Annotated in this window: 65 protein-coding genes and 3 tRNA genes (1 of these 68 only partly in view); 27 read left to right on the top strand and 41 right to left on the bottom strand. The window is 60.1% G+C overall.

Features of this window, described 5'->3' with window-relative positions; translation table 11 throughout:
- From QMX89_RS02245 to QMX89_RS02100, 30 genes are all read right to left on the bottom strand, one after another.
- Positions 1-3,480 carry the 5' portion of a phage tail tape measure protein gene (locus QMX89_RS02245; protein WP_282346458.1) on the bottom strand. It extends 147 nt beyond the left edge of the window, so 3,480 of the gene's 3,627 nt are visible here — the first part of the coding sequence; the start codon lies at positions 3,478-3,480; the stop codon falls past the left edge of the window.
- A 110-nt stretch (positions 3,481-3,590) separates the two neighbouring features.
- Positions 3,591-3,905, bottom strand: coding sequence for a hypothetical protein (locus QMX89_RS02240; protein ID WP_282346457.1), 315 nt, complete (start codon positions 3,903-3,905; stop codon positions 3,591-3,593).
- A gap of 48 nt (positions 3,906-3,953) precedes the next feature.
- Positions 3,954-4,706 (bottom strand): hypothetical protein, encoded by a 753-nt coding sequence (locus QMX89_RS02235; RefSeq protein WP_282346455.1) that lies wholly within the window; start codon positions 4,704-4,706, stop codon positions 3,954-3,956.
- A gap of 3 nt (positions 4,707-4,709) precedes the next feature.
- Positions 4,710-4,952: a hypothetical protein gene (locus QMX89_RS02230; RefSeq protein WP_282346454.1), complete on the bottom strand. Its 243-nt coding sequence runs from the start codon at positions 4,950-4,952 to the stop codon at positions 4,710-4,712.
- Positions 4,933-5,418 carry a hypothetical protein gene (locus QMX89_RS02225; protein WP_282346453.1) on the bottom strand — a complete coding sequence of 162 codons (486 nt, stop codon included), beginning with the start codon at positions 5,416-5,418 and terminating at the stop codon, positions 4,933-4,935. Before QMX89_RS02225 ends, QMX89_RS02230 begins: the two co-directional genes overlap by 20 nt.
- A 2-nt stretch (positions 5,419-5,420) precedes the next feature.
- A complete protein-coding gene (locus QMX89_RS02220; protein ID WP_282346451.1) occupies positions 5,421-5,744 on the bottom strand; it encodes a hypothetical protein in 324 nt (107 codons plus the stop codon).
- Positions 5,744-6,748: a major capsid protein gene (locus tag QMX89_RS02215; RefSeq protein ID WP_282346449.1), complete on the bottom strand. Its 1,005-nt coding sequence runs from the start codon at positions 6,746-6,748 to the stop codon at positions 5,744-5,746. The genes QMX89_RS02220 and QMX89_RS02215 overlap by 1 nt, the downstream gene beginning before the upstream one ends.
- A gap of 58 nt (positions 6,749-6,806) precedes the next feature.
- On the bottom strand, positions 6,807-7,157 hold the full coding sequence (locus QMX89_RS02210) for a head decoration protein (protein WP_282346447.1): 351 nt from the start codon (positions 7,155-7,157) through the stop codon (positions 6,807-6,809).
- Positions 7,154-8,386: a S49 family peptidase gene (locus QMX89_RS02205; protein WP_282346445.1), complete on the bottom strand. Its 1,233-nt coding sequence runs from the start codon at positions 8,384-8,386 to the stop codon at positions 7,154-7,156. The genes QMX89_RS02210 and QMX89_RS02205 overlap by 4 nt, the downstream gene beginning before the upstream one ends.
- Before the next feature lie 3 nt (positions 8,387-8,389).
- Entirely contained in the window at positions 8,390-9,973 is a 1,584-nt protein-coding gene (locus tag QMX89_RS02200; protein ID WP_282346443.1) for a phage portal protein, read from the bottom strand.
- 37 nt (positions 9,974-10,010) lie between these two features.
- Entirely contained in the window at positions 10,011-10,220 is a 210-nt protein-coding gene (locus QMX89_RS02195; protein WP_282346441.1) for a hypothetical protein, read from the bottom strand.
- Positions 10,221-10,225: 5 nt separating this feature from the next.
- Positions 10,226-12,133 (bottom strand): terminase gpA endonuclease subunit, encoded by a 1,908-nt coding sequence (locus tag QMX89_RS02190; protein ID WP_282346440.1) that lies wholly within the window; start codon positions 12,131-12,133, stop codon positions 10,226-10,228.
- The gene (locus tag QMX89_RS02185) at positions 12,105-12,596 is read right to left on the bottom strand and encodes a terminase small subunit (RefSeq protein WP_282346439.1); all 492 of its coding nucleotides are present in this window, start codon (positions 12,594-12,596) and stop codon (positions 12,105-12,107) included. The genes QMX89_RS02190 and QMX89_RS02185 overlap by 29 nt, the downstream gene beginning before the upstream one ends.
- A gap of 284 nt (positions 12,597-12,880) precedes the next feature.
- Positions 12,881-13,606, bottom strand: coding sequence for a hypothetical protein (locus tag QMX89_RS02180; protein WP_282346438.1), 726 nt, complete (start codon positions 13,604-13,606; stop codon positions 12,881-12,883).
- An 18-nt stretch (positions 13,607-13,624) separates the two neighbouring features.
- On the bottom strand, positions 13,625-13,963 hold the full coding sequence (locus tag QMX89_RS02175) for a hypothetical protein (RefSeq protein ID WP_122477540.1): 339 nt from the start codon (positions 13,961-13,963) through the stop codon (positions 13,625-13,627).
- A complete protein-coding gene (locus tag QMX89_RS02170) occupies positions 13,963-14,334 on the bottom strand; it encodes a chemotaxis protein (protein WP_282346431.1) in 372 nt (123 codons plus the stop codon). The genes QMX89_RS02175 and QMX89_RS02170 overlap by 1 nt, the downstream gene beginning before the upstream one ends.
- Before the next feature lie 2 nt (positions 14,335-14,336).
- Entirely contained in the window at positions 14,337-14,579 is a 243-nt protein-coding gene (locus tag QMX89_RS02165; RefSeq protein WP_282346429.1) for a hypothetical protein, read from the bottom strand.
- 52 nt (positions 14,580-14,631) lie between these two features.
- Positions 14,632-14,708: transfer RNA gene (locus QMX89_RS02160), tRNA-Met, on the bottom strand.
- Between the two features lie 112 nt (positions 14,709-14,820).
- On the bottom strand, positions 14,821-15,498 hold the full coding sequence (locus QMX89_RS02155) for a hypothetical protein (RefSeq protein ID WP_282346428.1): 678 nt from the start codon (positions 15,496-15,498) through the stop codon (positions 14,821-14,823).
- 29 nt (positions 15,499-15,527) lie between these two features.
- On the bottom strand, positions 15,528-15,848 hold the full coding sequence (locus QMX89_RS02150) for a hypothetical protein (RefSeq protein WP_282346427.1): 321 nt from the start codon (positions 15,846-15,848) through the stop codon (positions 15,528-15,530).
- On the bottom strand, positions 15,845-16,039 hold the full coding sequence (locus QMX89_RS02145; protein WP_282346425.1) for a hypothetical protein: 195 nt from the start codon (positions 16,037-16,039) through the stop codon (positions 15,845-15,847). The genes QMX89_RS02150 and QMX89_RS02145 overlap by 4 nt, the downstream gene beginning before the upstream one ends.
- The gene (locus tag QMX89_RS02140; RefSeq protein WP_282346423.1) at positions 16,036-17,322 is read right to left on the bottom strand and encodes a tyrosine-type recombinase/integrase; all 1,287 of its coding nucleotides are present in this window, start codon (positions 17,320-17,322) and stop codon (positions 16,036-16,038) included. The genes QMX89_RS02145 and QMX89_RS02140 overlap by 4 nt, the downstream gene beginning before the upstream one ends.
- Entirely contained in the window at positions 17,319-17,630 is a 312-nt protein-coding gene (locus QMX89_RS02135) for a hypothetical protein (protein ID WP_282346421.1), read from the bottom strand. Before QMX89_RS02135 ends, QMX89_RS02140 begins: the two co-directional genes overlap by 4 nt.
- The gene (locus tag QMX89_RS02130; protein WP_282346419.1) at positions 17,627-18,058 is read right to left on the bottom strand and encodes a VRR-NUC domain-containing protein; all 432 of its coding nucleotides are present in this window, start codon (positions 18,056-18,058) and stop codon (positions 17,627-17,629) included. Before QMX89_RS02130 ends, QMX89_RS02135 begins: the two co-directional genes overlap by 4 nt.
- Positions 18,058-18,480 (bottom strand): hypothetical protein, encoded by a 423-nt coding sequence (locus tag QMX89_RS02125; protein ID WP_282346417.1) that lies wholly within the window; start codon positions 18,478-18,480, stop codon positions 18,058-18,060. Before QMX89_RS02125 ends, QMX89_RS02130 begins: the two co-directional genes overlap by 1 nt.
- Positions 18,477-18,782 carry a DUF1364 domain-containing protein gene (locus tag QMX89_RS02120; RefSeq protein WP_282346616.1) on the bottom strand — a complete coding sequence of 102 codons (306 nt, stop codon included), beginning with the start codon at positions 18,780-18,782 and terminating at the stop codon, positions 18,477-18,479. Before QMX89_RS02120 ends, QMX89_RS02125 begins: the two co-directional genes overlap by 4 nt.
- 120 nt (positions 18,783-18,902) lie before the next feature.
- Entirely contained in the window at positions 18,903-19,598 is a 696-nt protein-coding gene (locus QMX89_RS02115; RefSeq protein WP_282346415.1) for a hypothetical protein, read from the bottom strand.
- A gap of 85 nt (positions 19,599-19,683) precedes the next feature.
- Complete coding sequence (locus QMX89_RS02110) at positions 19,684-20,646, bottom strand: phage replication protein (protein ID WP_282346413.1); 963 nt, start codon at positions 20,644-20,646, stop codon at positions 19,684-19,686.
- Between the two features lies 1 nt (position 20,647).
- Positions 20,648-21,325, bottom strand: a complete 678-nt coding sequence (locus tag QMX89_RS02105; RefSeq protein WP_282346411.1) for a phage regulatory protein/antirepressor Ant — start codon at positions 21,323-21,325, stop codon at positions 20,648-20,650.
- A 377-nt stretch (positions 21,326-21,702) separates the two neighbouring features.
- A complete protein-coding gene (locus QMX89_RS02100) occupies positions 21,703-21,897 on the bottom strand; it encodes a Cro/CI family transcriptional regulator (protein WP_282346409.1) in 195 nt (64 codons plus the stop codon).
- A 109-nt stretch (positions 21,898-22,006) separates the two neighbouring features.
- Here QMX89_RS02100 and QMX89_RS02095 point away from each other — a divergent pair, with 109 nt between their 5' ends.
- From QMX89_RS02095 to QMX89_RS02045, 11 genes are all read left to right on the top strand, one after another.
- Complete coding sequence (locus QMX89_RS02095) at positions 22,007-22,813, top strand: LexA family transcriptional regulator (RefSeq protein WP_282346407.1); 807 nt, start codon at positions 22,007-22,009, stop codon at positions 22,811-22,813.
- A gap of 182 nt (positions 22,814-22,995) precedes the next feature.
- Positions 22,996-24,699 (top strand): ATP-binding protein, encoded by a 1,704-nt coding sequence (locus QMX89_RS02090; RefSeq protein WP_282346405.1) that lies wholly within the window; start codon positions 22,996-22,998, stop codon positions 24,697-24,699.
- A gap of 62 nt (positions 24,700-24,761) precedes the next feature.
- On the top strand, positions 24,762-25,640 hold the full coding sequence (locus QMX89_RS02085; protein ID WP_282346403.1) for a DNA adenine methylase: 879 nt from the start codon (positions 24,762-24,764) through the stop codon (positions 25,638-25,640).
- A 148-nt stretch (positions 25,641-25,788) separates the two neighbouring features.
- Positions 25,789-26,040 carry a DUF1654 domain-containing protein gene (locus QMX89_RS02080; RefSeq protein ID WP_282346401.1) on the top strand — a complete coding sequence of 84 codons (252 nt, stop codon included), beginning with the start codon at positions 25,789-25,791 and terminating at the stop codon, positions 26,038-26,040.
- Positions 26,041-26,426: 386 nt separating this feature from the next.
- Positions 26,427-26,606, top strand: a complete 180-nt coding sequence (locus QMX89_RS02075) for a hypothetical protein (RefSeq protein WP_282346399.1) — start codon at positions 26,427-26,429, stop codon at positions 26,604-26,606.
- A 56-nt stretch (positions 26,607-26,662) separates the two neighbouring features.
- On the top strand, positions 26,663-26,848 hold the full coding sequence (locus tag QMX89_RS02070; RefSeq protein WP_282346397.1) for a hypothetical protein: 186 nt from the start codon (positions 26,663-26,665) through the stop codon (positions 26,846-26,848).
- 478 nt (positions 26,849-27,326) lie between these two features.
- Positions 27,327-27,707: a helix-turn-helix transcriptional regulator gene (locus QMX89_RS02065; protein WP_282346395.1), complete on the top strand. Its 381-nt coding sequence runs from the start codon at positions 27,327-27,329 to the stop codon at positions 27,705-27,707.
- A gap of 375 nt (positions 27,708-28,082) precedes the next feature.
- Positions 28,083-28,370 (top strand): hypothetical protein, encoded by a 288-nt coding sequence (locus tag QMX89_RS02060; RefSeq protein WP_282346393.1) that lies wholly within the window; start codon positions 28,083-28,085, stop codon positions 28,368-28,370.
- 69 nt (positions 28,371-28,439) lie between these two features.
- Complete coding sequence (locus tag QMX89_RS02055; RefSeq protein WP_192057287.1) at positions 28,440-28,643, top strand: hypothetical protein; 204 nt, start codon at positions 28,440-28,442, stop codon at positions 28,641-28,643.
- 23 nt (positions 28,644-28,666) lie between these two features.
- Complete coding sequence (locus tag QMX89_RS02050; protein WP_282346386.1) at positions 28,667-29,014, top strand: hypothetical protein; 348 nt, start codon at positions 28,667-28,669, stop codon at positions 29,012-29,014.
- A 20-nt stretch (positions 29,015-29,034) separates the two neighbouring features.
- Complete coding sequence (locus tag QMX89_RS02045) at positions 29,035-29,850, top strand: DUF2303 family protein (protein ID WP_282346385.1); 816 nt, start codon at positions 29,035-29,037, stop codon at positions 29,848-29,850.
- Between the two features lie 66 nt (positions 29,851-29,916).
- Here QMX89_RS02045 and QMX89_RS02040 read toward each other — a convergent pair whose 3' ends face one another.
- A complete protein-coding gene (locus tag QMX89_RS02040; RefSeq protein WP_282346384.1) occupies positions 29,917-30,936 on the bottom strand; it encodes a hypothetical protein in 1,020 nt (339 codons plus the stop codon).
- Between the two features lie 84 nt (positions 30,937-31,020).
- On the opposite strand from QMX89_RS02040, the gene QMX89_RS02035 reads away from it, so the two are divergent.
- From QMX89_RS02035 to QMX89_RS01995, 9 genes are all read left to right on the top strand, one after another.
- Entirely contained in the window at positions 31,021-33,090 is a 2,070-nt protein-coding gene (locus tag QMX89_RS02035) for a DNA cytosine methyltransferase (RefSeq protein WP_282346382.1), read from the top strand.
- A 313-nt stretch (positions 33,091-33,403) separates the two neighbouring features.
- Positions 33,404-33,715, top strand: a complete 312-nt coding sequence (locus tag QMX89_RS02030; protein ID WP_282346380.1) for a hypothetical protein — start codon at positions 33,404-33,406, stop codon at positions 33,713-33,715.
- Positions 33,712-34,416, top strand: a complete 705-nt coding sequence (locus QMX89_RS02025) for a hypothetical protein (protein WP_282346378.1) — start codon at positions 33,712-33,714, stop codon at positions 34,414-34,416. Before QMX89_RS02030 ends, QMX89_RS02025 begins: the two co-directional genes overlap by 4 nt.
- Positions 34,413-34,736, top strand: coding sequence for a hypothetical protein (locus tag QMX89_RS02020; RefSeq protein ID WP_282346376.1), 324 nt, complete (start codon positions 34,413-34,415; stop codon positions 34,734-34,736). The genes QMX89_RS02025 and QMX89_RS02020 overlap by 4 nt, the downstream gene beginning before the upstream one ends.
- Positions 34,733-35,146 (top strand): phage protein NinX family protein, encoded by a 414-nt coding sequence (locus QMX89_RS02015; protein ID WP_282346374.1) that lies wholly within the window; start codon positions 34,733-34,735, stop codon positions 35,144-35,146. The genes QMX89_RS02020 and QMX89_RS02015 overlap by 4 nt, the downstream gene beginning before the upstream one ends.
- Positions 35,143-35,325 (top strand): DUF1382 family protein, encoded by a 183-nt coding sequence (locus tag QMX89_RS02010; protein WP_282346372.1) that lies wholly within the window; start codon positions 35,143-35,145, stop codon positions 35,323-35,325. Before QMX89_RS02015 ends, QMX89_RS02010 begins: the two co-directional genes overlap by 4 nt.
- Positions 35,322-35,600, top strand: coding sequence for a DUF4031 domain-containing protein (locus QMX89_RS02005; RefSeq protein ID WP_282346371.1), 279 nt, complete (start codon positions 35,322-35,324; stop codon positions 35,598-35,600). The genes QMX89_RS02010 and QMX89_RS02005 overlap by 4 nt, the downstream gene beginning before the upstream one ends.
- Before the next feature lie 55 nt (positions 35,601-35,655).
- Positions 35,656-36,150, top strand: a complete 495-nt coding sequence (locus tag QMX89_RS02000; protein ID WP_282346370.1) for a hypothetical protein — start codon at positions 35,656-35,658, stop codon at positions 36,148-36,150.
- Positions 36,151-36,185: 35 nt separating this feature from the next.
- Positions 36,186-36,431 (top strand): hypothetical protein, encoded by a 246-nt coding sequence (locus QMX89_RS01995; protein ID WP_244646797.1) that lies wholly within the window; start codon positions 36,186-36,188, stop codon positions 36,429-36,431.
- Here QMX89_RS01995 and QMX89_RS01990 read toward each other — a convergent pair.
- From QMX89_RS01990 to QMX89_RS01960, 7 genes are all read right to left on the bottom strand, one after another.
- On the bottom strand, positions 36,428-37,405 hold the full coding sequence (locus QMX89_RS01990) for a site-specific integrase (RefSeq protein WP_282346361.1): 978 nt from the start codon (positions 37,403-37,405) through the stop codon (positions 36,428-36,430). The two genes, QMX89_RS01995 and QMX89_RS01990, sit on opposite strands and share 4 nt — an antisense overlap.
- 135 nt (positions 37,406-37,540) lie before the next feature.
- A tRNA-Cys gene (locus QMX89_RS01985) sits at positions 37,541-37,614 on the bottom strand.
- 38 nt (positions 37,615-37,652) lie between these two features.
- Positions 37,653-37,728: transfer RNA gene (locus QMX89_RS01980), tRNA-Gly, on the bottom strand.
- 67 nt (positions 37,729-37,795) lie between these two features.
- Positions 37,796-38,356, bottom strand: coding sequence for a CDP-diacylglycerol--glycerol-3-phosphate 3-phosphatidyltransferase (pgsA, locus tag QMX89_RS01975; RefSeq protein ID WP_049859931.1), 561 nt, complete (start codon positions 38,354-38,356; stop codon positions 37,796-37,798).
- Between the two features lie 32 nt (positions 38,357-38,388).
- Entirely contained in the window at positions 38,389-40,212 is a 1,824-nt protein-coding gene (gene uvrC / locus QMX89_RS01970; protein ID WP_056842276.1) for an excinuclease ABC subunit UvrC, read from the bottom strand.
- 2 nt (positions 40,213-40,214) lie between these two features.
- Positions 40,215-40,859, bottom strand: coding sequence for a UvrY/SirA/GacA family response regulator transcription factor (gene uvrY / locus QMX89_RS01965; RefSeq protein ID WP_049859929.1), 645 nt, complete (start codon positions 40,857-40,859; stop codon positions 40,215-40,217).
- Positions 40,860-40,970: 111 nt separating this feature from the next.
- Positions 40,971-41,354: a helix-turn-helix transcriptional regulator gene (locus QMX89_RS01960; RefSeq protein ID WP_282346615.1), complete on the bottom strand. Its 384-nt coding sequence runs from the start codon at positions 41,352-41,354 to the stop codon at positions 40,971-40,973.
- A gap of 81 nt (positions 41,355-41,435) precedes the next feature.
- On the opposite strand from QMX89_RS01960, the gene QMX89_RS01955 reads away from it, so the two are divergent.
- Positions 41,436-41,657, top strand: coding sequence for a DNA-binding protein (locus QMX89_RS01955; protein ID WP_282346350.1), 222 nt, complete (start codon positions 41,436-41,438; stop codon positions 41,655-41,657).
- A 23-nt stretch (positions 41,658-41,680) separates the two neighbouring features.
- On the opposite strand, the gene QMX89_RS01950 is transcribed toward QMX89_RS01955, so the two are convergent.
- A complete protein-coding gene (locus QMX89_RS01950; RefSeq protein ID WP_049859926.1) occupies positions 41,681-42,124 on the bottom strand; it encodes a GNAT family N-acetyltransferase in 444 nt (147 codons plus the stop codon).
- A 554-nt stretch (positions 42,125-42,678) separates the two neighbouring features.
- Here QMX89_RS01950 and QMX89_RS01945 point away from each other — a divergent pair.
- Positions 42,679-43,776 carry a 3-deoxy-7-phosphoheptulonate synthase gene (locus QMX89_RS01945; RefSeq protein ID WP_282346347.1) on the top strand — a complete coding sequence of 366 codons (1,098 nt, stop codon included), beginning with the start codon at positions 42,679-42,681 and terminating at the stop codon, positions 43,774-43,776.
- A gap of 4 nt (positions 43,777-43,780) precedes the next feature.
- Here the strand turns inward: QMX89_RS01945 and xth are convergent, their stop codons facing one another.
- Positions 43,781-44,578 carry an exodeoxyribonuclease III gene (xth, locus tag QMX89_RS01940; protein WP_049859924.1) on the bottom strand — a complete coding sequence of 266 codons (798 nt, stop codon included), beginning with the start codon at positions 44,576-44,578 and terminating at the stop codon, positions 43,781-43,783.
- A 140-nt stretch (positions 44,579-44,718) separates the two neighbouring features.
- On the opposite strand from xth, the gene QMX89_RS01935 reads away from it, so the two are divergent.
- From QMX89_RS01935 to rarD, 3 genes are all read left to right on the top strand, one after another.
- Positions 44,719-44,871 carry a hypothetical protein gene (locus QMX89_RS01935; RefSeq protein ID WP_167375944.1) on the top strand — a complete coding sequence of 51 codons (153 nt, stop codon included), beginning with the start codon at positions 44,719-44,721 and terminating at the stop codon, positions 44,869-44,871.
- Between the two features lie 87 nt (positions 44,872-44,958).
- Entirely contained in the window at positions 44,959-46,494 is a 1,536-nt protein-coding gene (locus QMX89_RS01930; RefSeq protein WP_282346343.1) for a cyclic diguanylate phosphodiesterase, read from the top strand.
- Between the two features lie 91 nt (positions 46,495-46,585).
- Positions 46,586-47,470, top strand: a complete 885-nt coding sequence (rarD, locus tag QMX89_RS01925) for an EamA family transporter RarD (protein WP_282346342.1) — start codon at positions 46,586-46,588, stop codon at positions 47,468-47,470.
- 7 nt (positions 47,471-47,477) lie between these two features.
- Here the strand turns inward: rarD and QMX89_RS01920 are convergent, their stop codons facing one another.
- Positions 47,478-49,034, bottom strand: a complete 1,557-nt coding sequence (locus QMX89_RS01920; protein ID WP_282346340.1) for a TerC family protein — start codon at positions 49,032-49,034, stop codon at positions 47,478-47,480.
- 370 nt (positions 49,035-49,404) lie between these two features.
- On the opposite strand from QMX89_RS01920, the gene mexE reads away from it, so the two are divergent.
- Both mexE and QMX89_RS01910 read left to right on the top strand, forming a co-directional pair.
- Positions 49,405-50,634 (top strand): multidrug efflux RND transporter periplasmic adaptor subunit MexE, encoded by a 1,230-nt coding sequence (gene mexE, locus QMX89_RS01915; RefSeq protein WP_282346338.1) that lies wholly within the window; start codon positions 49,405-49,407, stop codon positions 50,632-50,634.
- Between the two features lie 12 nt (positions 50,635-50,646).
- Positions 50,647-53,757 (top strand): efflux RND transporter permease subunit (locus tag QMX89_RS01910; protein WP_282346337.1); only part of this gene is annotated, 3,111 nt, incomplete at its 3' end.

Raw genomic sequence — 53,757 nt, 5'->3', positions numbered from 1 at the left:
CGACTGAGGTGGCGAAGAAACACTAGGAATCGGAGAGTCCGACACCAGTCCACCTGACGCAAAAGCTGGAAATCGACGGGAATTGATTTGGCGCAGAAGCTCAGGTCCATAGTGACGAACAGCGGCAGCTTTCACTACAAACTCGCCATTCGATAACCGGGCCAGAATGCTGTCACTGGTGCCTGTTCCTGGACCGCGCACCATGTCACCGGAAGCGAAGCCGGGCGTATCAGATGCTGCGCCATCAGCGCTCGCAACGCCCGAAGTTGCTAGTGTTACCGGTATCACCAGAGTCTTTGCAAACTCAGCTGCTGCGGCGGCAATCTGATTTGCTGTTTCCTGAACCGACGCCTGGTCAAGGGCAGGTACGACCGGCACATCAACTGGCTCGTCCGACTCGGGATACTCCGGTTCCACCTCGACCGGAATATCTCCCTGGTTGTCGATCTGAGTCTTTATGAGCGAAGTGGCACCAGGTGGAACAACCGGTTTCACTTCAACGCTCAGGTTTTCATTCGAATAGCTGTTCACGCCGGGTATGTAGGACAATTTCTTGCCTTCCACCCCCACCGCGCTGCCACCGGACTCTATACCGCTGACCTTTTTCACCAGCCCATCGGCCAAGTTGGTTCCAGAAGGCAAACTAGGCTTTCCTAGAATCTCAGGAACATCCTGTCCAAGTCCTGTTTGAAGTTCTCGAAGCTGTCGCTTGACCTTCGAGAGTGCATCCTCAGAAAGCATCGGGGTGATTTGAATGACCTTAAGCGTTTCTATTTCTTTTTTGAGGTCTACAACTTGAGCTTTCGCGGATTTAAAGCTTTCCTCCGCTTTTCTGAGATTTACCTTGTCTGCCTCAGCTTCAATCCCTTGCAGCTCTTTTATGAAGCCCTCGAACCCATAGGTGTTTTCGCCAGCCTTGGCCAAGCTTTGAAGCATCTTCAAAGCCGCATCAGCCTGCTGCTTCGCGCCTTCAATGTCACCTCGACGCAAGGCGTTTCTGGCTCCCACCTTCAGCGCTTGGGCGGAGCCGTAACTCGCGTCACCGCCCGTGCCAGAGTTAATCTCAGCCAGTGCTAACGTGTATTTCTTCTGAGTCTCGATTTGGTCTTTTTGAGCTTTCTTTACCGCAGCGCCTGCGGCACGTTCAGCTGCAACACGCTTGTCGAGCTGAGTTTTCAAATCCGTTTGAAGCCTGGTTTGAATATTCACCAGCTCTGCGCTGTTAGCCTTCGCGTCTGCAATGCGTTCCGTCTCGTAAGAGGTTTCAAGCTCCAAGGCTTTCCCGTATTCCCTTGCTCGCTTGGCGGCATCGAGCGCTTCAGGATCAACACTTGCTGTAGGCCCATTCTTTTCGAAACTAGCTCGGCTTATTTGTTCGGAAAGTTTCGAGTAATAGGTCTGTGCGTTACTGAGTCTTTCAGCATAGGACTTGCGCTCAGCCTCGGTCATGGCTTGGACTACAGCAGGCTGGGCAACAAGCGTGTCTTTGTACTGCAAGTTCTTTGATATGAGGTCTGCGGTATTCTTTTTCTGTGTTTCCTGAGATGCTTCCAGCTCTTCCATCTGCTGATACATGCCATAGAGCTGGGACAGCTGGGTCAGTACAACCCCATAAAGCCCACCGCGAAGCAATCCGCTAACCGGCGAATTTAAGATCCCGTTGAGCCGTGTGGCCTTTCCGGAAACCGCATCCATAGCGGCGCCAGCAGTACCGAGCTGCGCGGCGGCTACCGCAGCTCCGCCGGTGAATACCGTGAGCGCCAACCTGCCCGCCTTCAGCGCTGCGCCTAACGCCTTGGCACCCACCCCGAAAGTCACGAAGCTCAGAATGCCGAATTTCACTGGCTCGCTCAGGCCGTTGAATGCATTCACCAGATCAGTGAGCAGGTTGAGCAGGGGCAAGCCAGCCGCCACCGCGTTGCCAAATGAGATGTTCAGATCACTCATCGCCGCCTTGAACTCGTTGAGCTGAGCGGTGGGAGTGTTCTTCATCTTTTCATAGGCTTGCTCGGTCGTGCCCCCAGCTGACTCCATGTCCTTGACCTGGTTCACGAACCCCGCATAGTCCTTCGTCAGCGCGAGAATTGCTGTGCGGCCTTCAGTATCAGGGATGATTTGTGCCAAGGCATTGAAGCCAATCTTCTTCGCCGCAATCTGCTCAATGGTGCCCGACAGCCCTCGCCACTCAATGCCGAGATCAGCCATCGCTTTCTTGGCGCCCTGCGCGGGCGATGCCAGCTGGTTGATGGCGCTGCGCAGCGCTGTGATTGCAATCGGAGCCTGGATACCCTGAACCGTCATACGCGCGATGGCCGCGCCCACTTCGGAGAAGCTAACGCCAGCAGCTGCGGCTGTCGGAAGGACCTGGCCCAGGCCAGCTGCCAACTGATCGAAGCTGACCACACCATCCTTGATGGCCACGAAGAGCTGGTCGTACCTCAGGCCGAGGTTGTCCATGCTCTCGCCGTATGCATTGATGATCGACACGCCCACGCCCGCGGCGGTCTTGGTATCGGTCAGGCCAGCCACGGCAGCTTTGGTCGATTGCTCGAGCACATTCATCGCATCGGCGGTAGCCACCCCGCTGCCCAGCAGGTCGTACACAGCCGATGCGCTTTCGCTTGCGGACTTGCCCATGTCCCGGCTCAAGCCACGAATGCTCTGCGACAAGCCCGTAAGTTGCTGGTCGCTCAAGTCCGTGATCGTGCCGATCGCCGCGATTTGCTGCTGGAAGTCCGCGTAGGCCGAAAATCCCTGCGACGCAGCCATAGCGAATCCGCCAAATGCAGCAGCGCCGGCGATGATCTGCGCCTGCACGTCGCCAAGGCTCGCGTTCCAAGTCTTGGTCGCACCGGTCAATTGTGCGGTTTGTGCAGCAGATGCAGCCAGGCTCTGCCGGAGCGTGTTCTGCGCGATCGCGATTTCCGTGGCAGACAGCTTGCCTGTAGATCGCAGCAGCTGGAAATCAGACTGCAGGCGCGCGATCTCTGCGCTGGTGTTCGTGAACTTGGCGATTCCAAGGTTGACCTGCGCATCCTGGATGCTCTTGTCGCGCTGGCCGACCACCAGCTTCTGCGCCAGATCGGTCTGCAGGCGCCGCTGCTCTCCCGAAAGGTTACGCGTGTCGACGCCGGCGGCCTGCAGTTCTCGGCGCATCCGCCCCAACTGGGCTGTCTGGCTCTGTTCCTGGCGCTCGAGCTGCTTGAGCTGGTTCACCGAGTTGCGGTATTCAGTCTGCAGTTGCCGCGTCGGGGTGGCAGTAGCTGCCATTTGATCGCCCAGCGTGCGGACAGCGTCGCGCGCCGTGGTGATGGTACGGCCGGTCTTCTCCAGGGTGCTTTCGAGATCGCGAAAGGAATTGATCTGGCGCAGCGGTTTCTCGACCACTCGAACCATTTCGGCAAATTCCTTGCGGAACCCGCCGACTTCCTTGGTCGCCGAGTCCAGATCTGCCGTCAGTTTGAGTTCGATGTCGCGCACAGGGGCTCACTTAGCGGCGTCGATTGCCGCTTGATAGTAGGACCAGGGGTAGAAGATGGCATTGGCGTGTCCGATCCGGACCAGCGCATCCAGGGATCTATCGAGGTTTCTCAGGCTCTGGCCTGGAGGGCATTTGTCAGACGCCCCAGCAGGTCGAAAAAATGAGGGTTCAGCTCCTTGCAGACGTTGATCACGGACTCGACCTGCGATGGTCGCAAGCTGTCGATATCGTCCTCGCTCAGGCTGGTCATCCGGATGACGTCGCTGATTGTGCAATCCTTGAACAGCACGGCGGAAACGGTATCCAGAGACGCGGGTTTGCTGGCTTCTTCCAGCCATTTGCGAACCTGCAGAACAGTGAGCTCACGGCAGATGATCTGCAGTTCGCCGATGACGAGCTCTTTTGAATTGGTTTGCTGAATCATCTACTCCACCCCTTGGGGGCCAGACCCGCCGAGGCGGGCCGGCATGCTTCACACCGAAGCGGCTTCTTTCATGATGCGCATGTACTTCGACTTGCCGGCGCCGGTCTTCTTGGGATCGGAAAGCACCTTGGCGGTGACCTCACTGCCCATGAAATCATCGGTGCTGATCCAGTCCGCGCTGGCGGCCGGGCTGAGCTGGCAGCGGAAGTACTGCAGGTTCACGCGGTTTTTGGTGCCCGCGGCGTTCGCGCCCTCGAAGAGGAACTCGTACACGTCACCGCTGCCGGTCAAGGCCTCGATGATGTCCACCGACGCAGAGGCATAGGTCACCAGCAGATCCGCACCCTCAGCGATCGCGCCCGCTTCCAGGATCTCGATGCCAGAGCCGGTCATTTGCCAGTCATCACCGTCGACATAGGTGGTCGCGCCGCCAGCCGCCAGCTTCACCGAGGTGATGCTCAGCGGCATCTTGTCGAGCAGGATGGTGCCGCCCTTGCTCGCACTGTGCGGCTCGTCGGTGACAGTCGAAGCAGGCACACGGTCGATGGTGCCCCAGTAGATAGCCGCCAGGTTCGCGGTGTAGAACTCGCGCCAGTTCATGGTCAGCGACATGCTGCTGATCCGGCTGATGGAGTCGTACTCGCCACCCTGCGGGGTGGTGGTATCGGCCAGGGTGATGTCGTTGGTTTCGATGGCCTGGGTCAGCGTCGAGACCAGGCCCACGGGCCTGAATGGGCCGCCGACACCGTACTTGCGCATCTTGACCTGGCCACCGACCAGGAAGGTTTCAATCTGTGGCATGTCTTACTTCTCCGAGGTGTCGCCAGCGATCACGCCCAGGTCTTTCAACCAGGTGCGCTGCTCGGCAGTGACTTTGATTTTGTCGCCCGGCGCGTAGTCCGTGCGGGCATGGGTGTGAGGCTTGAGCAGCTCCACTTCGAAGCGCGGCAATGCACGCTCCGACTCGGCGACCGGTTCGGTGGCCTTGACGGTGCTGGGCACTGGAATGCCTGGCGCCTTGTCGGTTTTATCGGCTTTGTCGGACATGAGGGTGTTCTCCCTGAATGATGGTGTGCAGCTGTACGGGGATAAGGACCGTTGCGGCCTTGAGCGACTCACCTGGTGGGAAAGTCTCGGGGGTGCCGACTGTGATGCCGGTGACGCCTTTTGGTAGCCAGTCTAGGGCGCGGCCTTGCACGGGAACCAGGCACTTCAACAAGTCGTGCTCAAGCGCTTCAATGGCATCCTCGTAGTCGTCCATGCCTGTGCTGACAGCACCAACGATGCTGAAGCCTGAGAAGGCTTTCAGCGCCATGGGGCCGGGCACTGGCGCCTGGCCCCGGCCCTTTTGCACAACGATGATAGGAAAGCTGGCGTCGCGGGCCTGCAGCTGCTCATTGAGCCAGCCCGTTCGCACGTTCGAGCCGGCCGAGGTGAAATACCCGTTGGCCACTGAAATCGTGGTGAGCCGCTCGATTAGCGCCTTTCGGCCCAAGGTCAGTGGGTTGTCCATAGTCAGTCCGCCGGCATGAGTGAAAAGCGGTTGATGAGGCCGTCTGTGCCCACGTACTCATCGAGCAGGTAGCGCTTGCAGTCCACGGTGAGCAAATCACCCTTGCATGGATTGGGCACCTGGCTGATGCGCAGGTCGGCGGCCAGGTGGACGGCAACGAAGCTGCCGCCAGCCGGATCGCTGACATTGGTCTGCAGCACCACGCTCACGGGCTGGGGCGGCGCCCCTTCCCGCGAGTCATAGAAGCACTCACCCCGCTGGCCGAAGGTGCTGAACAGCTCGTCGTCCGCGCCCTCGAAGGCCTGGTCGAACTCCGAGCGGCCCATTACTTGGTCAACTTGATGATGGCGCGCGGCAGGGTGCAGATGCTCAGCGGGTTGCTCTGGGCTTCCATGTCCACGCCTTTGTTGTGGCGCAACATTTCCTGGCTGGCATAAAACGGCACACCGGTGGTGTTGACCGTTTCCATGTAGTCGGCTGGCGCGAAGTTGGTGATGAACAGGCCATCCACACCTACCGGCACCAGGTAGGCAACGTCGGGATCCATGAACTGGACGCCGCCCAGGTTGCCGTAGAACTCTTCCCAGTTCACACCACCGAAGCTGAAGCCATCGCGGCGATGGTCGTCGCGCAAGAACTGGCCATCGTTCCAGCGATCGAAAGCCTTCTGCACCGAATCGTGGTTGGTGAATGCGTCGAACCAGTTGCGTCCGGCAATGCCCAGCCAGCCTGCGATGATGCCGGAACCACCGATAGCGTCTTCCGCCAGGCGCTTGGCTTCAGTCACTTTGGCCAGCAGCTTGGTGGTGTTAGCGCCCATGGTGAAAGCGACAGTCTGCTGTTCAATTTCGAATCGGGCATACAGATCCAGCAGCACCCGAGTGCCGTCGGCGTCGTACACCTTGCCGGTAATAGCGCCCACGCGCTGGTAGCGGATGGTCGCTTCCAGGCGTTTACGCATTTTCAGCAAGCGCTTCTCAACCATCGCCTCGACGGTCTCGAGTTCGCTTTCCGAGCCGAACGCCCGGATACCCTGGACCTCGTCAGCGCGAATAACCGCGCGGGTCGGCAGGTGGATGGTCTGGAACGGGATCATGTCGCGGCCCGGGCCAGTGGTTGGGTCGCTTGGCGCGCCGCGCTCGGCAGCCGGTACCAGGGTCAGGTTGTCGTGCTCGCGCTCGATGAAGACAGCAGTGGTGGTTACGCCTTCTTCTTCGAAGAGCGTATCCAAGCGAGTGGGCACCGCCTGGCCTTCGACAGGCTGGTTGATAGCGGTGGTCAGGGCGATGGTGCCGAACGCATCACCGTTGAAAATGCTCAAATCGGCCATTCCGATCTCCAAAAACAAAAAAACCGCCAGCGGCGGTTGGGGAATGAGGTGCTGAAAATCAGCGCAGGATGATGCCGGCGGCGAGCAGAGCAGCACGCGCTGGTTCAGTCAGACCGACCAGAAGGCTTTCGACCACCTCGCAGTCGCGGACTACGGCGGCCGCGTAGCGATCGGCAGTGGTATCCGCAGGACGGCCTTCATACAGAATTGCAACCTCAACGGCTGCGCCCTCAGCAGGCGCGGCGAACGCCACGTACTTGCCGGCCGCGTTCTTCGACAGGATCTGGCCTGGCGCGAATGCGGTGTTGCCCTTGAGGAGCACGATCTGCTCGCGGGAGCGCTCACCAGAGGCCTCGTTCAGGAGGAAGGCCGCGGTGCGAGCGTCCTGGGTGACGATGTCATAGTTCATGCTTTCGCTCCTTTGCGAGAGGCCCAGATGGATTTGGTGGAGAACTCAACCTTGCCTTTGCCCGCGGATGCGGACGCGGGATCGACCTTCTTGGCATCACGCTTGATGCTGTCCAAGGTCACACCGCGGTCCTGAGCAGCTTTGAACAAGCTCAGGCCCGCGGCCTCGACAGTGAGCCCACCGTCGATGGCAGCCTGCACTTCGGTTTCGAAGCCGGGGGCCGCCAAGGCCTGGATACCGCTGATGCGGTCCTTTTCGCTGGCGGTAGCGGTCGCTGCCGCTTCCTTGCGAAGGGTCTCTACATCGATCTTCTCCGGGGCGCTGATCTCGATGGCAGTGAGATCGCCGCCGGCAGCGATGGCCGCCTGCAACTCAGCGGTGTTGCTGACTTTCGTCATGGTGTTTTTCCTCGTGATTTTCGCTGCCGGCTTGGACAGCTCGGTGATCAGGCCCTCAAGCGAGCCCGTTCGGTGAGCCAGACCAGCCGCTACGGCCGCCTGCCCCACACGCAACCCGCCATGGTCACCCATGCCAGGTACTTTCTCTGCATCAACGCCCAGGTTGCGCGCGACCTTGGCCACGAACACATCCTCGAGCGCATCAACCGTCTCGGCGACCTTTGCTCGGCCTTCTTCCGTGGCCAGGTCCGGACGCTTGTTCGGAGCGTTACGGCTCACAATCTGGTAGCTCTTGCGGCCGGTGGCTTTCTCGCTATCGACCACCGCCTCGACCACCACGCCGACGCTGCCGGCGATTCCCGTTTCGTCGATGACGATTTCGTGCGCGGCGGAGGCGATCCAGTAGGCACCGCTCGCCCCGCTCCCGCCGATGTACGCCACGATCTTCTTCTGCGCTCGGCCCGCGTGGATCATCTCGGAGAGCTCGTTGATGCCGCTGGCCACGCCGCCGGGGCTGTCGATGTTCAGGATGATCGACTGCACCGCCGGATTGTCCAGCGCTTCCCGAATGTCGGTCGCCAGCACCTGGGTGCTGGTCGCGCCGCTGATCTCTGTGAACAAGTTGGCGTAACGGAAGATCGGGCCAATCACAGGCACGATGGCCACACCGTTGCGGATGCTGACAGACTGGCTGTTGTCCAACTTGCGACCCAGCTTTGTCTCCAAGGCCACTGGATCCCCCATGCGCTCGGAGATGGCGAGCAGGTTCTCCAAGGCATTGGGCAGCATCAGCCATGGCTGAGCAGAAGCCAGCTCAAAGGCTCTTGGCATGGGTCAATCCTCGTCTTCAGGTGGTTCAGGCTCGGGAACGAGCGGCTTTGGCGCGGCAGCCACGGTTGCTGTGGTTGTTCCGTTGTCGCGGCGCTGCTTGAGCTCGCGCGCGCGCTGCCGGTTGACCTGCTGCCAGGTCTCGCCGGACATCGCCGCTGTTTCCATGGTTTCGTTGCTGATGCCCACGTCGATGCGCTCGCGGGCCGCCTTGGCCTCTTTGAGCTCGTCGATAGCACCGCGCGCCGGGCCGATCCAGATGGCCTGGGTATAGGCGCGGCGCAGAGCCGGGTCCCGGTAGCCCGGCGCACGAATGCGGCCGGCCGCCACAGCTTCATCGAACATCAGCTCATAGCTGGGCTGACAGAAGTCGCACACCAGCCACCAGCGCCGCATGGTGTAGAAGCGCCAGGCCTGCAGCATGGCCGCGCGCGCGGCGCTGTAGCTGCTGCTGTAGTGCAGCATCAGCTCTTCCAGAGGAAGCTCCAATGCAGCACCAATTTCTTTCACTATCGCCGAGAAGAAAGGGTCGAACTGGGCGTTGGGTCTGGCTGGGTTGGCAACCATGGGCTCTTCGCCGGGCGCCAGGTCAACGATGGCGCCTTCGCCCAGTTCCAGAGGCGCTGGACCTACATCGCCCCCAACCGTGCCGTCCTCATCTCCAAAGACCGGCTGGCCCTGACCTGCACCCGCGCCGAAGTCTTCGCCCTTCTTGATGAACACCGTGAACATCGCCGAGATCACCGCCGCCATCAGTTCGGCACTGGCGTACCGCTCGAGCTTCTGTAACGGCTCAAGGATTGGCGCCAGGTACGGAGCCCCGCGCTTGAGCCCAGGACGTTCCTTGTCACACCAGATTTGCAGCACGCGGCGCCGGCCAGTCTCTGCACCGAAGACCTCGACCCGCTCCCAACGCAGCGGGTACTTCAGGAACTTGTCGTCCGGGTACCCGTTGCAGATGTGGTAGGCCACCGGCGCACCGTAGTCGTCGAACTCGACGCCCTCTACCAGGCGCTCGCTATCGGGCTGGCCGTGTGGGTTGGAAACTCGGTCCGTCTCGATCAGCTGCAGGCGGGTGTTGTAGACGGTGCCCGGGCGTTCGATCCACGGCGTTGCGACAAAGCAGTCGCCGCCAGTCATTGCCGAAACCAGCGCCAGTGCCTGTTGCTGGTAGTGGTTCAGTGTTGCTTCGGCGTCACATTCGCGCGGGTCGCCAGCGTAAAGCTCCCACTCCCGCTGGATCTGCGCGTTGAGCTCATCGGCCTGTTCTTCCGTGAGACCCAGGGCCTCATGGTCGACCTGCGGCCGGCAGATGAGGCCGGTACCCACCACGTTGGTTCGGGTTCGCACAATCGCGGCGCGGGCAATGAGGTGGTTGCGCATGGCATCGCGCGAACGGGCCACCAGGGTCTTGCGCTCGGGCGAGCTCAGATCGCGGTTCGGGCTACCCAGAAACGGGATCCAGCTCGACATGCTACGCAGCATGCGCGACGCGCCGCGCCAGCGCGTTTCACTTCCGCCGCCACCGCCCTGTGCACGGGGTTGGCTTTGCACCAGACCGGAGACGGCGCGCGTGGCTTCACGCACCATCCGCTCTTCTGGAGTGGTACGTGTCCACCAGGCCATGTCAGATCCTCATATAGCTGATTCGGTTGCGGCCGCGGGCGCGGTTGGCTTCGGCGGCGACTTCCGCCGTGTAAGCGATTTCAAGCTTGCGCAGTGCGCCCAGGTCAGCCCGGGTTACCTGACGCTCGCCGTAGCGAACGCTCTGGCCACCCTTCAGGATCTTGTCGATTGCATCCTGCACCGCGGCCAGCCGCGATTGCGCTGGGGTCATGATTGTCATCCTCGCACCCGGCTACGGGTGCCTCGTTGCGGAACAGCGCGCTTGGCGCCGGCGAGCATTTCAAGATCGAGACCGAAGCGATGCTGGCTGATCCGCAAGGCGGCCAGGGCGTAAACGAAACAGTCGAGTGCCTCGTTGCGGCGACCTTTGGCCGTCCAGCGGTACACCCGCCTGCCTTTCTCGATCTTCAGTTCTTTGGTTTCAGCCGTGAGCTGCTTCAGCTCGTCCTCACCGCAGATGTCGTCATTGGCGGGGAAGTGAACGCAGCCCGGTACCGGCACGCCGGAAGTATTGGGCTGAATCTTGAGACGGCTGTAGATCAACTCTTTGGCGTTCTCAGTGCCCACCTCAGTGAGGTAGACCTTCTTCGCGTTACGCGACTTCGGCCAGTTAGCGATCGGTTTGCCTGGAACGTTGGCACCTTTGACCGGGATCACCCAAGTGTCGCCAAGAGCACGGCTTTCGGCGTAGACCTCATCGGTGTAGTGGCCGCCGGAGTCCCAGCACCAGCGCTCCACACCCATCTTGGCGCCGTCACCGCGCACGTATTGCTGCCGCACCTTCAGGCGTACCTTCTTGCGGAGCTCTTCGCTGGCCGGGTCACCCATGAGCACCCATTTGTCGACCAGCCAGGCTTCTTCGCCCAGACCGAAAGCCCAGACTCTGCCTTCATAGCGGTCATCCTGGGTATCGATCGAGCCCATCAAGATCAGGCCGCGCGCATGCACCTGCGGGTACACCTCGCGACGACCATAGAGCAGCTCCCAGTCGACCTTTTCGCCCTGGTCGTCTTCCCACGTTTCGCCCAATGTGGTGTTGACGAAGGCGATCAGGTTCTCGCGGTTGTCCTTGACCTTGTCGAACTCCAGCACCATTTCCAGCCAAGTGGTGAAAGTGCTGTAGGCGGTCCAGACATGAAAGCTGACGCTTCGTGGGGTCGCTCTCAACTCATCGTCGGCCCCGTACCAGTCGATGCTGTCACGGGTCCAGATACCTGACTTCTCGCAGATCCAGCGCCCGCGGTGAGCTGCCTCGACCATTTCGTGATACCAGACCACGCATTTAGTGTGCTCGCACACATACCAGGCCTGGGTGATCTCGCCATGCTCGTCCCGTTCCCACTTGATGCCAAAGTCGCAATCCTTGCCACCCCATTTCAGGTGCTGCTCACGGCCGCAATGCGGACATGGAATGTTGAAACGCAGCAGGTACGGCGATTCCTCAACGGCCTTCTCGATCTGGCACGTGCCTTTGATCTTGGGTGTCGAGCCCCTGATCGATTTCTTGAAGATCGCGCCCTCAAGGCGCTTGTCCCCGAGAAACGTGGGAGCGCCCTCGCCCTCTACGTTCTGCTCGAAGTTGGACAGCTCGTCGTACACGACCTCGTCGGCGGAAATACCGCGGTAGTTTCGACTGGCCTTGCCGCCGCGGCACCAAAGCATCTTTTTGTTCTGGAAACGCTTGGAACTCAGCGAGCTATCCCTGTGCTTCTTGCCATGCCATGGGGCCAATTCCAAGAGCGTCGGCACATCCCTGACCATCGTCTCGATGTGCTGCTTCATCAGCTCTTCAGCGTCGGGGTCGGTCGGCGAGAAGACGGCCACACTTCGCCGCTTGTGCTGGATCTTGTAGCCCACGTTCGCCATGAGCATTTTGGTGTAGCCGACCCGGGCAGACTTCATCAGGTTGAAGAACTGGATGAGGTCATTGCCCATGGCATTGAGCAGGGCAACCTGGAACGGCGCCGTTTCCCATTTCCCCTCTTGATAGGACGACTCGGACGAGAGGTAGAAATGCGTGTTTGCCCAATCCACCAGAGTGAGTGGTGGCTCTTTGAATAGCGCTTGCAGCCCGGCCTTGATCGCTTTGCGCAGATCAGTCATCCAGGGTGGCAAGGTACTCATCGAGGATCTCAGGTAGTTGGTCGCCTAGCTCGGAGGCGATGTTCCGGGCGAGAGCGATTTCGCGTTGCATGGCTTCGACATGGCGCGGCCCGATATCGGGATGCTTGCGTTTAACCTTGTGGGCGACCGTGTCGAGCACGGACCCGATCTGGGCCACCACCCGCGAAAGCGCGAAGGTGATGAAGTCGACCGGCACCAGTTGCCGGGCTGATACGGCGTTCTTGTTCTCCTGGCCGATCCGCTGAGCCGCGGTCAACCCGCGCCGTTCCTCAAGCAGCTTGTACTCAATGAGGGGATCGATACCGGAAGGCTGCTCGTCCGCCGCTGCTTTCTGCTCAGCCAGCTTCAGGCGGTTGTCCAGAATTGAGCGCACGTCGTAGAAGTTTTCGCGACCGATTCGAGCGATGGGTTCGACCTTCCATTTATCGAACGCTTGCACGGTGATGCCGAGGCTGGCGGCCATGCTGCTCTTGTTTAGCCAGTGAGGTTTCGGCTCCATATGCCTCCTCCAATGACGAGGCGGGAAGCTACCGCAGGCCGGTTGGTGTTTGGTTGGTATTTCAGGGGGTCAGGTTGGTGTATTTTTTTGCTGAAACCGCTCTATTCCGGTCCTTTCAGCCCAGCGACAAAACAACAACCAACCCCTCTAGAAAAAAGTCATACATAGTTGAAGGACGGGGCTCGAATTACCCTCACCCCAGGGGGTGGGGGGAAAGGACCCTTTTGCACCGTTTTGGTGCGTTGCAGTCAGCGCCGCCGGGTGGACAGGGCACGGTCGAATGCCTTCTCGAACTGCGCAGCGAGCTCACGATTAGCGACCCGCTCCCCGATCTCGAAGAAGTCGAGCGTCTTGGCATACCCAGGCTTACCGACGAAGGCCAGCACCATCTGGATGTCCCCGCGTCGGGTGCCGACACGCTCAGCAATCCCAATGGCCTCGCGGCCTTTGCGCATCACGAAGTATCGCGAGCGATTGCCGGCACTGCGTCGACTGTCTGTGCTGTTCTGCAGCCGATCACCTTGAGCACCAAGTCCTGAAAGGATCTTCTGCAACTGGCCACGCCCGATGTTGCCGTAGTTGTCCAGCTTCACGCCCTTGCCAGGCACGACGAACTTGCCCTCGGGCAGGATGCCGCGGGCACGCAACAGTGACTCGCTGCGCTTGTTGTTCCGCGGGCCGCCGTAGACCTCAGGTGTCAGCCACCTGGTTGCAGGCGCAGCACCATCGGCCTCGTCCTTGATCCATACCCGAGCCTCGATCTTCTGCTTGGTAGCAGGGATCAGGCGCAGGGCGTTCATGGTGAAGGGTGTAGGCCTATCGAACACTGCGCGCATCTCGTCCTCGATTGAGGACTTGATCAGTTTCGCCGTCTCGGTCAGTGCCAGCGCAGTAGCAAATGGGATTTGGCGCTGCTCGATCTCGGTGAGTTCGGCCAGGCCATCAGTAAGGCCTCTCGATTGCACCTTGAACATGGCGACCTCGAACGTATGTCACTGATTCGCCCGGTCCACCGCTTCGGTCGCCTTGTCGACGGCTTTGCTGGCGGTGTCGGCTGCCTGGGTAGCGCTGGTGGCGGCCTGCTCGACCTTCACAGCTGCCTCTGTGGCGCTGTTGGCCAACTTGGTGAGGCGAAGGTCTCGCTGCTTCAGTGCCTCGTCATACGCGTGACGAACCTGGGCGACCTGGGCGACGTATGAGCTGGCGAGCGACCACTGGGCAGCCTGGAAGCCGAGGACCGAGCCCCCGGCAACCAACAGCACCGCAATCACCCATACCTCCACCCGCCTCCACCATCGGCGGGCGATGAATTCCATTGCGCATCTGTCCATCAGTTGGCGCCTCCAAGCTGGGCACGCAGCCGCGCAATCTCAGCGCTCTGACTGGTTACCTTGTCTGTGAGTTGGGCGACCTGGCCAGTGAGGGCTTCTATCTTCCCTTCCATACGGCCAACTGCGGCAGCGAGTTCGTTACGTTCTTTGGCGAACTGATCGGCGCGAGCGTCGGACGCCTTGCGGGCCTCGCGTTCGGAATCAAGAAGTTCATTCAGACGGCGGACCGTGCCGATGTCGGCGTTATCCATAGCTCTGTCGGTTGCGTCCTTGGACAGGAACTTACGCAACCACAGGAATCCGCCAAGCAATACGGTGCCCGTGCCGCCCAGCCAAGTGACTGTGCCTGGGCCGAGGTCGGTCGGGTCCATCGCTACTCCAAAAGCGAAAAAGCCCCGGCGAATGGCGAGGCTTGAAATTGGTGCAGGCGCCCGGCGCTGATCTCCGGGTTGTGCAGGTTCATGGCCCGTGCACGGCTTTGCGCATCAGCCTGCGCATTCATCTGCATAACATGCGTGTCTTCCCACGCTGCCCACCAAGCCCTCCCCCGAAGCGGTAACAGCTGAGGGGATGCTTGGATGCCGGTGTTCTTTAGCAACACGTGACGACCGGCCATACCGTGTCCAGATACGCCCGAAGGGCCCACCCTGGCTGTGGTCAATGCAATATGGTTGCGAGGGCTGGATTCGAACCAGCGTCCTCCGGCTTATGAGACCGGTGAGATAGACCGCTTCTCTACCCCGCAGAAAGCAAAAACCCGGCTCAATGGCCGGGCTTCTTGATCAAATATTCGGTGCGTCTGACGTGACTTGCGCACTATGGGGAAAGTACTGGCAATTCCCCACCATGTCAATATTTTATGCTGCGCTCTCGTCTTTTTCCGCGTGAATTACCTGCCATACCGGCGCTTGAGCCTCAGTATCTCTCGCATGGATCACCATCTTGAGCTGCTCCCACAAGACGAGCCAGTCCCGATCCCAATGCTTCGGTTCGATCGCAGCCCCGTAGAAAGCCTTCATCGACTCAGCCACGCGCGCTGGGCCCCACTCAGGGGCGCCGGTGATCGTCGCCTTGTAGGACTGAAGCGCGATCGTTACCAGGCAGCGCGCCTTGGCCGCTTTGGCAGCGGTCATCGCGGAGAGGTCTGTGTCGGCCAGGATGAGCTTCTCCGCGTTCATAACGTGCTGCATGGTCATGCATGGGTGATAGAGGAAGTGGCCAAGCTGCTCCACCTGGAACGGCAACGTGCCAATGGCGCGCTGGATCTTCCCCATCGTCACCAGGTGTGCAGCTCGCGCAGTAGAGCGGCCGAGAGGTGTGCGACGGGTTTCGCTGATCGAAATACGCTGGCGAGCCATCAGCACGCGCTCTTCCTTCTCGTCACCCAGGGCGGGGAAGACAACCTCATGGCGGGTGATTCGGGATCGCCTGATCTTCGATGCTGACTCGGCCTTCTCACTGGCCACGGCGGTGATGGATGCGTTGGATTCGTGCTGCGAGTCGGTCCAGGCCTGACGGGCTCCGATGAGTTTCATGGTGTGCTCTCCAATCAAAAATCTGTGGCTCAGTCGCCGGTGAAGTTCGTTTTGCCGGCGCCGCGGCCGTTGTTCTGTTGGTACTGGGCAGCCGGGCCAGTGACTGGAACCGGGCGCTTCAATTGCTGGATCTGGTGGTCGGCGGCCTGCAGCCGGATGCTGAGCTGCGTCACCAGCACCTCCAGCGGCAGCGGCTCGCCGGTATCGGCAGAGACCCAACCGGAGGCGTTGCATGCCAGGCAGGGCAACTCATGGAAGAGTTGCTTCACCACTGCCTTACCCTGACATGCCGTGCACTTGGCCAGATCAAGCTGAGCGGCGCGAAACTCTGGTCCGTGGCTCTTCTTCATTGCCCTGCCGCCATCGAGAGCATGACGCTGACCCTGAGGTCATCCCCCTCATCTTCGATCCAGTAAACCGCTTCGACTGGGTAGTCGATGCCGTTGAAGCGAACGTAATGGCCTACCGCCGGGACGAAACCTCGGCGCCGAAAGGCAAAGCGCCGACCGGCCAAGAAGTAGTCAATTGGCACTCCTTTCATGCTTTTGAAACCTCGCCTATGGTGGTGTCGGCAATCGTGCTCAAAGCCACGTTATCCGTGGGCTGTAGCGGGTTATCCGAATCTTCGAATCTAAAGCCGGTCAATGCGTGAATCAGTCCGAACCCCTTCTGGTCTAGGTGCGCGTTCCACTTCACCAAGGCATCACGCTTGCGGTCCATCACGCCCGACTGGACGTAGACCTTCACGTTGTGGCCCATGGCGTGGTTGATCAGCAGCTCACCTATCAGGTGGTCGATCCCGATGTCTGCCCAGCAGGTGCGGGCCAGCTTGCGCAGATCGTGGCTGGTCCACTCGCCCTTCCCCAGCCGTGCAAAGACCGCACTCGCCCGCCCCTCGCTGATGCCTTCACCGCCACGCCCAGGGAACAGGAACAGCCCTTCGTAACCGGTGGACTGCTGCTTGTCGCGGTACCAGATCAGCAGTTGCCGGACCTGGTCGGTCAGTGGCAGGTGATGCTCGACGCCGGTCTTGGTGTTCTCGCTCGGGATGAACCACTCGCGCTCGGCTAGGCTGATGTGAGACCAGCGGGCCTGCCGGGTCTCCCCTATACGGGTGCCGTGACAGAGCATCATCATGGCTAGCATGCCGTCATGAGGGTTGGATGCGATGACCTCGGCCAGGTGGTGCAGGAGATCCTGCAGCTGGGTGCCACGCAGCCTGGACGCTTTGATGCCGACCTTGGCCGTCGAGAAGTCCTTGAACTTAATGTCCTTCATCGGGTTGGCCGAGATCAGGCGCAGTTTGAATGCCTGACTGAAGGCCAGTGCCAGCAACTGGAACGCAGACCGAACGTAGTCGATGGTGACGGTCTCCTGCATCGGCCACATCAGCTCACTATCGAGTGTTGCCTTGTCGATGCTGGCCAGTGGCGTTTCTCCCAGGCGCGGGATGAGGTGGCACTTGATCATCGAGGCGCCAGTCTTCTTGCGCTTGTCCGACAAGTTCCGATCCCGGGCGTAACGATCAGCGAACCAGTCCAGCAACTCACCCGTGGTGGCCCATTTGGATAGGGTGGAGTTCGCCCCGCCTTCGAGGCGTAGACGGATCCCTGGAAGCGCTGCTACGACCTGCTTGGCCGTCAGATCAGGGAAGCTACCTACCAGATTCCATTTGCCTTTGCGCACCAGGTACCACGACGCACGGTTACGGTCGCGCGTGAACCGCAAGTACAGCCCGCGGTTCTCCACATCGCGCAGGTCCCGCTCAGTGCCGGCGGCCTGGCGCCTGATTTCAGCATCGGTGATTCGGACGGCGGCAGTCATGCTGGCTCGAACTCCTTGACCCTCTGTTGCTCTGGTACCGGATCGCCGTTCAGGGGCAGCAGGTGACGAGGCATAGCCAGCACATGCCCTGGCTCGCCATTGGCAGAGAGGATCCCATCGCCAATAACAAGCCAGCCTGGCTCGTCATCGCCATTCTGTACTCGACAGCCGTCAGATGGGTCGATCCATGCGCTGATCTGCTCAGCTGCAAGCATCTCGATCAACTCGCAAATCTTGCCGACGTTCTCCGGTACGCTGCACGCGCCCACTATCAGTGCCAGGTCCCCCGGCTTGAATTGATGGCTCATGCTGCAACCCTCGTCGGTGGGAGCGTCAGGTATGCCCGCAGCTGCTCCATGGCATCGAAGTGCCCACGGCACACGATCGCCAGATAGCCCTGCTCGGTCAGCGCCTGGATGTAGGAATCCTGGCTGGGCGATACAGCGGCATCAAAAGGCGGCGTGGCCTTGAACTCGATGTACAGGCCGAAGTGGCCACCACGGGCCATCGGCAAGACGAGGTCGGGAATGCCTGCCTTCACACCCTGCTCTTTCAACTTGACCGCCACCGCCTTGTGCCGATGGCCGCCGTTGGGCACGTGATAGATCAGCTTCGCGACAGCCGGGTGGCGGAAGGCAACTTCGCGGAGCAGCGCCGCCTGCTCGAGGCCTTCACGGTCAACAGATGGTGCACGCGCCGCTCGCGGCTTGATGACCTTCGGAGCGAATGGCTTCATCACAGACGGCTCCGGCGGGCGGCCTGCTCGGCCATCGCTGTATCCACTTCAGTATCCAGATCATGGACCCAGCGGCGGGCGGTCGAGACGATTTGAAGAGAGTGATCCCGGAACCACCGATACCGCTCAGCATCCTTGCGCAGCGGCGCGCTCTCCATCGTGAGCTTATCCACCGCCACCAATACCTCAGCCCAAGATTTGAAACCTTGAGCCTCACGCATTTCTGTCATGTGCTGCTTGAATTCGAGGAGTGCTTCGATTTCAGCCTCTTGATCAACCCGCGAATCCGCCCAGCAGTCCATGTAGTTCTGCGTGACCCGGCTTACGTACAGGCCGGACTCACCCCGGCCCAGGTGCAGAGCCATGCCTTTGCCTGCTGCCCAAACTTCGAACTTCTCTCGCGTCTCGTCGCTGATTATCACGATGCCACCTTCCCTTCACGAATCAGAATATCCTGGGTGCGCATTACGCCCTCCGCGTGCCAGCGACGCGCGGTGAGGGTGTCGCCCTCACGGCGGCTGTGGCTACGACCGTCGACATAGTCGTGACACGCCGAGCATGCCCAGGCGGCCTGGAAGTCATTGGGCTTGCAGCCCATACCATTGGTGCCGGCCAGTCGGTAATGCGCCAGCACTGTGGTTTCAGGGTTGCCGTTGCACACGCCGGGCACGCGCACTTGGCAATCGCGGCCGCGGGCGGCCTTGGTCAACTGGTTCTGTCGAATATTCATCAGTACACCTCGGCCAACGGCCAAATCGAACGAGCCGTGGCCAAAGCCTCGGCGTAATCCATGGGTTCACCGCCCATGCGGAATGGGTTGTAGCCTGGAACAACGACCTGCCAACTACGCTTGACCACAGGCGCCTACTCGCGACATCGCCGCTGCAATAGCAGCCCGCGCCTGGCGCTTTCGCAGATAGATGCGCACACGCTCGGCCTGGCCTCGCTTGAATGCGGCGCGACGACGCTTGGCCTTGTCCGCGTCGATGATTCCCCGCACCTTCTCCAGGTTTTTTGCCACATCTGGGGACGCTGGCCGGACCACGCCGGAGAGCAAGCCCGCTATGGCCAGGCCATCCTTGGTAGTGGGCGCTATCCGGAGATCGGCGATATAGCCGGCTGCCTGGTCTTGGGTAATCAGGTTCATGCGCTGCGCGGTCTCTACGGCACGCAGGCGGCGGTTTGGATCAAAGCCAAGGGAGACGGACCACCGCACAGGAGTGGCAGCGGCCCGGGCCTGGGCAACAAGGCGCTCGTAGGCGCTGATGAAGGCCATCCGGGCACCGACCTTGTCGCCCATCGCGAGGATCGGCGCGGAGGCGGTCATGGCCTGCTGGATTTCAGAGGTCATCACCACCGTTTCCGCCTCGTCACTCCCCGCCAGAGCAATCGACCAGGCCTCATCCTTTCCAGGGCGGCCATCGGCACCGTCGGCGTGCTTGATGATCGACGCTACGGTCAGTCGCCCACCTTCGCGGCGGCAAGCCTTGAGCGCCTGCGCCAATACCGGCTCGGTGTAACCGACCAGGTCGTCGACCATGATCAGCGCAGCGCCTTGGGTGAGCTGCTGACCCATCGCCTCAGCGGTGGCGAAAAGGGAAATTAGCAAGCCGTCCTGTTGGTAATCACTGAGCATTGGCGGCCCTCCGCTCGCGCTGGGTGGCCAGAGCCTGTTCCATCGCCGTGATGTTGGATTGGGTGTTTTCGGTCTGCCGTGCGGTGGCACCGGTCATCTGGGTCTGGGTTGCCCACTGGGTGTGGTAGGACTCAGCGTTGGCCAACAGCTCACCCAACGGATGGCATTTCCGGAGCAACACCGCATCGTTGATGCTGACGTAGTACGCCGCCACGCTGTGAGCCACCTCGACGCCCAGGCGGCCAATCAGCAAACCAAGCTGGCCGCCAACCTTGCTGTTCCACACCGGCCAGGCCTTGTACCGCTTGCGGTAGGACATGGCGTAGTTCGCCCAGGTCTTGAAGGTTTTGCAGCACTGATCTTTTGGGCCGGGCATGTCTTCGGGGATGGCAACCTTCGGCGGTTCGATGCCGCTGACCAGCACCAGGGCGCCGGTTTGGTTCGGCATCGCCGAGCCCTCCGGCAAGTCCTGACTGGTACTCTGATTGGTATCCTGATGATTGGTATCCTGATTTGTCGGAGATTTTTCCGACCCTTTTTCGGATTTATTTCCGACCTTGCTCGGAGATTTATCCGAGGCAGATCGGATTTTTTTCCGACCTTCGCTCTTCGGTGGGGTCGGATATTTTTCCGACCCGTCCAGCTTCTGGTTCCAGGTCTTGGATTTCTCGGTCAGGCGGAACAGGGTGATGTTCGACGTACTCGAGAGCTCAATCAAACCGGCTTCGTCCAGCGCCTTCAGCATGCGGTAGGCCGTGTCTGGCTTGTCGGTCAGCAGGGGCAGCTCTTCTGTAATCTTGGCCTTGCTGAGCGCGTAGAACACGCCAGCATCGGTGGTGATCGGCTTGGTCCAGCTCGGGCATCCGTAGATAAACGCAAACAGCAGGGCTTGCTGGGGGTTCAACCCCCACTCAAGCGCCTTCACCTGATTGATGGTAATGGTGAACTGCATTTCAGACCTTCCCGGCCGGCGACAAGCCGGTGACTTTTTCAGCGAGCACAACGAGACCGCGTCGGGTGACCATCACCTGCTCGACGATTTTCAGCTCTTCGGTTTCATTGCGGTTGACGCGCACCATCTTGTGCTCCAGCAATCCGCCGGTGATGCGAGGCTGATATGCGGACCAGTTGGCAGAGGGCGTGCGCCGGTAGATCCAGCGGTTTACGTTCAACCAGGCAATCAGCTTGAGAGGACCCATGCCCAGGTGCTTAGCGGCATCGGTGAGGGAAACGGAGCCGGCAGTCTTGGCCAACCGCTGCAGAGCTGCGACTTTCGGCGCCTGCAACTGGATGACACCAATCAAGCGCTCGTTCTCGTCGGCCTTATCGGCAGCCAGGCGTAGGGCGTCGGCAAGATTGGTCGGGATGGCATGAGGCGCAGCCAGTTGCTGCTCGATTTCGCGCAGGCGCTTTATAACGCGGTGGCGGAGCTTGACGTTGTAGCCGGTGATCAGCGTCTCGGTCAGATCGCGATCTAGGAAAAAACACGGGAGCACGCGGCCGGTGTCGTCCTGATAGCTGCCCCCAAATGTGGGGTCAGTGATTTCCAGTTCAGTCAGCATCCGGCGGATGTCGCGCATCACGTGATCGTGGCGCTTGCCGGTAAGGTCAGCGATCTCGCGCGACGACATGACGTGACGCGCCAAGATTTGGTTATCTGGTATTGATGACGAAACGTCAGGGGGATTGCGGCGAGCGATTTGAGTATGCATAATTGGCCTCAGATTTTGTTGTGTTGGAAAAGCCGCCCTGCCAGGCGGTTTTTTTTCGTCTGCAGTTTTTCACTGGTTAAATCAACAGCCCCTTAGAGCGACTAGTGACTCGGCCATCTCACGCGCAGAATTCACCTAATGCTCAAGCGGCAGTCACATGACTTGCAGCTTGAGCAGGCGCGCTACGGCCTCAAGGGCCTCATACGTTTCGACGTCGTAGCGGGACTTGATCTCCTGATCTTTCAGATGGCGGGGCTCGTCGTAAATGTGGTGCTCCTTGTGGCTGATGAGGAGGTTTAAGCGGCGGATTTCTGCGAGGGAAACGGACGCTGCTCTTGAGCAGAGAGGCTCCCGTCTTCGTTGAAGGTGACCACGACGTCACGTCCTACCCGGATCGCTTTGCTAAGTGCACCCTGGGTGCAGCCGAGCATTTGCGCAGCCTTGGTATGGCCGTGTTCTTTGGCGAATTCTGCAAGCGGGATACGGCGCATGGCGGCGTCCTCTAGGCGTTGGACCGGCGCCAGTATGACCGCCGGTATTGCTGCCAGTCAATACCGGCGATATTGGTCTATGGAATACCGTAGGTAATATGATTTGCCGATGAAAAAAGACTCTCGACGACTGCCGCTTGCCGACTGGCAACTGGACGACAGCGACCGCCTGAAGGAAATCTTTCAGAAAAAGCGCGCTGGGTTAAAGCTCACCCAGGAAAAGCTGGCTGAAGGGCTAGGTGACGGAGTTACCCAAGGCGCTATCAGCCACTTTATGAACAGGCGCACTGCGCTTAGCATGAAGGCCGTAGCGGTATTTGCGAAAATGCTTGATGTGAGCATTCGCGAGATAAGTCCAACGCTCGCGCGCCAGTTCGAAGAGCTCGGGCTCTCGGATCCATCAGATCGAGAGGCAGAGCCTGCGCGGGAGAATCGCGGTGCCGTGAATACTCCTTTTCCTGCTGGTGATGATACTGAGGCAGCGGAACACAAATACGCGCACATTCCGCAATACACGGCTAAAGCTGCAGCGGGGATGGGCTACGAGAACCTTCACGTCGAGTCGTTCGCTACCCTTGCCTTCAAGCGTGACTGGCTGAAGGCCAAGGGCGCCAAACCCGAGAGCCTGATGATTATCTACGCGGATGGCGAGAGTATGTGGCCAACGATCGATGACCACGACGTGCTTCTGGTGGATACGTCCAAGACGGAGCCAGTGGACGGCCAGGTGTTCGTGCTGGCAAGTAATGATAAGGGGGCCATCGTCAAACGACTGGTCCAGTCGCCTTTGGGTAGCTGGATCATCCGAAGCGACAACGAGGACAAGACCGAACATGGGGACCTGGTCCTCACCCGTAGCGATGTGAATGAGCACAGGATCATTGGGCGGGTGATCTGGCGGGGCGGGGATCTGTAGGAACGACACGCGGTTCTTGGCGGAGGGGCTGTATGTGTGGCGTGGGGAGCCGATGTAGCCGCCGACTCGGTTTTCCTTTGGCAAGACGAGCGCATGATGCGACCAGATGAAGCCGCATAATGCCGCTTAATTGAGCGTTTAATTAACGAAAAGAACATTCAAAAACATCAAAAGGATTTGCAATGCCAACTTTCAGCCTAACGAAGCTAAGCATCAGTGAACCGCCATTCAGAAAACTAAAAAAGATTGAATTCGAATTTGCACCACGCATAACCTTGATTGCGGGACATAACGGCATAGGGAAATCCACTATACTTGCTCTAGTAGCAAATGGATCAGGCCTGACTGATTCCGACCACAGCAGCTACACAGGGAAAACCTTCCAAGGTAACCTGAACGAAATCATCCACCTTGACTACGATTCAGAGTTTGCAGAAAAAAAGCTGGCCAATACCCTACCGCGACCAGTACTGGAATATTCGCTAGACGGAGAGAACTTCAAAAAGAGATGCGCGCTGACTAAAAGAACAGTACCTGCTACCGAAAGCAAGGCAGAGCGACTCGAGGCCAGGGTTGTCCCAAGAAATATCCCATTGAAGGATTATGAGCTTCCTGGTACCTCTATAGTAATAGGAAGCTCCTCAAAGGTGCCGATCCCGACTATTTATCTTGGCATGACAAGGATGCTTCCTATAGGCGAAAGTGATCCAGAGATGGTGGAGAACTCTCCTGATACGGCAATCCATCCTCTTGATATAGACTTTATAACTACTTTTGTGAATGGTGTTATTGGAGTAAGTGCAAAGAATAGTGCTACAAAATCTATCACAACCCAATCCATCAAAGGCACCAACAAGACCACCAAGCATCCTGCTTACAGCCATAGCCCGAAGACTGTCTCCTTAGGCCAAGATAGCTTGAGCGCCATAGCCACAGCGCTTGCCTCCTTCCAAAAGCTGAAGCGGGAATGGGACGACTATCCGGGCGGCCTTCTGGTGATAGACGAGCTTGACGCTGGGTTTCATCCCCACGCCCAGCAAAAGCTAATAAAAAGCATAGGAAATACGGCAAAAAAACTCAACATCCAAGTAGTTGCTACAACGCATTCGCTGTGCTTGATTGAAGCGATCCATCCCGATGCGAACCCTATAGGTGTCAAGGGCACATATGTTGACAAAGTGATATATGTAAGGGACACAAATCACCCGAAGATCAAGGACTCATCACTGCAGTCGATCAAGGATGACATGAATTTAACGCCTCCAAAGCCACTGCCTAAACCAGAGACAAAATATCTAAAGGTATATCTGGAAGACGCCGAAGCGAATCGCTTTATCAAAGCTCTGATAACTAGGCGTGTACAGAACAGAGTAAAGGAAGCATGCGGCGCACTTCTGAAGCCAATACCTATTAGCGTCGGATGCGAAAACCTCCAAGGGCTGCAGCAATTTGATCCTCACTTTAAAACAGTGCTGATAGCGGTCGATGCCGATTCTAAGGTTCGCACAGGTTCCGGAAGAAAAAAGATTAAAAATGTAGTGAAGCTTCCTGGCGGCTCGGACGCCGCTGGTCGAGGCTTCAATCCAGAACGAACAATATATGAGTTCGTAAAAGAACTTATCGAAACCGAGGAGAATTACACGGCATCCAGAGAATACCTAGAAAGCCTCGGGGTAACCAGCGACCAGCTATATAATCACCTTATTGACGGAGACGTTAATATAACTAAGCGCGAGTCCTCCAAAAGCTGGATGAAAGCACGCTTGGAAATTATAGACGACTGGAACCTCATAGGCCTATGGCTAGCTGAAAACCCAGAGAAAGTCAAAGCGTTCGAGGAGGAGCTGCTGGCGGCTGCGGTGGCGACCGCAAAACTCACATTTTGAGGGCTGGCCAAGTATACTGCGCGGCGCTAAAGTGAGGCTTGCGAGCCTCAGAGGATGATTGAATGTACTCCAATAAACTATACAGCCCCCTTAGGTACCCAGGTGGGAAGGCTCGGTTCGCACCATTCATCTCCGAAGTGATGCGAGCCAACGGTCTGGATGGCGGCCACTATCTTGAGCCTTTCGCGGGCGGAGCTGGAGTCGCCCTTGAGCTTTTGTTCGACGGCCACGCAGCTCACGCCCATATCAACGACCTTGACCCGGCGGTCTACGCATTTTGGAGCGCAGCGACCACTGAGCCAGAGAGTATGTTAAAGCTGCTGCATGACACGCCGATCACGATGAATCAGTGGCATTACTGGCGCTCTGTAATGCTTGTCCAAGATCAGGATTTGTCGGTAGCTGAGCGTGGGTTCGCGACCCTGTTCGTGAACCGGACCAATCGCTCTGGCATCCTAAAAGGCGGCGTAATTGGGGGAAAAACCCAAACTGGCGCGTACAAGCTAGATGCCAGGTTCAGTAAGGAGATGATCTCGGCGAGATTGGAACGCATAGCTCTGCACGCCGGGTCGATTTCCGTCTACTGTGAAGATGCTTTTCAGCTCCTAGCCCGAACCCCGGATCTGCTCCCAGAGAAATCGTTGATCTACTTGGATCCGCCTTACTACGTGAAGGGCCGCGGCTTGTACCGAAATTTCTACAAGCACGACGATCACCTTCAGATTGCTCGCCTTCTTCGGTCTCAGGACTTTGAGCGGCCCTGGGTTGTCTCCTATGACAATGCGCCAGAAATATGCGAGATGTACAGTGAGAACGAGGCGCTTACCTACGGCCTTCATTACACTGCCCAGGCTCGCTACGTTGGCGATGAGGTAATGTTCTTCAAGGAGGGCATTACCGTGCCTGATGCTCGGATCCCCAGGGCAACGGTAGCCGCGTAACGGACGCCGGCGCATCGCCGGGCTTTTCGTTTACGCCTCCCTGCCTTACATTGTAGCCCGCCACTGATCGGGCTTTTTTGTGCCCTGCTATTGCCATTTCCGGCCTTCCTTTTTACTGTACATAAATACAGCTATCAGGGAGGACCCAATGGCAAAGCAGAAATCCCAGGCACCAAAATCACCCAGCTCTTATGAGCTCCTTGGCCAGCGCATCCAGCGCGCCATCAATCACCCTCGCTCCCAGCAGCAGAAATCTGCTCTGCTTGAACGATCCGCCAATGATGACCCGGCAGACTGGGATCGTGTCTTGGACGAGATCGCCGAGAACGACAATGTGACGATCGCCCACCGAGACGATGGCAACGTTCAGATATTCTGGACGGTTCCGAAAGAAGACTGACCCAGATCGCCAATGAAGCCCGCCCTGCTGCGGGCTTTTTTGTACCCGATGGAAAATATATGACCTCCGGTATTGACCTATAAACAATACCGGAGGTATTGTTTATCTACCGAGGCGCAACAGCCCCTCTCGGGGCCTCTGCGGAGAGGTCAGCTCTTTAACAATCCGCGCAACACGAACAAAGACGGCACCGCCTCTACGGCGACCGGAGATCAGATAGCCCTGAAAGGCTACCAACGCGAGGCGCACCTCGACGGCTGACTCGAGCGAAAGGCTCAAACCGAGTGAATGACCCGCTATGCGGTGCCAGCAGAAACCAGCCTTCACTGACAGCCCTTCTCGCGAGGGGCTGACGGGAAATCAAACAAAGCAGAAAGGAGCTCCTCATGAGCGGATTCACCAAAGGCCAGGCTGTGATCTACACCAACCCACGCGGCGCCGAAAAGTCCGGCAAATTCGTTCGAGCCGTCAACCTGGGCCATGGCCGAGGCGGCGGCGAGTACTTGGTGGTCGATGTCGACGGCATAGAACTGAGAGGCCGGGCCAGCAAGGTTCGCGCCGCCTGACGATTTACTGAAGCGCCTGGGCGACCGGGCGTTTTGGAAATACGACGGAGAACAGTATGAACAAAGTACTTCGCATAACCCTGCACGGTGAGCTGCAGGTACTCATCGACGCCGACCTATCTGCCTGCATCAGCGAGGCGAACCGGCTCAACGCAGAGCGCGGCTATACCAATGGCGTGCACGTCGTCGAGTTGGAGGACGGACAGCGGATGACAGCGGCTGACTGCAACGCTGCAGCCTGAACCATCCTCCTGCGCATTCAGCGAGTGCGCAGCGGGATGCGAACGATTCTGCACCGCGCAACGCGGCGCCCTGCATCAACCCTCCAACAACCCATACGACCGCATCAGCAGATACCAGGCCACCGTTCACGGTAGGTTTGGTCGCCCGCGCCTGGCATCTGACTAATGCGGTTGCACTACCGAGGACGCCACAGTGGCCGAGCGTACGGAGCAACAACCGCGGCGCGGTTCAAGCCACGCTTGGCCACGGTCTGCGGTTCGGCATTGTTTCAATCTGGCCCACGGCCATATCGAGGACGCAAGGCGGTTCAGGGATCGGCGTGACCACAAGTACGCGGAGATGTCGCTGGCTGATGCCGCACATGCTCATGGACTTGCGCGCCAGCTGATTCGCAGCATCCGTTCATAACACCACTTCCCAGCCAACATATCGCCGCGGCGTGCACCGCCCAGGCCCAGCCACATCAGAGGCATCAGCATGGACACCATCATCAGCGGCGAATGGAAAGGCCACCTCGGGCGCGGCCTGGCGCCGAAAGAACTGCAGTACTGCATGTCCGTCGCTGCTGGCATGACGGCCAAGGAAATCGCCAAGGTGTTCGGCATCTCGCCGGGCACGGTGAAGAAGCGCCTGGACGTGGCCATGTTCAAACTCGGCGTGCACCGCCGGGCCGCGCTTGTGGCCGAGGCCATGAAGCGCCAGATCATCTCACCTTTGTGCTTCGTGCTCGCTGGTCTTATCGCGATGCACTCGGTGGTCGATGATCAGTCAATCCGCCGTGACCGCCGCGCGCCGGATCGCCGAGTTGCAGAGATGCGGGTAGCGCGCCGGGCGGAGGGTTACGCATATGCGATTTAAGCGAGTGGCGCACCTTGTGGCCAATAGGCAGATCGACACCTCACGAGCGCTTCCTATTGCTCAGTTCGCCTCGAGTCTTTTGCGGATCGCTACCACAACGATCCTTTTGGCCATTCACGTGACATCGCTTCTGCTGACGGCCGGAAGCTCCAAATAAATCTGTTGGTGCTGCTGCCAATTCACAGCAGCGTACGGATGGAGGGTTGAGCCATGAAGCCATAAATCAGCGCCCGCCCAGGGCAGCACGCACCGCTCTCGTAGGGTGGTACCACTTGAGCGCAAAGCCCGGCATGTCCGGGCTTTTCTTTGCCCGTCGATATGAGCCAGCACCCTGCCCCAGGGTCCTGACCAATGCCTTCAGACAAGGAGAAAGACATGCACGCAGCCATGCATCAGCGCGTAACCGTCCTTGAGGCGTGTCGCGCTCGAATGAGCACCACCACCGTCGACCTCTACAACCGCATCGGGAGACGCTCCCCAGTGCAGCAGTTTCGCTATCAGATCGTAGGTAAGGGCCCAGGCGCGTTCCAAATCACCGAGCGCTCGACCGGCCAAGTAGTTGGCGAGCGGAACACTTGGAAAGAAGCGAGCAAATTCGCTGAGGAGATGGAATTGAAAGCCAACGCCAGGGCGCTGATCGAAGGCTCAGGGTTCGAATCTTGAAGCATTTCACCAAAAGAGTAAGTCAGCGACGGCGTCTGGCTTGGCTGGACATACCTGCGAGCGGACTGCATGCAAAAGATCACTCGAAACCACACGAATCATCGCTGCGGTGCCAGCCACCAGCGGGCAAAGCTCACCACTGAACAAGTATCCGCCATGCGCGCCGAGTACGAAGCGGGCGTTGGTGGTTACGAATATCTGGCGGCCAAGTACGGCTGCGGTGTTTCCACTGCTCGGGACATCGTGAAGTACCGCACTCGCTGGGCTAGCTGAACATCATCGCCTGGAGACACGTAATGCCTACACCCACAGATACCGCCGAGTTCCTCGAGGAATTGAACGGCGGCGCTTTTGCCAGCCAGATCGGCCATGCCCTGTCCGAAGTCGCCTCGGGCGTCGTCGACCACGGCAAGGCCGGGAAACTGGTCATCACCCTGGACTTCAGCCAGATCGGCGAATCCCACCAGGTGAAGATCAAGCACAAGCTCGACTACAAGGTGCCCACCAAGCGCGGTACCCGGAGCGAGAACACCAGCCTGGACACGCCCATGCACGTCGGTACCGGCGGCAAGATCTCACTGTTCCAGGAGAAGCACGGCCAACTGTTCAGCCGTGACGAAGCCCCCATCAAACCTCGCACCTGATCCCAGCAAGGAACTGAAGAATGTCCCTCACCAAAGAAGCAATCCAGCTCATCACCGACACCGCGCTGGCCGCCGCCGGCAAAACCCTCGACGCGAAGACGCCCATCGTGGTGCTGCCGAACGAATACCAGGTTGTAGCGCTGGAGAAGTGGCAGGCCGGGCGCAGCCGCTTCCGTGGCATCTACTCCACGCACTCGCTGGCGGACTTCAGCGCCTATGTGGCAGATCGGTCTATCAAGACCGCCAAGGGCTTCATTGACCAGGATCAGATGACCTGCATCCTACTTTTCAACCTGGGCGACGATACGAACCCTGGCCACGCAGATGACCGCGCGGTGCTGAAGCTGAAGCCATCCGCCGGCTACAAGGCAGCACAAGAAATCGGCGGCCGCGCTATGTCCCAGAAAGACCTCAGCGACTGGATCGAGGACTGGCACCAATACCTGACGCCTATCGACGCTGAAGGTGTCGCCATCCCCGTCGCAAAGGCCATCGCCGCTGTACGCACCATCACAGTAAAGGCTACCAGCGAATCGGAGACTACCGTTGGCGAGACCAGCGCCAGCCGCAGCGCAATGGACCAGATCGAAGCACGCAGTAAGGAAACCCTGCCGACCGCGCTGATGTTCAACGTTATTCCGTTCGAAGGTCTGACCGAGCAGCAGATTCAGTTGCGTATCTCGGTGATCACCAGCGGCTCTCAACCGGTCCTGAAGTTGCGCTGGCTCGGTGAGGAAGTACAGCGTGAGGACATTGCTCAGGAGTTCAAGTCGGTCCTGCAGCAACAAGTAGGGGCCAATGCAACACTGGCGTTGGGTGCGTTTGACGCAAAGTAAGCCGATAATAACTTCCGGGGGGATTACCCCTCGGATGCTTGCAGTGTCACGCCATTATATCGATATTTACTTGCACGGCATAGGTTCGCCCGGACGCCACATTCGACTTCTAGGCTCGCCTACCTTAAGAGAAAGCTCAGCGAAATACTTTGCAATACGTACACTTCCCTCATCCGAACCCGGCCAAAGCATAGGGATGGAGGAGTTGGTCAAACGTTCACAAAATGTGATGTAGGCCAAGAGCAGAAAAACCCTGACATAATTAGCCGGGGAGGCAAAATCGCTCCTTAGCAAATGTAGTATCAAATGCCGATTAAAACTATCCGGGGCGACATAACTCGGTTTATACAAAACCTCCTTAAAAAAAATTCTAAATGCATTGATCACATCGCACTGTGGATTCACATGTGAAAAAAAATCTAAGCTCACGTTGTCGGCGCTTGACGAACCCGGATATACACTTACACCAGGAGCTTGGCTTTCTCCGTGCTTTATGATCATTTCACCGAGACGCCTCCCAAACTCTTCAGTTCTGATATTCGAATCTGAGTGCCCCAAATTGATCTCTTGAACGTTTCTCAATCCACCTTCAATAACAGGTAATAGCGCCATTATTGCGACATGATCCATCTCCATAAAATATGCTTCGACGCTCTCATAAATGATTTGTATGTAGGGACTGAGCGCGTGACTGTTTTCAAAATATCTGCGCATGTAAACAGAAGCTACCGCCGGGGTAAATATTTTCGCGAGCCACAGGTCTGCTGCCGCCCCCCCTGCTTTTTGAACACTGTGAATCTGAGACTCCATATCTCCAAACCCCATAAAAAGCGGTAGGGGTATTTTGCTTTCTAAGGCACGCATCTGGCTCGTCGTAACCCTCCCAAGCGTTTTATTCAGACAAGACACACTTCTAGTTGGCACAAACGCTTGCTCTCCGAGCCCCTCAATTAAAAAACCAGTAACTGCTCCAAATCGGTAGGACCGGAACTCAAAATTTAACCCTCGCTTCGCAAACATAGAAGCAATAATCTCTTCCGAGACGAACTCCTGTTTGTACAACGACTTAAGCGCTTCTTTGAGCATACCGCCTCACCTTTCTTGGCTTCTAAATCTCACATTATTAATACCCCAATAACTTGGCCCGCGCCAGACAGGCAAGGACTTTTCATGTCTGCAAATCAGAAGAAACACCCGCTCGACTTCAAAACCCAGTACGGCCTTGGCTTCGATCCGCAAGACGATGAGATCGTGGTGGATTTCTTCTGCGGTGGCGGCGGCGCTGGTACCGGGCTGGAAATGGGCCTGGGTCGCGCAGTGACTGTCGCCAAGAACCATAACCCCGCGGCCATCAGCATGCACACCGTCAACCACCCGGCGGCCAGGCACTACACCAACGACGTGTTCGAGGGTGACCCCGACCAGGAATGCGGCGGGCGCGCGGTCGGCTGGTTCCACATGAGCCCCGATTGCACGCACCACAGCCAGGCCGCCGGCGGCCAGCCGCGCAAGCGTGAAATCCGCAACCTGTCGTGGATCGGTCTGAAATGGGCCGGCAAGAAGCGGCCCCGGGTGATCAGCCTGGAGAACGTGAAGCAGATCCTGCAGTGGGGCCCGCTGATCGCCAAGCGCGACAAAGTCACCGGGCGGGTGATGAAGCTGGGCGGCCAGGTCGCTGCGCCGGGCGAGGTTGTGCCGGTACACCAGCAGTTCTTGGTACCGGATCCCAAGCGCCGCGGCACGACCTGGCGCCGGTTCGTGGCGCTGCTGGAAGGCATGGGCTATGCGATCGAGTGGCGGGTGATCAAAGCCTGCGACTTCGGCGCGCCCACCAGTCGCGAACGGCTGTTCATGATTGCCCGATGCGATGGCCAGCCCATCGTGTGGCCAGAGCCAACGCACGCTCGCAAGCCCGCCAAGGGCCAACAGAAGTGGCGCACTGCCGCCGACTGCATCGACTGGTCGGTGCCGAGCAAAAGCATCTTCGGTCGCAAGAAGGACCTGGCCCCGGCCACCCTGCGCCGGGTTGCCAAGGGCATGAAGAAATTCGTCATCGACAGCGCCAACCCATTCATCGTCCCAATCGCGAACTGGTCCGGCGAGCTCGCCCAGTCTGCTCATGAGCCACTGCGCACGGTGACGTCGTGGCCGCGCGGCGGATCATTCGCCATGGCCAGCCCAATCATCGCGCCAGCCACCCACCAGGGTAGCGACCGGGTCAACGATCCGATCGAGCCCTTGCCCACTGTGACATGCGCCAACCGGGGCGAACTGACGTTGATCAGCCCGGTGATGGTCACCGCAGCACATGGTGAAGGCAAGCCGGGTGGCTTTCAGCGATGGGGCCAGGGGACAAAGGACAGTGCGGAACCTCTCTGTACCGTCACTGCATCCGGTGGCCATGCAATTGCTGCGGCCCACCTGGTGAAGTTCCGGTTCGATGATGCGGGCAAAGCGATTGATGAACCTCTGCCAACCATCACCAGCGGCGGCAACTACCAGCGCCCGGCCGGCGCCGCGCATGCCATGGGCGTGTGCACGGCATTCATGGCCCAAATGAACGGCGGATGCAACACCACCGATGCCAAGCCCATGGACGAGCCCATGACCACTGTCACCAATACCGGAAGCCAGCAGCAACTGGTCACCGCCAACCTGGTGCACCTGCGCGGCAATTGCGATGCGCGGGACGCCGCCGACCCACTGCACACGATCAGCGCCGGCGGCACCCATCACGGTCTGGTCACCGCCTTCATGGAACGGCAGTTCGGCGCCAGCGTTGGCCAGTCCATTGCTGAGCCCGCACCGACAATCACGGCCGGTGGTGGGGGCAAGAGCTCGCTGGTGGAGCTGAAGCTGTCGCCCGAGCATGAAGAAGGCGCGCTGCGCGTTGCGGCGTTCCTGATCAGCTACTACGGCACGGAGAATGTCAGCGGCTGCAGCAGCCCGGCGCCTACGATCACGACCAAGGATCGGCTGGCACTTGTGACCGTCATGGTCAAAGGCACCCCCTATGTGATCGTCGACATCTGTCTGCGCATGCTGCAGCCGCATGAGCTGTACCGCGCCCAGGGCTTCCCGGCTGACTACATCATCGATAAAGGCGCAGACGGCCGGAAGTTCACGAAGACCGAGCAGGTGCACATGTGCGGCAACAGCGTGAGCCCTCCGCCGATGGCGGCGCTGGCCCGCGCGAATGATCCATGGCGCGCCGCGGCGCGTGAGGCGGTGGCAGCGTGACCGCCCTGCGCCGCACCACCACACCCCGCGCCAGGCCTATGCCCTGCCTCGAGCTCAACGGGGTATGCGACGAATGCGGCCAATACCGCGCCCACGGAAACCACCGCTCCTGCTCCAAGAAGCGCCAGCAGCGGTATGCACAAGCGAGGAAACAATGAGCCTACTAGCCGCTCAATGCGTCATCGTGTGGCTCTGCCTACAACTTCCCCTGGGCATGATCATTGGCCGCTACATCGCAAGCGCCGACGTCATCGCCAAGTAACCCCTTCCCCCTCAATTCAAAGTCAGCCGCTGTAGCGGTGAGGACGAAGTCATGCCTGAAGAAACTGTTTTAATCCAGCCGGTGGCCGTGGTGCGTGACAAAGACGGCTGGTGGTACCACCCCGACATTCCAGATTTTGGCGGCGGCGAGGACCCTGCGCCCTACATTGCCTGGACGAAAGAGCAAGGACTTGAGCTGAAAGGATGGCACTCAGGCGACGAGCTCGAAGAGCTTCCCGAGGAGGATGCCGCGTGCACCGCCTGGAATCCAGAATCCCCGGGGCCCGAGTGGTTCCTGATGGGAATCTTTGATACGGATGATGGCCCCTATGTGCAATGGGCTCGCCGAGTGGTGACGCCATGACTGAACAAATCAAGGAGCGTCCAATCCTGTTCTCGGCCACGATGGTGCGCGCCATCTTGGAAGGCAGGAAGACGGTCACGCGGCGCGAAGTGAAGAAGCAGGCCGCGCTGGATTGCTTGGCCGCCGGTTTCGAGCCTGCGTTTCTGGCGCTGCCCGGCAACTCTGACCTTTGTCCTTACGGCCGACAAGGCGACCGTCTGTGGGTGCGCGAGACCTGGCAAGACGTTCATCCGATACAAGTTTCTGATGGCCGCTACTCGCGAACAGGGCGCGCTGGAATTCCAGGGCCACCCGGGGTCACCTACCAGACCATCTATCGTGCCGATGGCCCATATCCGAAGGTGTTCCATACCCACCATCATCCTTATCGCGCACTGGAGCCGCATCCCGATCATGGCTTCAAAGCTCCAGCGGACAGCGGCTATACAGGTTGGACACCTAGCATCCACATGCCGCGCTGGGCCAGCCGCATCCTGCTGGAGATCACCGACGTGCGGGTCGAACGGTTGCAGGACATCAGCCGGGCCGATATCCGGGCGGAAGGCCTGCAATGTCCGCCAGAGCTGGAAAGCGATGACGTCTCACCGAATTACCGAGACTGGTACCCGGCGGCATGGCGTGAACTGTGGGAATCCACAGGTGGCAACTGGCACGCCAACCCGTGGATCTGGGTAGTCGAGTTCAAGCAGGTGACGCCATGAGCAAACGAAAAACTCATATGTCCATGGTTTCCAGTGCCGAGCTGGAGGCCTTGCGCCAGGACAAGCGGCGTCTGGACGCGCTTGAGTCGGGCTGCTGGGACGTTCGCTACAACAGCAGCGAGAACGGTGATAGCGGCGATGGGAGTGTCGGCGTGGAGATCGTCGGCCACTTCTTGGGCGCCCCATTCGAGCGAGTACTCGGCGAGGACTATCACGAGAACCTTCGCCGGGCGATCGACCAGGCAATGACAGCGGAAGCATACCCGCCGGCCCGGCCAGAATACGACCGCTACGGAAAACCTGAACGGGTGACGTCATGACCGACCTGATCGAGGTACAGACCAGCACCCTGGCCGGCGCCGCCCTTGACTGGGCCTTAGCCCAGGTCGAGGGCATCGAGGTGGCCATCGCCGAGCCCCACTACGGCACCGACTGGCGCGTCTACCGGCCAGAGTCCGGCGGCAAGTACTCGCCGTCGACGGACTGGGCGATTGGAGGGCTACTGATCGACAAGCATCAACTCACTGTCAGCTCGCCCCAGGCGCTTATGCACCGTCACACGGGCTGGGAGCCGTCCGGCATTTGGTCGGCGTGCACTTGGACGAATGATGGCTACGGCGCCAGGTCCCACGGCTGGCATCACACAAGCGCATTGATAGCCGCGTGCCGGGCGATCGTGCACAACAAGCTGGGCGACACCGTGCAGGTGCCCAAGGAGTTGATCCAATGAAGCGAGCCAACCCGGCAGACCTTCGACGCGCCTTCGACGTGGCGCATACCTACGTCAAGGCCGGCATCCTGTTCGTGCCCATGCCTGCCCTGGACCAGGCCGACCATGATGCTCTGGTCGCGCAGTCCGCCGAACGTTTGGAAAAGATGGCTCAACAAGCTGAACAGGTGTCGCCATGACCGTCTATGTCGACAACATGAACGCCCGCTTTGGCCGAATGAAGATGTGCCACATGCTTGCCGACTCGGACGAAGAGCTTCTCGCTATGGCCGACAAGATCGGCGTACAGCGTCGCTGGCACCAACACCCCGGCACTATCAAAAGCCACTTCGACATCTGCACCAGCAAGCGTGAAAAGGCCGTTGATTTAGGCGCCGTCCAGATCGACTACCCCAGTGACGTGGCAAAAATCATGAAAGCCCGCCGCGCTGCGCTAGCCAAAACACAAGTCTGACCCTCTTCCCTCCCATCTATAGAGCCTGCCGGTAATCGGCGGGCGGAGTATTGCCATGTCCGCACTTGATCGATTCCACGAAGAAGCAAACGACGCGCTCGAGCGGATCGCCGCGCGCCTGCCGGCCGAGGCAGAAATCTGCCTGGCCATCTACATGCCCGACAAACCTGATTCGGACATCGTCCTCAAAGGCCCTTCCACTTCGCTCGATGAGGTGGTCTCAACGCTACGACGGCGCGTACTGACCATTGACGGTGACAACGCCTACAAGCGCGATCTGCTCGACGCGGTTGTGGGCGCCTTGGCGGTGGGAGCTCAGAACCGCAATCCGCCTCCGCCAGGTCATTGGGGTCAGCGATTCTGGGACATTGGCCGTGAAGAGCGGGCGCTTATAGATGAACTGGTCGAAGCGTTGAAGCTCACTCGCGAAAATCTCCGAGCTTGCCAAGCCACCATCCATCTCTGTGGTGGCTTCGATCCGGCGTACGTCAACGACGCCCAGGCGGCTATGAAGGTAGCCGATGCAGTGCTGGCAAAGACTTCCGAATAACCCCTTCTGCCGCCAAGCGCGGAACGGTGCATCCTATGGAACCAGAAATCATCCACATCCCCGAGCTGGCCAAGATGCTCGGGCGTACTGAGTCATCCATCCGCAGCGCGCGGCAGGCCGGCGCATCCTGGCTGCCGCCTTACTTCAAACAGGGCAGTCGAATTTGCTGGCGGATCGACACCGTGCGGCGCTTTCTGAGGGAGTGCGAGGAAGGCCGGCACGCGCCGGTCCGGCCAGGGCGAAAGCGCCAAACGCCCCCAACCCTGGCCAGTGTCTGTTAGCCGAGCTTGTCGGCGAGAGCATCCGGGCAAAGGTGCGTGTAGCGTTTGAGCATGCTCAGTGTCTTGTGCCCGGTAATGGACGCCACCTCCATCATCGAAAGTCCCTTCTCGAACAGCCTGGAGGTTCCTTCATGGCGCAAATCATGGAAATGCAGGTCGTCGGCCTGCGCCGCGCGGCAGGCCTTGCCGAAGTAGAGCGTTACCGAGTGAGGCGCAAGGGAGAACACGTTGCCGTCCAGTCGGGCGGGCAGCGACTCAAGCAGGGCGCGGGCGCGAACGGAAAGCGGGACCATCCTTCGCGAGCCATTCTTGGTGTCTTCGAGCAGCGCGTGCTTGCCCCGGACATGTTCGCGACGAAGCATCAGCAGTTCGCTGCGCCGCATAGCAGTCTCGATCGCGAGCTCGATCACCGCGGGCATTTCAGCGTGGATTTCTCCAGCAGCTTTGATGACTGCGGACAGCTCCGCCTTTGTTGGCCGGCGATCCCGCTCTCTGCTGCCCTTCGGCATGCGCAGTTTCGTCACAGGGTTGCTCAGTCCCTCTATCCCCCAGTCCTTGATCGCGACCGTGTAGAGATGGCTGATCAGGGCTAGCCCCAGACGAACGGTGTTCGTGGAAGCGCCCTCTGCCAGCCGCGCATCGCGGTATGCAGCCAAATCGGATGAGCGAATCTCGGCCAGCGACTTGTTCCCGTACTTGCTCTCCGACCAAGTCTTGATCCTGGTCTTCTCCTGAACAGCACCTTTCTTGTGCACGGTCACTTCGCGCTGATAGCGGCCGAGCGCATCAGCAAGCGTGGTCGACTCGGCCTCACGCGTATCGACAAATCGCTTGCGCGACATATCGCCTTCGATTTCGGCTGCCCAGCGCTGAGCATCCGCCTTCGTGTCGAACGAGGCAGAAAGCGCGGGATAGCCTTTTTTGCGGATCTTGGTCCGCCATGTGCCGTTGGGGCGCTGTTCGATAGTAGCCATGTAGCGGATTTTGCAGGGACACCGTGGGACATGCAAATGATCTGAGTGTCCCAGAATTGTCCCCAATGTCCCCGCCTACAAAATCCGCAGGCACAAAAAAACCCCCGCAGCCCAATGGCTACGGGGGTTCAATGATGGAGGCCGAGGTCGGAATCGAACCGGCGTAGGCGGATTTGCAATCCGCAGCATAACCACTTTGCTACTCGGCCCCAAACGTGAAGCAAGAAACTGCTGCACGCAAACAAACTGGAGCGGGAAACGAGACTCGAACTCGCGACCCCGACCTTGGCAAGGTCGTGCTCTACCAACTGAGCTATTCCCGCGTCGTGTTGACGGGCGCCATTCTATCTAATCGGCGACACCCGTCAAGCCTTTGATTCAAAAATAGTTTTATTTTTTCTCAGCGGTCGTGCGCAAGTGTGGCCAGGCGGCGCGCAGGTATTGCAGCATGGACCACAGGGTCAACGCGGCGGCGACGATCAAAAGCGTATAGCCGACGATGACCCAGAAGGTCACGGCCTTGGGGTTGGCCAGCAGGATGACCAGGGCCAGCATCTGCGCGGCGGTCTTCCATTTACCCATGTTCGACACCGCCACCTGAGCTCGGGCGCCGATCTCGGCCATCCACTCGCGCAGCGCGGAAACGACGATCTCGCGGCCGATGATGATGGCTGCAGGCAGCGTCAGCCAGAAGTTGGCGTGCTCCTGCACCAGCAGCACCAGGGCCACTGCCACCATGAGCTTGTCGGCCACCGGGTCGAGAAAGGCGCCGAACGGCGTACTCTGCTCCCAACGACGGGCCAGATAGCCATCCAGCCAGTCGGTTGCTGCCGCGATCGCGAACACCGTACTGGCTGCCATGTAGCTCCAATGGTAAGGCAGATAGAACAGCAGTATGAAGAACGGTATCAGCAGGACGCGCAGTACGGTAAGCAAGTTAGGGATATTCATCGGCACAACTGGCTGCAAGGTGAGATGGCATTCTACTCGCTGTGCAGGTTCGCATAAATCGACTCTGCCAGCTTTTTACTGATTCCCGGTGCCTTGGCGATTTCTTCGACGCTGGCGCGGGCGATTTCCTGCAGCCCGCCGAAATGCTTGAGCAGTTCGCGACGGCGCTTTGGCCCAACGCCTGCCACCCCTTCAAGGGTGGAGGTACGTCGGGTCTTGCCGCGCCGTGCGCGGTGACCGGTAATTGCAAAACGGTGGGCTTCGTCACGGATCTGCTGGATCAGGTGCAGCGCCGGCGAATCTCCCTTGAGCGTGAACTCGTGGGCCACGTCGTTGAGGTACAACGTTTCGAAACCGGCCTTGCGCGTGGTGCCCTTGGCCACGCCGAGCAGGATCAGGTCGGGTATGGCCAGCTCGTTGAGGACGTCCCGGGCCATGTTCAACTGGCCCTTGCCACCGTCCACCAACAGCACGTCTGGCAGCTTGCCCTCGCCTGCCTTGATCTTGCTGAAGCGCCGCATCAGCGCCTGATGCATGGCTGCGTAGTCATCGCCTGCGGTAACGCCATCGATGTTGTAGCGACGGTAATCGGACTTGATCGGCCCTTCGGGGCCGAACACCACGCAAGACGCCACGGTGGCTTCGCCGCTGGAGTGGCTGATGTCATAGCACTCAAGGCGCTGCGGGGGCTCGTCCAGGTTCAGCACCTCGGCCAGCGCATCGAAACGCGCGGCGACGTGCTGGCGGTTGGCGAGGCGTGCGCCCAGCGCCTGCTCGGCGTTGGTCACCGCCAACTGCTGCCAGCGTGCCCGGGTGCCGCGCACGCGATGGCTTAGGCTCAGCTCGCGCCCACGCAGGGTGTCGAGGGCATCGAGCAACGCTTCGTGGTCTTCGGGAATGACATTGACGATCAACTCGCTGGGCAGGTCGCGCTCGGAACTGCCCAGGTAGTACTGCGAGAGGAACGCCGACATGACCTCGGCGACCTCCTCTTCGATACCCACTTGGGGAAAGAAATTCTTGCTGCCCAGAACCCTGCCGCTGCGCACGGTGATGAGGTGCACGCAGGCACCGCCCGGATTGACGAAAGCGGCGATGACGTCGACGTCGCCGCTGCCGCCTTCCATGCTTTGCTGGTCCTGCACACGGCGCAGCAGGCCGATCTGGTCGCGCAGTTGCGCAGCCTCCTCGAACTGCAGGTCCATCGCCGCCTTCTCCATGCTGGCCGACAGCTCATTGGTCAGCTGGTTGCTGCGCCCTTCCAGGAACATCACCGAATGGCGCACGTCCTCGGCGTATTCCGGCGCTTCCACCAACCTGACGCACGGTGCCTTGCAGCGTTTGATCTGGTGCTGCAGACAGGGGCGCGTACGATTCCTGAAATAGCTGTCCTCGCACTGGCGCACGAAGAAGGTTTTCTGCAGCAGGCTCAGGCTTTCACGGATCGCCCCGGCGCTTGGGTACGGGCCGAAGTATCGACCCTTGGCTTTCTTGGCGCCCCGGTGAATGCTCAGCCGTGGAAATTCGCCGTCGGACAGAAACACATACGGGTAGGACTTATCGTCACGCAGCAGAATGTTGTAGGGCGGCCGCCATTCCTTGATCAGGGTCTGCTCGAGCAGCAGCGCCTCGGTCTCGTTGGCAGTGATGGTGGTTTCGATCTGATGGATCTTGCCCACCAGCGCGGCCGTCTTGGGTGCCTGGCCGGTCTTGCGGAAATAGCTGGCAAGACGCTTCTTGAGGTTCTTGGCCTTGCCCACATACAGCAGGCGCATGGCGTCGTCGAACATCCGGTACACGCCCGGACGTCCGCTGCAGGTGGCAAGAAAGGCACTGGGATCGAATGGAGCGGTCATGGTCAAAGGTTGGTGTCTACCATGCCATGCCGGACCGCCAGCAAGGTCAATTCCACATCACTGGTCACGGAAAGCTTCTCGAAGATCCGGTAGCGGTAGGTATTGACCGTCTTTGGCGACAGGCAGAGCTTATCTGAGATGATCTGGACCTTCTGGCAGCCAACGATCATCAAGGCAATCTGGATTTCCCGTTCGGACAACAGGTCGAACGGCGAATGGCTGGTCTGTGGCTGAAATGACTTGAGCGCCAGCTGTTGGGCAATCTGTGGGCTGATGTAGCGCTGACCGGCGAAGACCAGGCGAATGGCTTGAACCATTTCCGCCAGCCCTGCGCCCTTGGTCAGGTACCCCGCCGCACCAGCTTGCAGCAGGCGCGTGGGGAATGGGTCTTCCTCGCAGACGGTCACGGCGACCACCTTTATATCGGGGTGGCTGCGCAACAGTTTGCGCGTGGCTTCGAGACCACCGATGCCGGGCATCTTGACGTCCATCAGGACCACGTCCGGCTTGAGATCGCGGGCAGACTGCAGCGCCCCCTCGCCCGACTCCGCCTGGCCCACGACCTGCAGATCATCGATATCGGCGAGCATGCGCGTGATACCGGTACGGACCAGGTCGTGATCGTCGACTACTAGAACCCGAATCAAACGGACACCTCGTAATAGTGGTCTCGGGGAATGCCGCCACAGTAACAAACATTGCCCCTTTGGACCTAGCTCAAAGCGTCATGGATATGGCGTTGCACGTCGATGCGACAATTAATCCGGACGCTTTGCAGGCGCTATTTTTTTCTGGACCCTGCCGCGCACGGAATAGTTCGCTGCCATCTCGGCCATGCTGTTGGCCAGATTGCTGAGAGCTGCTTGCCCAGACGTAGGAAGTATCCGATATGTCTCTAGGACTTTTTCCTCGCCTCCGCTAAGTGCCTGCTCGGCGAGGGGTGTCCGGCGCCCCAGCACGACATACAGAACGTCGACGCCTATCGTCGAAATAGCCGCCAAGTAGTCGGCTCTGGGGGATCTTTCACCATTTTCGTACTTGCCCTGGGCATTGGGTTCCACCCCGCCCACTTGGCCAAACTCTCGTTGCGTGAGCTCCAGACGCTCGCGCTCTTCCCTTAGTCGGGGACCGATTCCAGTCATTTGAATGTATAATCCTTTATCGAAACACCCGAAACGGTGCTGAAAAATACTACTTTGAACCATCTAAAACGGACTTGAACTATGCATGGTATACGGACTGCCGCACAAGCCAGGGCCTGGCTCGATCAGCAAGGGAAATCGGTACAAGAGTTTGCGCGCGAGCATGGCGTGGACCCAGCCACCACCTATCAGGTGCTGGCCGGACGCAAGAAAGGACGGCGTGGCGAGGCGCACAAGGTCGCCGTGCTACTGGGCATGAAGCTGGGCACCATCACCGTCATGCTGGAGCCTGGCCAGCGCTGACAGAGGCCACGCCGGAGACGCCGTCAGTGGCCGCGTCTGGGCAGGACAAGCTCCATGCGCAGAAAGCTGTCCTGCTCGCCCACCACTTCGAAACCGTTGCGGCTGTAGAGTCGCTGCGCGGGATTGACCTTGAACACCATCAGTCGTATTCGCGGCAAGCGCTCACTGCGCGCCAGCAGCGCGACCTGTTCGAGCACCCATTGACCCACGCCTTGCCCACGATGCGCCGGAAGCAGATGCAACTCGCGAATGAACAGGGCCTGGGTATCTCTGGAAAGGCTGATGTAGCCCAGTGATACCGTCTCGCGGCAGATCACCCGGTTATCGCGCCAGTGCCAGGCCTGGTCGAAGCCGGCGTCTAGCCAGAGCAGGTCGTGCCGAGCGTAGTAAGGCAGCATCGCCTGCCGAGTGAGGTCCCGAGCGAACCGCAGATCGGCATTGGCTGCAGGCCGTAGGTACAGAGTCATTGAATCGTCTCCACTGCAAGAATGGGCTTGTATCCCTCGCCACGGCTGAAGTAAGCTCCAGCCATCTATCGGAGACGCTCAATGTCGCACAACACCCTCAGCCCTGCATCCTTGCCTGCGACTTGCGCAGCAATGACGGCTGTGCGTGCACCGGTAAGCTTTTATTTTGGGTATTGGTTTAGCCACTGGCGCGCCTGATACCCATCTCGGCGCCCATTTCGTAGGGGTCGCCTGACAGAGAATTCTCAACCCCCGGTCGGCTCCCCGACCGGGGGTTTTTGCTTTTCAGGGTTTCACGCTTTACAGCACATCATCTTTCTACCGGCACTTTCGCCACGAATCGAGGAACGCTTCATGACCTACTTCACTTATTACCGTTTCGACACTTGCGACTTCTGGCGATTTAGCAACCTCCGTTCGGGCCAGCCTGCCGCCTCCGACCGGTCGCTCATGGGTGGCATGACCCTCAGTCCAGATTCCCCGGCACTTTGTCGAACACCTTGATAGGACAGCGCAAGCGGGCAACCACCCCGCCGCTGTCCAGGAACTTGATCATGAACAACAGCCTGACCGCTCTGCCTCGCACCACCCTCGTCCAGCCCCACGCTGTGAAGGACGCCGCCAATACATCGGCGAACCATCGCCTGCCCAGCCATTTCGCGCTCAAGCAACAGCTGCCCGTACCGGACCCACTCGCGGCCCAGGTGCAGAACCACCGTCTTGCCATCCGCGCCATTCTCGAAGGCCGTGACCCACGCCTGCTGGTGGTGGTCGGCCCCTGTTCCCTGCACGATCCAAAGTCCGCACTCGAGTACGCCCGCAACCTGAGCCAGCTGGCCCACGAGCTCAACGGCGAGATGCTGCTGGTGATGCGCGCCTACGTGGAAAAGCCACGCACCACGGTGGGCTGGAAAGGCCTGGCGTACGATCCTTACTTGGACGGCACCGACGACATGGCGGGCGGCCTGACCCTGTGCCGCGACCTGATGCGCGAAATGCTGACCTTGGGCCTGCCGCTGGCCAGCGAAGTGCTGCAGCCAATGGCAGCGGGCTACTTCGATGACCTGTTGAGCTGGGTCGCAATCGGCGCGCGCACCACCGAATCGCAGATCCATCGCGAACTGGCCAGCGGCCTGGGCATCCCGGTGGGCTTCAAGAACGGCACCGACGGCAGTGTAGGCGTGGCCTGCGATGCCATGCGCAGTGCGGCACACGCTCATCGCCACTTCGGTATCGATCCGCAAGGGCACCCGGCGATGATCGACACCACCGGCAACCCCGACACCCACCTGGTGTTGCGTGGCGGCCACCGAGGCCCGAACTACGACCGGCAGAGTGTCGCTCAAGTCCATCACGACCTGGCCAAGGCAGGCGTGAAAGCGCGGATCATGGTCGACTGCAGCCATGCCAACAGTGGCAAGGACCCTCTGCGTCAGCCAGCGGTGTTCGACGATGTGCTGCAGCAGCGCCTGGACGGCGATCGGTCGTTGGTGGCGGTCATGTTGGAAAGCCACTTGCAGGAAGGCAATCAGCCCATCAGTGGGCACATGCGCTATGGCGTGTCGGTCACCGATGGCTGCCTGGGCTGGGCGGCCACCGAGCAGTTGCTGCGCAAGGGTGCCCAGCGCCTGCGAGGGGTGGCCGACGCCTGAGGCATCAGCGCTTGCGCTTGCGTGTGCCGATCTGGATCCAGGTCGGCGCATGGTCGCTGGCGTGTGCCTCGTTGCGCACCCAGGCATCCACGCCGGCGTCCGTCAGGTACGGCGCCAGTGCCGGGTTGAGCAGCAGGTGATCGATGCGCAACCCGGAATTCTTCTGCCAGTGCTGTCGGAAGTAGTCCCAGAAGGTGTAGATGCGCTCTTCCGGGTACAGCGCGCGTAGCGCGTCGGTCCAGCCTTGCTCGAGCAGCCGCGCATAGGCTTCCCGACTTTCGGGTTGCAGCAAGGCGTCCTTGAGCCAGGACTTGGGGCTGTAGATGTCCTGATCGGTGGGCACTACATTGTAGTCACCCGCCAGTACGACAGGATGATCGCTGGATTGCAGCGTACTGGCGTGCTCGATCAGGCGTTCGAACCAGGCCAGCTTGTAGTCGAACTTGGGGCCTGGCTGAGGGTTGCCGTTGGGCAGGTACAGGCAGCCGACCAGTACACCGTGTACGGCTGCTTCCAGGTAGCGGCTCTGCTGCTCGTCCGGATCGCCGGGCAGGCCTCGGCGACTCTCCAAAGGTTGCGCGTCCCGAGCCAGGATGGCAACGCCATTCCATGACGACTGTCCGTGCCAGAGGGCACCGTACCCTACGGCTTCCAACGCGCTGGCGGGGAAGTCCTTGTCGGCTGCCTTGAGCTCCTGCAAACACACGATGTCCGGCTGATCGCGTTCCAGCCAGGCGATCAGGTTGGCCTGATGCGCACGGATGCCGTTGACGTTGAAGGTGGCGATCTTGAGTTTTTTCATCCGTGCCGAGCTCCCTTGGCTGACTGGCCTTGCATGTGACCTTGCGCAGTCGCAATAGGTCGTGGGAGGACAGCGCCTGGCAGGCAACCAAATGGATACGACCGAGTCAAACCAGTACGCCTTGAACACCGGAGATCACCATGAAAATGCTTCCATTCGCTGGGCTGGTGCTCAGCCTGGCGCTGCTGCAAGGCTGCTTCGACAGCGCCGACAAAAGCACCACCAAAGGCAACAACGACGGCACACCGTCCTCGGTGCAAATGCAGAAACCGGATCAATCCAAGGATAAATAGGTACCCGCGCCTGCCCCTGCAGGCGCTTTCATGAAATGATGGCGACTTCCCCGTCCGCTGTCTCCGCGCACAAGGATTGTCGCCTTCATGCCGTTGCAACTCGCCGCTTCCAAACGCCGATATTCGCGTCTGCTGCTGCCCTGGGTAGCGGCAGCGGTGCCATTGGTCTGCGGCGCGCTCATTTTGAGCTGGGAAGCCGACCGTTCGCTGAACTCGGCGGCTGTGCGCACCAGTCAACTGGCGATCGAGCAATTCGAACTTATCCTCGACAACGTGGCGGCAGCCGCCGATGCAGTCCTGCCGCTGTCCGGCCAACCGTGCGCTCAGGTGCAACCGGCCCTGCTCGATCAGGTCACCCGGCGGCCCTTCGTGCGCTCGGTGAACCTGATTGACGCCGGCACACTGTATTGCAGCTCGCTGTCCGGCGACGTCAGCGAAGCAGTGGACCCGCTCGACTACGTCGATGGACAGTTGTGGCTGCTGGCGGGCAATCCGGTGACACCTGACCGCGGCTTGTTGATCTATCGTGCCACCCGTGGCCAGGCCAGCGTATTGAGCACCGTCGACGGCTATCACTTGTCCAACGCCTTGCGAATGATGGGCTCGGCCAACGCGATCACCCTGCAGGTGGGTCCGAACTGGATCGAGGCCAATGGCAAGGTTCATCAAGGCACTGCACCCGTGTCGGCGGTGGCCCACACGCAGCTGAAGTCTGCGCGTTATCCGTTCAGCGTCGTCAGTGGCTTCCCGGCCGGGGCCCGCTGGACCGTGATCCGTGAACAGTACATCGGGATGTTCGCCCTGCTGCTGCTGATCGCGGCGGTTGCCGGTGGGCTCTGCCGGTGGGCCATGAGCCGCTCCCCATCGCGCTACCAGGAACTGCAACGCGCCCTGGATGCAGGGGAGTTCGTGCCCTTCTTCCAGCCCATCGTGCTCAGCCAGGGGGGCACCTGGGCCGGTGTGGAGGTGTTGATGCGCTGGCAGCATCCGCGTGAAGGCCTGGTCCGTCCGGATTTGTTCATCCCCTATGCCGAAGACTGTGGATTGATCGTGCCCATGACCCGCCTGCTGATGAAGCGCACGGCGCACCAACTGGCGGCCTGCCTGGATCACCTGCCGGAGGGTTTCCACGTCGGCATCAATGTCACCGCGCGGCATTGCCAGGACCCGGCGTTGTTCGACGACTGCAAGGCATTCCTCGATGCTTTTCCGCAAGGCCGGATCGCCTTGACCCTGGAGCTGACCGAACGTGAGCTGATCCAGCCCTGCGCCGAGATCCACGGGCTGTTCGACCGTCTGCGTGGACTGGGCGTGAGCATTGCGATCGACGATTTCGGTACCGGCCAGTCGAGCCTGAGCTATCTGCAGCAATTCAAGGTCGACCTCCTCAAGATCGACCAGAGCTTCGTGGCCATGATCGGCGTCAACACCCTTTCGCGGCATGTGCTGGACAGCATCATCGAGCTGTCGGCCAAGCTGGGGCTGCAAGTGGTAGCTGAAGGCGTGGAAACCGAGGAGCAGCGCGCCTATCTGGCGGCACGGGAGGTGAAGTACCTGCAAGGGTATCTGTTCGCCCGGCCCATGCCGCCGACGGATTTCGAGCGGGCACTGCGGCAGGGCTGAAAGCACGGCCTCTGAACGCACAGGTTGTACCCTGCTCGGCTGCCTGAGATCATTGTCGGCTCAGTCAGGTTTTTGCGTTTCGAGGCTCCCCTTGTCCAAAGGCATCATCACATCCGTCACGGCGTCGACCTTGTTCGCCGTGATGTATTTCTATACCTCGTTGCTGGCGCCCCTGAGTGGCGAAGAGATGTTCGGCTGGCGCATGCTGCTGACCCTGCCCTGCGTGACCCTGTTCATGTGGCTCAGCGGCGATCTGCCGCTGATCGGCAAGGTATGGCGTCGCATTGCCCAGCGCCCGGTACTGCTGCTCGGATCGATCGGTACCTCGGCGCTGATGGGCGTGCAGTTGTGGCTGTTTCTGTGGGCACCACTGCACGGGCGTAGCCTGGAAGTGTCGTTGGGGTATTTCCTGCTGCCGCTGACCATGGTGCTGACCGGGCGTCTGGTGTATGGCGAACAGCTTTCGCATCTGCAGAAACTGGCGGTGCTCTGCGCCGCCTGTGGTGTAGGCCACGAATTGTTCCAGCATGGCCGCTTCGCTTGGGAAACGCTGCTGGTGGCAGCCGGCTACCCGGTGTATTTCGTGCTGCGCCGCGCGTGCCGCAACGATCACCTGGGCGGGTTGTGGACGGACATGTGCCTCATGCTGCCGGCGGCGCTGTTGTTCATCGTGCAAGGGCATCTGTCATCGGCGGATATGGACGCGCGACCGCTGCTGTACGTGCTGATCCCGATTCTGGGGGTGATCAGCGCCTCGGCATTGATCTGTTACGTGATGGCCAGCCGGTTGCTGCCGTTCAGCCTGTTCGGGCTGCTCAGTTATGTGGAGCCGGTGTTGTTGGTGGGTGTGGCGCTGTTGCTGGGCGAGAGCATCGCGCCAGACCAGTGGCTGACCTACTTGCCGATCTGGCTGGCGGTGCTGGTGTTGATGTTCGAGGGGGCCAAGCATCTGGCCCGCTCGCGTCGCGCGGTGTGATACCGCGCTAGACGTCTACTGACTGCTTGCGCAGGAGCACCTGCTTGACCCGACGCTCCTCGACCGTCAGCACGGTGAGGGTCCATTGCTCCCACTCTAGGGTGTCGCCCTGTTTGGGCAAGCGGTCGAGCAGGCTCATGACCATGCCTGCCAGGGTCTGGTAGTCATTGGTCGGCGGCGCGTCGAAGCCTATGCGTGTCTGGATCTGCCTGAGGTCCAGTGCGGCGCTGACGCGGTAGCCATCGTCCTGCTCGACGATGTCCGGCGCCTGCACTTCGCTGGCGTCGGGCAGCTCGCCCGCGATCGATTCGAGAATGTCGGTCATGGTCAGAATCCCGATGAACCCACCGAACTCGTTGACCACGAACGCGATGTGCGTGGACTGCGCGCGCATCTGCTCCAAGGCGTTGAGAATGCTGAAGCTTTCGAGCAGGTTGATCGGCTGGCGCGCCAGGCTGGCCAGGTCCGGTGCCTCACCGGCCAGCAGTTGCTTGAGCAGCTCTTTCTTGTGGACGAAGCCCAGCGGCTCGTCGACCTGACCCTGAGCGATCAATGGCAGGCGTGAGTAGGACGACTGCATCAGGGTCTGCTCGGTGACTTCCCGCGACGCGTCCAAATCCAGACAGTCGACCTGGGCACGCACGGTCATGATGCTGCGGATCGGCTTTTCGGCCAGGTTCAACACACCGCTGATCATCACCCGCTCGCGCCGATCGAACAGCGCTTCGCTCGGCTCCTCCCCTACCAGGTCTTCGATTTCCTCGTCCATGGCTTCGCTGGCCGGACGGCGACCGCCGAGCAGGCGCAACACGGCGTGGGCGGTGCGCTCGCGCATCGGTCGGTCCTGGTGCTTGTGTTTGCGCCGTGCCCGCGCGATCTGGTTGAACACCTCGATCAGGATCGAGAAACCGATCGCGGCGTACAGGTAGCCCTTGGGAATGTGGAAGCCCAGGCCTTCGGCGGTCAGCGCGAAGCCGATCATCATCAGGAAGCCCAAGCACAGCATGATCACCGTCGGGTGGCTGTTGACGAAACGGGTCAACGGCTTGCTGGCGACGATCATCAGGCCGATGGAGAAGATCACCGCGATCATCATGATCGACAGTTCATCCACCATGCCCACGGCGGTGATGACCGCATCCAGGGAGAACACCGCATCGAGCACGACGATCTGCGCAACGATCGGCCAGAACAGTGCGTAGGTCTTGACCCCAGCGCGCTGAGCGACATGCCCTTCGAGCCGTTCGTGCAACTCCATGGTGGCCTTGAACAGCAGGAAGACACCGCCGAACAGCATGATCAGGTCACGCCCGGAGAACGTCTTGCCGAACACTTCGAACAAAGGCTCGGTCAGGGTCACCATCCAGGAAATACTGGCCAGCAGGCCCAGACGCATGATCAACGCCAGGGACAGGCCGATCACCCGCGCGCGATCGCGCTGATGGGGCGGCAGCTTGTCGGCGAGAATCGCGATGAACACCAGGTTGTCGATGCCCAGAACCAGTTCCAGGACGATCAGGGTCGCCAGGCCGAGCCAGGCCGTGGGGTCGGCTAGCCATTCCATGGAAGGTTACTCGTCAGGCAGGGGAAGGATGTTGCGGGAAGCGCGGGACTGCAAGGTTCCGGGAGGGGGTTCATAGAGGTCTTGAGTAGTTTCGGAATCTGATCCTACCGCTGCCAGAACAAATTCCTACAGTGGGAAAGTATTTCAAAGATTGTATACCTGTGCCGTCACCGCCGAAGCCGCCGTCGCGCTTCTATCGATGAGATCGATAGCAAGCTTAGTATCTACCTGAAAATCAAGCACTTGGTGCGGTGTTCATCATTCACGCTGATAGTTACCTTCGAACCATTCGATTCGTCGATGGTCGCGCCCGCGCCGCATCATCCGCCCCATCGTTAATGCTCCCTTAACTCAATTGGCGGATCTGCACATGCACCAGTCACTCACTCCGTTGCGTTTCCCGTTGGCGGCCCTTGCGCTGATGGTGATCAGCGCCTGCGGCAAAACGCCGGACGTTGCCCAGGCCCCGCCTGCTCCCAAGGTCACCGTGGCTCAGGTGCTGGAACAGCCGGTCAATGAATGGGACGAGTTCACCGGACGCCTGGAAGCGCCGGAAACCGTTGAAATCCGTCCACGCGTGTCGGGCCAGATTGACCAGGTAGCCTTCACCGAGGGCGCCCTGGTGAACAAGGGCGACCTGCTGTTCCAGATCGATCCGCGGCCGTTCCAGGCCGAAGTGCGGCGCCTGGAAGCACAATTGCAACAGGCCCGCGCCAATTCCGTGCGCAGCGACAACGAAGCCCAGCGCGGTCAGCGCCTGCAGGCGAGCAACGCCATCTCCGCCGAGCTGGCCGAAACCCGCAGCAGCGCCGCGCAGGAATCGCGCGCCGCGCTGGCCGGCATTCAGGCGCAGCTGGACCTGGCCCGCCTGAACCTGAGCTTCACCCGCGTGACAGCGCCGATCAGCGGCCGCGTCAGCCGCGCCGAGATCACTGCTGGCAACATCGTCACCGCCGACGTGACGCCGCTGACCAGCGTGGTCTCCACCGACAAGGTGTACGCCTACTTCGACGCCGACGAGCGGGTGTACCTCAAATACACCCAACTGGCCCGGCAAGGCCAGCGTGGCCAGACCACCCCGGTCTACCTGGGCCTCTCCAACGAGCCCGGCAACCCGCACCTGGGGCACATGAATTTCGTCGACAACCAGGTCAACCCCAAGACCGGCACCATCCGCGGTCGCGCGGTGTTCGACAACAAGGATGGCAGTTTCACCCCTGGTTTGTACGCCCGGCTGAAGCTGGTGGGCAGCGCCACCTACTCGGCCGTGCTGATCAAGGACGAAGCGGTGGGCACCGATCTTGGCAAGAAATTCGTGCTGGTGATGGACCCGGACAACAAGGCCGCCTACCGCAGCATCGAGCTGGGGCCCAAATTGGAAGGCCTGCGCATCGTGCGCAGCGGCCTGAACAAGGGTGACCGCATCGTCATCAATGGCCTGCAGCGCGTCCGGCCCGGTGCCCAGCTCGATCCCGAGGTTGCCCAGATGGCCAGCCCCGCGACCCTCGCCGCCCTGGCCGAACAACGTCAGGCCCTGGAAGCCAGCAACACGCCCGCAACGCCGGTCAAGGTTGCCAGCGTTTCGACTCCACGCGGTTAAGGGATCACTGCGATGAACTTCTCTCAATTCTTCATCAAGCGGCCGATCTTCGCCGCCGTGCTGTCGCTGATCATTCTGATCGCCGGCGCCATCTCGCTGTTCCAGCTGCCGATCAGCGAGTACCCCGAAGTGGTGCCACCGACCGTGGTGGTGCGTGCCAGCTTCCCCGGTGCCAACCCCAAGGTCATCGGTGAAACGGTGGCCGCGCCTCTGGAGCAGGCCATCACCGGTGTAGAGAACATGCTGTACATGTCCTCGCAGTCCACCGCAGACGGCAAGCTGACCCTGACCCTGACCTTCGCTCTGGGCACCGACCTGGACAACGCCCAGGTGCAAGTGCAGAACCGTGTGACCCGCACTCAGCCAAAGCTGCCTGAAGAGGTGACCCGGATCGGCATCACCGTGGACAAGGCCTCGCCGGACCTGACCATGGTGGTCCACCTGACCTCCCCCGACCAGCGCTACGACATGCTCTACCTGTCCAACTATGCCACCTTGAACATCAAGGACGAACTGGCCAGGCTCAACGGCATCGGCGACGTGCAGCTGTTCGGCATGGGCGACTATTCGCTGCGGGTCTGGCTGGACCCGAACAAGACCGCGTCGCGCAACCTGACGGCCACCGACGTGGTCACCGCCATTCGCGAACAGAACCGCCAGGTCGCTGCCGGCCAACTGGGCTCCCCGCCTGCGCCCAATGCCAGCAGTTTCCAGCTGTCGGTCAACACCCAGGGTCGCCTGGTCACCGAGGAAGAGTTCGAGAACATCGTCATGCGCGCCGCCGACGACGGTGAAATCACCCGCCTCAAGGACATCGCCCGGGTGGAGCTGGGCTCCAGCCAGTACGCGCTGCGCTCGCTGCTCAACAACCAGCCGGCAGTGGCCCTGCCGATCTTCCAGCGGCCCGGCTCCAATGCCATCGACGTGTCCAATCAGGTTCGGGCCAAGATGGCCGAACTGAAACAGTCGTTCCCTGAAGGCATGGACTACAGCATCGTCTACGACCCGACCATTTTCGTGCGCGGTTCGATCGAAGCGGTGGTGCATACCCTGTTCGAAGCGCTGATCCTGGTCGTGCTGGTGGTGATCCTGTTCCTGCAGACCTGGCGGGCGTCGATCATTCCGCTGGTGGCGGTACCGGTGTCGCTGATCGGCACCTTTGCGGTGATGCACATGTTCGGCTTCTCGCTCAACGCGCTGTCGCTGTTCGGTCTGGTGCTGGCCATCGGCATCGTGGTGGACGACGCCATCGTGGTGGTGGAGAACGTCGAGCGTAACATCGAGCTGGGCCTGGAACCGGTGGCCGCCACCGAGCGGGCCATGCGCGAGGTCACCGGGCCGATCATCGCCACGGCCCTGGTGCTGTGCGCGGTGTTCGTGCCGGCAGCGTTCATTTCCGGCCTCACCGGGCAGTTCTACAAGCAGTTCGCCCTGACCATCGCCATATCCACGGTCATTTCGGCGTTCAACTCGCTGACCTTGTCGCCGGCACTGGCGGCGGTGCTGCTCAAGGGGCACGACGCGCCCAAGGACCGGTTCTCCCGGTTCCTCGACAGGCTGCTGGGTGGCTGGCTGTTCCGGCCTTTCAACCGCTTCTTCGAAAAGGCCAGCCACGGCTATGTCGGCACCGTCGCGCGGGTGATCCGCAGCAGCGGTATCGCCATGCTGCTGTACGCAGGCTTCATGGTGCTGACCTGGTTCGGTTTCGCCAACACGCCGACCGGCTTCGTACCTTCGCAGGACAAGCAGTACCTGGTCGCCTTCGCCCAGTTGCCGGACGCCGCCAGCCTGGACCGTACCGAAGATGTGATCAAGCGCATGTCGGACATCGCCTTGAAGCAGCCCGGCGTGGAGAACGCCATCGCCTTCCCGGGGCTGTCGATCAACGGCTTCACCAACAGCCCCAACAACGGCATCGTCTTCGTCGCGCTCAAGGACTTCGATCAGCGCAAGGACGCCAGCCTGTCGGCCAACGCCATCGCCGCCGAGCTCAACGGCAAGTTCGCCGGTATCCAGGACGCCTACATGGCGATCTTCCCACCGCCACCGGTGATGGGCCTGGGCACCATCGGCGGCTTCCGCCTGCAGATCGAAGACCGCGGCAACCTGGGCTATGACGAGTTGTACAAGCAGACCCAGAACATCATCGCCAAGAGTCGCAGCGTGCCGGAGCTGGCCGGGCTGTTCACCAGCTACACGGTGAACGTGCCTCAGGTGGATGCAGCGATCGACCGGGAAAAGGCCAAGACGCACGGTGTGGCCATCAGCGATATCTTCGACACCCTGCAGGTGTACCTGGGCTCGCTGTACGCCAACGACTTCAACCGCTTCGGGCGCACCTATCAGGTCAACGTCCAGGCCGAGCAGCAGTTCCGCCTGGAAGCCGAGCAGATCGGCCAGCTCAAGGTGCGCAACGATCGGGGTGAGATGATCCCGCTGGCGACCTTCATCAAGGTCAGCGACACCGCCGGCCCGGACCGGGTGATGCATTACAACGGTTTCGTCACGGCCGAGATCAACGGTGCCGCAGCGCCGGGCTTCAGCTCGGGCCAGGCCCAGGCAGCGGTGGAGAAGCTGCTCAAGGAAGAGTTGCCCAACGGCATGGCCTATGAATGGACCGAGCTGACCTACCAGCAGATTCTGGCGGGCAACACCGCGCTGTTCGTGTTCCCGCTGTGCGTGCTGCTGGCCTTCCTGGTGCTGGCCGCACAGTACGAAAGCTGGAGCCTGCCGCTGGCGGTGATCCTGATCGTGCCCATGACCCTGCTCTCGGCGATTGCCGGGGTGATGATCGCGGGCAGCGACAACAACATCTTCACCCAGATCGGCTTGATCGTGCTGGTCGGGCTGGCGTGCAAGAACGCCATTCTGATTGTCGAGTTCGCCAAGGACAAACAGGAGGAAGGCCTGGATCCGCTGGCCGCCGTATTGGAAGCGTGCCGCTTGCGGCTGCGACCGATCCTGATGACTTCGTTCGCCTTCATCATGGGCGTGGTGCCCCTGGTACTGTCGTCCGGCGCCGGCGCCGAGATGCGTCATGCCATGGGCGTGGCGGTGTTCTCCGGCATGTTGGGGGTGACCTTCTTCGGCTTGCTGCTGACACCGGTGTTCTTCGTGCTGATC

Source organism: Pseudomonas sp. PS01301, from assembly GCF_029960215.1.
GTDB classification, from domain to species: domain Bacteria; phylum Pseudomonadota; class Gammaproteobacteria; order Pseudomonadales; family Pseudomonadaceae; genus Aquipseudomonas; species Aquipseudomonas coleopterorum.
The sequence above is the reverse complement of the archived record's forward strand: the minus strand, read 5'-3'. Positions and strand labels throughout refer to the sequence as shown.

What these genes read in the sequence shown, in the direction of transcription:
- QMX89_RS02240 (WP_282346457.1), bottom strand. Translation starts at nt 3,905, where the DNA reads ATGATTCAGCAAACCAATTCAAAAGAGCTCGTCATCGGCGAACTGCAG.
- QMX89_RS02235 (WP_282346455.1), bottom strand. Translation starts at nt 4,706, where the DNA reads ATGCCACAGATTGAAACCTTCCTGGTCGGTGGCCAGGTCAAGATGCGC.
- QMX89_RS02230 (WP_282346454.1), bottom strand. Translation starts at nt 4,952, where the DNA reads ATGTCCGACAAAGCCGATAAAACCGACAAGGCGCCAGGCATTCCAGTG.
- QMX89_RS02225 (WP_282346453.1), bottom strand. Translation starts at nt 5,418, where the DNA reads ATGGACAACCCACTGACCTTGGGCCGAAAGGCGCTAATCGAGCGGCTC.
- QMX89_RS02220 (WP_282346451.1), bottom strand. Translation starts at nt 5,744, where the DNA reads ATGGGCCGCTCGGAGTTCGACCAGGCCTTCGAGGGCGCGGACGACGAG.
- QMX89_RS02215 (WP_282346449.1), bottom strand. Translation starts at nt 6,748, where the DNA reads ATGGCCGATTTGAGCATTTTCAACGGTGATGCGTTCGGCACCATCGCC.
- QMX89_RS02210 (WP_282346447.1), bottom strand. Translation starts at nt 7,157, where the DNA reads ATGAACTATGACATCGTCACCCAGGACGCTCGCACCGCGGCCTTCCTC.
- QMX89_RS02205 (WP_282346445.1), bottom strand. Translation starts at nt 8,386, where the DNA reads ATGCCAAGAGCCTTTGAGCTGGCTTCTGCTCAGCCATGGCTGATGCTG.
- QMX89_RS02200 (WP_282346443.1), bottom strand. Translation starts at nt 9,973, where the DNA reads ATGGTGCGTGAAGCCACGCGCGCCGTCTCCGGTCTGGTGCAAAGCCAA.
- QMX89_RS02195 (WP_282346441.1), bottom strand. Translation starts at nt 10,220, where the DNA reads ATGACCCCAGCGCAATCGCGGCTGGCCGCGGTGCAGGATGCAATCGAC.
- QMX89_RS02190 (WP_282346440.1), bottom strand. Translation starts at nt 12,133, where the DNA reads ATGAGTACCTTGCCACCCTGGATGACTGATCTGCGCAAAGCGATCAAG.
- QMX89_RS02185 (WP_282346439.1), bottom strand. Translation starts at nt 12,596, where the DNA reads ATGGCCGCCAGCCTCGGCATCACCGTGCAAGCGTTCGATAAATGGAAG.
- QMX89_RS02180 (WP_282346438.1), bottom strand. Translation starts at nt 13,606, where the DNA reads ATGTTCAAGGTGCAATCGAGAGGCCTTACTGATGGCCTGGCCGAACTC.
- QMX89_RS02175 (WP_122477540.1), bottom strand. Translation starts at nt 13,963, where the DNA reads ATGGACAGATGCGCAATGGAATTCATCGCCCGCCGATGGTGGAGGCGG.
- QMX89_RS02170 (WP_282346431.1), bottom strand. Translation starts at nt 14,334, where the DNA reads ATGGACCCGACCGACCTCGGCCCAGGCACAGTCACTTGGCTGGGCGGC.
- QMX89_RS02165 (WP_282346429.1), bottom strand. Translation starts at nt 14,579, where the DNA reads ATGGCCGGTCGTCACGTGTTGCTAAAGAACACCGGCATCCAAGCATCC.
- QMX89_RS02155 (WP_282346428.1), bottom strand. Translation starts at nt 15,498, where the DNA reads ATGAAACTCATCGGAGCCCGTCAGGCCTGGACCGACTCGCAGCACGAA.
- QMX89_RS02150 (WP_282346427.1), bottom strand. Translation starts at nt 15,848, where the DNA reads ATGAAGAAGAGCCACGGACCAGAGTTTCGCGCCGCTCAGCTTGATCTG.
- QMX89_RS02145 (WP_282346425.1), bottom strand. Translation starts at nt 16,039, where the DNA reads ATGAAAGGAGTGCCAATTGACTACTTCTTGGCCGGTCGGCGCTTTGCC.
- QMX89_RS02140 (WP_282346423.1), bottom strand. Translation starts at nt 17,322, where the DNA reads ATGACTGCCGCCGTCCGAATCACCGATGCTGAAATCAGGCGCCAGGCC.
- QMX89_RS02135 (WP_282346421.1), bottom strand. Translation starts at nt 17,630, where the DNA reads ATGAGCCATCAATTCAAGCCGGGGGACCTGGCACTGATAGTGGGCGCG.
- QMX89_RS02130 (WP_282346419.1), bottom strand. Translation starts at nt 18,058, where the DNA reads ATGAAGCCATTCGCTCCGAAGGTCATCAAGCCGCGAGCGGCGCGTGCA.
- QMX89_RS02115 (WP_282346415.1), bottom strand. Translation starts at nt 19,598, where the DNA reads ATGGTCGACGACCTGGTCGGTTACACCGAGCCGGTATTGGCGCAGGCG.
- QMX89_RS02110 (WP_282346413.1), bottom strand. Translation starts at nt 20,646, where the DNA reads ATGCAGTTCACCATTACCATCAATCAGGTGAAGGCGCTTGAGTGGGGG.
- QMX89_RS02105 (WP_282346411.1), bottom strand. Translation starts at nt 21,325, where the DNA reads ATGTCGTCGCGCGAGATCGCTGACCTTACCGGCAAGCGCCACGATCAC.
- QMX89_RS02100 (WP_282346409.1), bottom strand. Translation starts at nt 21,897, where the DNA reads ATGCGCCGTATCCCGCTTGCAGAATTCGCCAAAGAACACGGCCATACC.
- QMX89_RS02095 (WP_282346407.1), top strand. Translation starts at nt 22,007, where the DNA reads ATGAAAAAAGACTCTCGACGACTGCCGCTTGCCGACTGGCAACTGGAC.
- QMX89_RS02090 (WP_282346405.1), top strand. Translation starts at nt 22,996, where the DNA reads ATGCCAACTTTCAGCCTAACGAAGCTAAGCATCAGTGAACCGCCATTC.
- QMX89_RS02085 (WP_282346403.1), top strand. Translation starts at nt 24,762, where the DNA reads ATGTACTCCAATAAACTATACAGCCCCCTTAGGTACCCAGGTGGGAAG.
- QMX89_RS02080 (WP_282346401.1), top strand. Translation starts at nt 25,789, where the DNA reads ATGGCAAAGCAGAAATCCCAGGCACCAAAATCACCCAGCTCTTATGAG.
- QMX89_RS02075 (WP_282346399.1), top strand. Translation starts at nt 26,427, where the DNA reads ATGAGCGGATTCACCAAAGGCCAGGCTGTGATCTACACCAACCCACGC.
- QMX89_RS02070 (WP_282346397.1), top strand. Translation starts at nt 26,663, where the DNA reads ATGAACAAAGTACTTCGCATAACCCTGCACGGTGAGCTGCAGGTACTC.
- QMX89_RS02065 (WP_282346395.1), top strand. Translation starts at nt 27,327, where the DNA reads ATGGACACCATCATCAGCGGCGAATGGAAAGGCCACCTCGGGCGCGGC.
- QMX89_RS02060 (WP_282346393.1), top strand. Translation starts at nt 28,083, where the DNA reads ATGCACGCAGCCATGCATCAGCGCGTAACCGTCCTTGAGGCGTGTCGC.
- QMX89_RS02055 (WP_192057287.1), top strand. Translation starts at nt 28,440, where the DNA reads ATGCAAAAGATCACTCGAAACCACACGAATCATCGCTGCGGTGCCAGC.
- QMX89_RS02050 (WP_282346386.1), top strand. Translation starts at nt 28,667, where the DNA reads ATGCCTACACCCACAGATACCGCCGAGTTCCTCGAGGAATTGAACGGC.
- QMX89_RS02045 (WP_282346385.1), top strand. Translation starts at nt 29,035, where the DNA reads ATGTCCCTCACCAAAGAAGCAATCCAGCTCATCACCGACACCGCGCTG.
- QMX89_RS02040 (WP_282346384.1), bottom strand. Translation starts at nt 30,936, where the DNA reads ATGCTCAAAGAAGCGCTTAAGTCGTTGTACAAACAGGAGTTCGTCTCG.
- QMX89_RS02035 (WP_282346382.1), top strand. Translation starts at nt 31,021, where the DNA reads ATGTCTGCAAATCAGAAGAAACACCCGCTCGACTTCAAAACCCAGTAC.
- QMX89_RS02030 (WP_282346380.1), top strand. Translation starts at nt 33,404, where the DNA reads ATGCCTGAAGAAACTGTTTTAATCCAGCCGGTGGCCGTGGTGCGTGAC.
- QMX89_RS02025 (WP_282346378.1), top strand. Translation starts at nt 33,712, where the DNA reads ATGACTGAACAAATCAAGGAGCGTCCAATCCTGTTCTCGGCCACGATG.
- QMX89_RS02020 (WP_282346376.1), top strand. Translation starts at nt 34,413, where the DNA reads ATGAGCAAACGAAAAACTCATATGTCCATGGTTTCCAGTGCCGAGCTG.
- QMX89_RS02015 (WP_282346374.1), top strand. Translation starts at nt 34,733, where the DNA reads ATGACCGACCTGATCGAGGTACAGACCAGCACCCTGGCCGGCGCCGCC.
- QMX89_RS02010 (WP_282346372.1), top strand. Translation starts at nt 35,143, where the DNA reads ATGAAGCGAGCCAACCCGGCAGACCTTCGACGCGCCTTCGACGTGGCG.
- QMX89_RS02005 (WP_282346371.1), top strand. Translation starts at nt 35,322, where the DNA reads ATGACCGTCTATGTCGACAACATGAACGCCCGCTTTGGCCGAATGAAG.
- QMX89_RS02000 (WP_282346370.1), top strand. Translation starts at nt 35,656, where the DNA reads ATGTCCGCACTTGATCGATTCCACGAAGAAGCAAACGACGCGCTCGAG.
- QMX89_RS01995 (WP_244646797.1), top strand. Translation starts at nt 36,186, where the DNA reads ATGGAACCAGAAATCATCCACATCCCCGAGCTGGCCAAGATGCTCGGG.
- QMX89_RS01990 (WP_282346361.1), bottom strand. Translation starts at nt 37,405, where the DNA reads ATGGCTACTATCGAACAGCGCCCCAACGGCACATGGCGGACCAAGATC.
- pgsA (WP_049859931.1), bottom strand. Translation starts at nt 38,356, where the DNA reads ATGAATATCCCTAACTTGCTTACCGTACTGCGCGTCCTGCTGATACCG.
- uvrC (WP_056842276.1), bottom strand. Translation starts at nt 40,212, where the DNA reads ATGACCGCTCCATTCGATCCCAGTGCCTTTCTTGCCACCTGCAGCGGA.
- QMX89_RS01960 (WP_282346615.1), bottom strand. Translation starts at nt 41,354, where the DNA reads ATGACTGGAATCGGTCCCCGACTAAGGGAAGAGCGCGAGCGTCTGGAG.
- QMX89_RS01955 (WP_282346350.1), top strand. Translation starts at nt 41,436, where the DNA reads ATGCATGGTATACGGACTGCCGCACAAGCCAGGGCCTGGCTCGATCAG.
- QMX89_RS01950 (WP_049859926.1), bottom strand. Translation starts at nt 42,124, where the DNA reads ATGACTCTGTACCTACGGCCTGCAGCCAATGCCGATCTGCGGTTCGCT.
- QMX89_RS01945 (WP_282346347.1), top strand. Translation starts at nt 42,679, where the DNA reads ATGAACAACAGCCTGACCGCTCTGCCTCGCACCACCCTCGTCCAGCCC.
- xth (WP_049859924.1), bottom strand. Translation starts at nt 44,578, where the DNA reads ATGAAAAAACTCAAGATCGCCACCTTCAACGTCAACGGCATCCGTGCG.
- QMX89_RS01935 (WP_167375944.1), top strand. Translation starts at nt 44,719, where the DNA reads ATGAAAATGCTTCCATTCGCTGGGCTGGTGCTCAGCCTGGCGCTGCTG.
- QMX89_RS01930 (WP_282346343.1), top strand. Translation starts at nt 44,959, where the DNA reads ATGCCGTTGCAACTCGCCGCTTCCAAACGCCGATATTCGCGTCTGCTG.
- QMX89_RS01920 (WP_282346340.1), bottom strand. Translation starts at nt 49,034, where the DNA reads ATGGAATGGCTAGCCGACCCCACGGCCTGGCTCGGCCTGGCGACCCTG.
- mexE (WP_282346338.1), top strand. Translation starts at nt 49,405, where the DNA reads ATGCACCAGTCACTCACTCCGTTGCGTTTCCCGTTGGCGGCCCTTGCG.